This window comes from Streptomyces sp. NPDC018964, from assembly GCF_044390325.1.
Taxonomy (GTDB): Bacteria; Actinomycetota; Actinomycetes; order Streptomycetales; family Streptomycetaceae; genus Streptomyces.
Map to the genome: position 1 here is coordinate 54,511 of NZ_JBIRYZ010000025.1, position 55,974 is coordinate 110,484.

Sequence of the window (55,974 nt, forward strand, 5' to 3'; positions counted from 1 at the left end):
CCCACATGCCGCCGTTCTGGGCGAAGCTCGCGGACAGCTGGTAGCTCTTGACCGGGGAGACCCAGGAAGCCGTCGACTTCGCGGCGGCCTGCGCCTGGGCGGTGGTGGCGGCGCCGGGCGCGGCCGTGTTCTCGGCGGCGACCGCGGCCCCGACTCCCAGGACGACCGTGGCGCCCATACCGGCGGCCAGGACGGCGGCGCGGGTCTGGTTCAGGGACGTACGGGGGAGACGGGACGTGACGCGCTGGAGCATGGAGACCTCATGGGTGAGGGGACAGGGAAGCCATCGGCGGAACGGGTCCGTGCCGCGCTGGCTGTTCCTTGGTAACCGGAACCGGACAGAAGCCGCAAAGGTGTGACCTACGACGAAAGGCCGTACTTCAGGCGTGAGACGCACGTCTCTTGACCGATGGGCCCGGACGGGGTGAAACCCCCCATTTCAAGCCGATCGATCGACCTTGAGTCCTAAATGTCCCTTTTGGATTCAACCATTTTCCCACTATCCCGGGTAGTACCGGACGGAGCGCCTGTGCCGCTTGTCACCCGGAGCCTGATCCGGGGCCCGCGTGAATGTGGCGTGGGTCTCCGGGATCTCCGTCCGAGATATCCGTCCGGGATCACCCGCCCAGCACCTCCAGCGACACCCACAGCGCCACCGTCGACGCCACCAGCGCCGCCGGGACGGTGGCCAGGCCCAGCAGCGTGAAGCGCTTGAGGCTGACCTCGTGGGCGTGGTGGTGGGCGATGCGGCGCCACAGGAGGGTGGCCAGGGAACCCGCGTAGGTGAGGTTCGGGCCGATGTTGACGCCCAGCAGGACCGCGAGGACCGCGCCGGGGCCGGACGGCGCGGCCAGGGGGACGAGGGCGAGGACCGCCGGCAGGTTGTTGATCAGGTTGGCGAGCAGCGCGGCCACGCCCGCCACGGCCAGCAGGGCCGGCAGTGACGTGCCGTCGGGGAGGACCGCGCCGAGCGCGTCGCCCAGACCGTGGTCCAGGACCGCCCGCACGACCACGCCGAGGGCCAGGACGAACGCGAGGAACGGCAGGTCGGCCGAGCGGAGGACCGCGACCGGGGTGGTGCGGCGGCGGGCCAGGGCGCGTACCGCCAGCACGGTCGCGCCGGCCGCCGCCGCCCACACCGGGTCGATGCCGAGCGCGGACGCCACCGCGAACCCGGCGAGCGTGGCGGCCACCGTCACCAGGGCGAACAGCGGCGGCCTCGCCGGCTCCTCCGGCACCTCCGGCGCGGTGGGCGCCGCGTCCAGGTCGGCGGCGAAGAAGCGGCGGAAGACGGCGTACTCCACGGCGATCGCCGCCAGCCACGGCAGGGTCATCAACAACGCGAAGCGGGTGAAGCTCAGCCCCGTGGCGGTGAACGCGAGCAGGTTCGTCAGGTTCGACACCGGCAGCAGCAGGGACGCCGTGTTCGACAGGTGGGCGCCGGCGTAGACGTGGGGGGCGGGCCGGGCGCCCATGCGGGTGGCGGTGGCGAACACCACCGGCGTCAGCAGCACCACGGTGGCGTCCAGACTGAGCACGGCCGTGATCAGCGAGGCGAGGGCGAAGACCGCGCCCAGCAGCCTGCGCGGCCGGTGGCGGGACCAGTGGGCCATCCAGGTCCCGCAGGCGTGGAAGAGACCCTCGTCGGCGCAGAGCCTGGCGAGCACCAGTACGGCGGCGAGGAAACCGATCACCGGCCCGAGCCGGACGGCCTCCTCCCGCACCGCCGCCAGGGGGATCGCACCGGTCGCGATCACGACACCGGCCGCGGGCACCGCGAACGCGGCCTCCGGCCAGCGGAAGGGACGGACGACGGCACACACCAGCACCACGGCCAGCGCGGTGACGGACAACGATTCGAGCAGCACGGTCCCGATCATCCACAGGGGGCGACGGGACGCGGACACCGCGTCCCCGGGATGTCGCGGGGCGGTACCTTCGACCTCACGCCGATCCGGGCCGATGAGGAGAGTCAACGTGAGCAAGTTCGTGCGGCCCGCCGCCGAGGGCGCCGACCCGTTCGGTACGGCGCGCCTGCGGCGCGGGGTCCTGGACGCCTGGGTCACCAGCCCCGCCCGCTTCCGTGAGGACGCCAACGCCGAGGAGGACCTCGTCCTCGGCGGCTACCGGGACCGCCTCGTCGTCGAACTCGCCCAGAACGCCGCCGACGCCGCCGCCCGGGCCGGCGTGCCGGGAAGGCTGCGGCTCACCCTGCGCGACGGGGTCCTCGTCGCCGCCAACACCGGGGCCCCGCTGGACGCGGCCGGTGTCGAGTCGCTGTCCACGCTGCGCGCCTCCGCCAAACGGGACGCCCCGGACCGGTCCGTGGGCCGGTTCGGCGTCGGCTTCGCCGCCGTCCTCGCCGTCACCGACGAACCCGCCGTCGTCGGACGGCACGGCGGGGTCCGCTGGTCGCTGGCCGAGGCGCGGGAACTCGCGGGGGACACCGCCCGGCACAGCCCCGGCCTGGGGGACGAGATCCGGCGGCGTGACGGGCACGTGCCCCTGCTCCGGCTCCCGTTCGCCGCCGAGGGCACCGCGCCCGGCCCGTACGACACGGCCGTCATCCTCCCGCTGCGCGACACCGCCGCCACCGACCTCGCCGAGCGGCTGCTGCACGCCGTCGACGACGCCCTGCTGCTCGCCCTGCCCGGCCTGGAGGAGGTGGTCGTCGAGATCGGGGACGGGGAACCCCGTACCGTCAGCCGCCGCGACGAGGACGGACTCGTCGTCGTCGAGGACACCCGCGAGGGGACCACCCGCTGGCGCACCGCCCTCGCGCACGGCCCGCTCACCCCCGAGCTGCTCGCCGACCGGCCCGTCGAGGAGCGGCTGCGCCCCCACTGGTCGGTCACCTGGGCCGTCCCCGTGGACCCCGACGGGAGCCCCGCCCGGCCCCGCACCAGCGCCGTCGTGCACGCGCCCACACCCAGCGACGAGCCGCTCGGCGTGCCCGCGCTGCTCATCGCCTCCTTCCCGCTGGACTCCACCCGCCGGCACGCCGCCCCCGGCCCGCTCACCGACTTCCTCGTGCAGCGCGCCGCCGACGCCTACGCCGGGCTCCTCGCCGACTGGCGCCCGGTGACCGCCGGGATCATCGACCTGGTGCCGGGCCCGCTCGGCAAGGGCGAACTGGACGGCGCCCTGCGCCGGGCGGTCCTCGAACGGCTGCCCCGCACGTCCTTCCTCCCGCCGGCCGCCGGGCCGCGCGGACAGGACGGCGAATCCGACCTGCCGGAGTCGCTGCGGCCCCGGGACGCCGAGGTCGTCGAAGGCGCGGGCGCCGACACCGTACGGGTGCTGGCCGAAGTCCTCCCCACCCTGCTGCCCGCCGGCCTCGAACGCCGCGCGGAGCTGCGCACGCTGGGCGTGGCCCGCGTCCCGCTCACCGACGCGGTCGACCGGCTGGCCGGCCTGGAGAAGTCCCCCGACTGGTGGCGGCGGCTGTACGACAGCCTCGCCGGGGTCGACCCGGACCGGCTCTCCGGGCTGCCGGTGCCGCTGGCCGACGGCAGGACGACGATCGGCCCCCGCCAGGTGCTGCTGCCCGGCGCGGAGGCCGCCCGGATCGACCCCGAGGTGCTGGCCCGGCTCGGCCTCAAGGTCGCCCACCCGGACGCCGCCCACCCCCTCCTGGAGAAGCTCGGCGCGCTCCCCGCCACCCCGCGCGCCGTCCTCACCACCCCGCAGGTGCGGGCCGCCGTCGCCGCCTCGCTCGACGACGAGGGCCCGGTGAACTGGGAGGAGGACGCCCCGGACGCCGAGGAACTCGCCGACACCGTACTGGGCCTCGTGCGCGACGCCGACCTCGAACCCGGCGACGAGCCCTGGCTGGGCGCCCTCGCCCTCCCCGACGAGGACGGCGAACTCTCCCCGGCCTGTGAACTGGTCTTCCCCGGCGGTCCGTTCGCCCAGGTCATGCGCGAGGGCGAACTCGCCGCCGTGGACGGCGAACTGGCCGAGCGGTGGGGCGAACAGCCGCTCGCCGCCTGCGGGGTGCTGGTCGACTTCGCACTGATCCGCGCCACCGACGTCGTCCTCGACCCCGACGAACTGGAGCCGCGCGAAGGGGACTTCGCCGAGCCCGACGACGCCGGCCTGCTCGACGCCGTGGACGTGTGGAGCGAGGACGTCCTCGACCGCTTCCCGGACAGCCCCGTCCCGCCCGTCGCCACCGAGATCGTCGCCGTGCGCGACCTCGACCTCGTGGACGACGACCGCTGGCCGCAGGCCCTCGCCCTGCTGTCGCGGCCTCCGCTGCGCGACGCGCTCGTCCAGCCGGTGCGGATCCTGCTGCACGACGGCACCCACGAAACCGTGCGGCCGTACACCGCCTGGTGGCTGCGCGGGCACCCGGTGATCGGCGGTCGCCGTCCCGCCGGCCTGCGCGCGGCCGGCGGTGACCCGCTGCTGCGGGGCCTGTACGACGAGGCCGACGCGACCGGGTTCGAGGACGAGCAGGTGCTGCGGGCCCTGGGCGTACGGACCTCGGTGGCCGCCCTCCTCGACGAGCCCGGCGGCGCGGCGGAACTGCTGGACCGCCTCGCCGACCCCGACCGCCCGGTCACGGCCGCGCAGCTGCACGCCCTGTACGGCGCGCTGGCCGAGCTGGACCCCGAGCAGGTGACCCTGCCGGACGAGCTGCGGGCCGTGGTCGACGGCCGGGTCGAGGTGGTGGACGCCGCCGACGCGGTGGTCGTCGACTCGCCCGACCTGCTGCCGTTCACGTCCGGTGTGCCGCTGCTGCCGGTGCGGCCGGCGCGGGCCGCCGAACTGGCCGAGCTGTTCCAGGTGCGGCGGCTGAGCGAGTCCGTCACCGGCGGGGTGGACTCCGAGGGCACGGAGCACGACGTACCGGACGCGGTGCGGGTGCTGCTGGGGCCGGGCACCCCGGCGTCGTACGTCGAGCACGAGGAACTCGTCGTCGACGGCGTGGAGATCGACTGGCGGCTGACGGACGACGGCGTCCTGCACGCCGCGACCCTGGAGGGCGTGGCCGCGGGCCTCGCCTGGGCGGCGGGCCAGTGGCCCCGGCGCTTCGAGGTGGCGGCGCTGCTGGAGGACCCGTCGCGGACGGAGGAGCTGGCGCGGGACCGCTGGTTCGACTGAGCCCGGAAACTCCCGCACGAATCTTTCACTTCTCGTACAACCATATGACCGAGTGGTGCATCTGATCATGCGAGTCAACAGACTCCACGATCATTCGGGGCCCCGGCCGACGACGAGCCGTACGAAACGACCAGCGTCGGGGCCCCCCTTCTCCAACGTGGGGAACACATGCGTATTCGCGCCACCGTGGCCGCCGTCTCCGGCGCCCTGGCCCTGTCCGCCCTCGCCGTCCCGGCCGCGCACGCCGACGGTCACGACGCGGCCCTCGACGTGCCGAGCGCCGCCGAGCGCTTCGGAACCCCCTCCGCCAAGTCGGGCTTCCGCGCCGCCGCGGAGGAACTGCCCGTCGTCACCAAGGTGACCATCAACTCGGGCAAGGCCGTCGCCGTCGGCACCACCAACGCCAAGAACTTCACCGTGTCGGTGACCGCCCGCCACTCGACGGGCATCGAGGACGCCTTCGTCGCCCTGTGGCACGGCACCGCGCTCACGGAAGAGGGCCTCGACGGCGTGCTCATCCCGAACGAGGAGGTCGCCAGCTGCAAGGCCTCCAGCGCCACCACCTCCACCTGCAAGCTCACCTTCACGGCCTACCCGGGTATCGACCTGTACCAGAACTCCCTGGCCGGCACCTGGAAGGTGTCCGTCGCGGCGCTCTCCGGCGACGGCAGCGTGTACGGGAACGACTACCACACGACCCACAAGGTCCAGCGCTACTCCAAGCTCACCGTCAACGCCTCCCCCGAGCCGGTGAAGAAGGGCAAGACCGTCACCGTCACGGGCAAGCTGTCCCGCGCCAACTGGGAGACCGGCAAGTACGCCGGCTACACCGGCCAGTCGGTGAAGCTGCAGTTCCGCAAGAAGAGCTCCAGCACCTACACCACGGTCAAGACCATCAAGACCAACTCCAAGGGCGAGCTGAAGACCACCGTCAAGGCCTCCGCCGACGGCTACTACCGCTACTCCTTCGCGGGCACCACGACCACCCCGGCGGTCAACGCGGCCGGTGACTTCGTCGACGTGAAGTAAGCGCCTCCGCGCTAAGCGGGAACGCGGCGGTCCACCCACCTCCACAGGAGTTCCAGGGTGGCCGCCGCCACCACCGCGATCCCGGTCGCCGTCCAGGGCATGGTCATGCCGACCAGCCTCAGCGCGAAGAACTCCTGCAGCCACGGCACCACCAGCACCAGCAGGAACCCGGCCCCCATCGCCGCGACCAGCCCGATCCGCCACCAGGTGTACGGCCGGGCGATGATCGCCAGCACCCAGAGCGAGATCAGGAACAGCGTCAGCGTCGCCGCGCTCGTCTCCGCCTCCAGCGCGCCCGCACCGGTGTAGTGCTCCCGGGCGACCAGGTACGACGCGAACGTCGCCACCGCGGCCAGCACCCCGCCCGGGATCGCGTACCGCATGACCCGCCGCACGAAGTTCGGCCGCGCCCGTTCCCTGTTGGGGGCGAGGGCGAGGAAGAACGCCGGGACGCCGATGGTCAGCGTCGACAGCAGGGTCAGGTGGCGCGGCAGGAACGGGTACTCCACCTGCGAGACCACCACCAGCACCGCCAGCAGCACCGAGTACACCGTCTTCACCAGGAACAGCGTCGCGACCCGGGTGATGTTGCCGATCACCCGCCGCCCCTCCGCCACCACCGACGGCAGCGTGGCGAAGCTGTTGTTCAGCAGCACGATCTGGGCGACCGCCCGCGTGGCCTCCGACCCGGAGCCCATCGCCACGCCGATGTCGGCGTCCTTCAGCGCGAGCACGTCGTTCACGCCGTCGCCGGTCATCGCGACCGTGTGGCCGTTCGACTGGAGCGCGCCCACCATGTTCCGCTTCTGCTGCGGGGTGACCCGCCCGAACACCGTGCCGTCGTCCAGCGCCTTCGCCATCCCGTCCGGGTCGGCGGGCAGCCGGCGCGCGTCCACCGCCGTCCCCGACAGGCCCAGCTTGGACGCGACCGCCCCGACCGACACCGCGTTGTCCCCGGAGATGACCTTGGCCCGGACGTCCTGCTCGGCGAAGTAGCGCAGGGTGTCGGCCGCGTCGGGGCGCAGCCGCTGCTCCAGCACCACCAGCGCGGCCGGCCGTACGCCCTCGGCGGCGGCGGGGTCGTCGACGTCCACGCCGTCACGGGCGCGGGCGAGCAGCAGCACGCGCAGTCCCTGCTCGTTCATCCGCCCGGTCTCGGCCAGCGCCGGGTCGCCGGGGTCCAGCAGCACGTCGGGCGCCCCCAGCAGCCAGGTGACGGACGTGCCGGAGCCCTCGTCGAACGTCGCGCCGCTGTACTTGCGGGCGGAGGAGAAGGGCAGCGTGTCGGTGAGGCGCCACCCGGTGGTGTCCGGGTACGCGTCGATGATCGCCTTCAGGGAGGCGTTCGGGCGGGGGTCCGCCGAGCCGAGTTCCCCCAGCACCTCGCGGAGGTACGCCTCGTCACCGTCCCCCAGCACCCGCAGCTCGGTGACGTCCATGCCGCCCTCGGTGAGCGTGCCGGTCTTGTCCAGGCAGACCGTGTCGACGCGGGCCAGCCCCTCGATCGCCGGCAGCTCCTGCACCAGGCACTGCTTGCGCCCCAGCCGGATCACCCCGATCGCGAAGGCGACCGAGGTGAGCAGGACCAGCCCCTCGGGGACCATCGGCACGATCCCGCCGACCGTGCGGGCGACCGAGTCCTTCAGCTCGTTGTCCTTGACCACCAGCTGGCTGACGATCAGACCGATCGCGGTCGGCACCATCATCCACGTCACGTACTTGAGGATCGTGGAGATGCCCGAACGCAGCTCGGAGTGGACCAGCGTGAACCGGGACGCCTCCTCGGCGAGCTGCGCCGCGTACGCCTCGCGCCCCACCCGGGTCGCCTGGAAGGCGCCGCCGCCCGCGACGACGAAGCTGCCGGACATGACCTGGTCCCCGGGCCGCTTCACCACGGGGTCGGCCTCGCCGGTGAGCAGCGACTCGTCGATCTCCAGGCCGTCCGCCTCGGCGCACACCCCGTCGACGACGACCTTGTCCCCCGGCCCGATCTCGATCAGGTCGTCCAGCACGATCTCGGAGGTGCCGACCTCCGCGGCCGTCCCGTCCCGGCGCACCGTGGGCCGTACCTCGCCGATCACCGCGAGGGAGTCGAGGGTCTTCTTCGCCCGCCACTCCTGGACGATGCCGATGCCGGTGTTGGCGAGGATCACGAAGCCGAACAGGCTGTCCTGGATGGGCGCGACCACCAGCATGATCAGCCAGAGCACGCCGATGATCGCGTTGAACCGGGTGAGGACGTTCGCGCGGACGATCTCGGCCAGGGACCGGCTGCTGCGCACCGGTACGTCGTTGACCTGCCCGCGCGCCACCCGGTCGGCCACTTCCGCGGCCGTCAGACCGGTCACCGGTGAGGTGACCTCGGCGGGTCGCACGCCGTCGACCCGGTCGCCCGCCTCGAGATGCGTCATGCATTCGACGGTACGTGCGGATCCGGGGGGTCACCCACCCGATCGGCGGAAGATCCGACCTGGGGAGGACGGCCGTAGTGCCGTGGTCGTACGGCGGTGGCGGGGAGGCCGGCCTGGTTCGGTCGGCCGGGCTCAGTCGTACGGCGGTGGTGCGGGAGCCGGTCGGGCCGGGCAGGTACGGCGGCGGCGCGGAGGCCGCCGGGCTCAGGCGGCCGGCGGGGTGGGGGAGCGGTCCGGCTCCGGTGCCCCGGCCGCCCGCGCCCGCTGGATCGCGGCCTCGCGCCTGCGGACGTACCAGATGCCGATGAAGCCGAGCCCGCCGCCGGCCAGGCAGGTCCACAGCCACCAGGTGTGGCCGTGGTCGTCGAACCAGCCGTAGAACGGCAACTGGACCAGGAACAGGGCGAACCAGACGATCGTGCCGCCGATGATGGTGGCGACCACGGGGCCCTCCAGGGGCTCCGGCGCCTCGTGCTTGGGGGTCCACTTCGCCATGCGGACAAGCTTACGAGGCCCGGCGCGTGACGGGGACCGCACGGGCCCCCACGGTTCTACGCGCGGAGATAGCGTGGACGACGTTATATGTTCATACTGAATCCGTTTGTCTCTGACCGCTTTCATTCGTAGAAAACACCAAAGGGCTTCGGGGGGCGCCCACCGGTGATGAGGTCCCCGCATGTCCCCGTCGGCCACCACCAAGGCCCCCACCCCCGAGCAGCCGGGGCCGGGTGCCGCGTCCGGCGCCCTCGACCGCTACTTCCGGATCTCCGAGCGCGGCAGCACCCTGCCCCGTGAGATCCGGGGAGGTTTCGCCACCTTCTTCGCCATGGCGTACATCATCGTGCTGAACCCGATCATCCTGGGCAGCGCGAAGGACATGTACGGCAACCAGCTCGACAACGGCCAGCTGGTCACCGCGACCGCCCTGACCGCGGCGTTCACCACGCTGCTCATGGGCGTCATCGGCAACGTCCCGATCGCGCTGGCCGCCGGTCTCGGCGTGAACTCGGTCGTCGCGCTCCAGCTCGCGCCGCGCATGTCGTGGCCGGACGCCATGGGCATGGTGGTGCTGGCCGGTTTCGTCGTGATGCTGCTGGTCGCCACCGGTCTGCGCGAGCGCGTGATGAACGCCGTCCCGCACGGTCTGCGCAAGGCCATCGCCATCGGCATCGGCTTGTTCATCATGCTGATCGGTCTGGTCGACTCCGGGTTCGTCACCCGTATGCCGGACGCCGCCCAGACCACCGTCCCGCTCCAGCTCGGCACCGGCGGTCACCTCACCGGCTGGCCGGTGCTCGTCTTCGTCCTCGGCGCGCTGCTGACGCTGGCGCTGATCGTGCGCCGGGTGCCGGGCGCGATCCTCATCTCGATCGTCGCGATGACGGTCCTCGCGGTGATCATCAACGCCGTCGCCGACGTCCCGTCCTGGGGCCTGACGACGCCGACCTGGCCCGGCAACCCGGTCGCCACGCCCGACTTCGGCCTGGTCGGCGAGGTCAGCCTGTTCGGCGGCTTCGGCAAGGTGGGCGTGCTGACCGGCGTCCTGTTCGTCTTCACCGTGCTGCTGTCGTGCTTCTTCGACGCGATGGGCACGATCATGGGCGTCTCGGACGAGGCCAGGCTGACCGACGCGCAGGGCCAGATGCCCGGCATCAACAAGGTCCTGTTCATCGACGGTGTCGCGGTCGCCGCCGGCGGTGCCAGCTCCTCCTCGGCCACCACCGCGTTCGTGGAGTCCACGGCCGGGGTCGGCGAGGGGGCGAGGACCGGCTTCGCCAACGTCGTCACCGGCGGACTGTTCGCGGTGGCGCTGTTCCTCACGCCCGTCGCCACGATGGTCCCGTCCCAGGCGGCCACCCCGGCGCTGCTCGCGGTGGGCTTCCTGATCCTGGCCGGTTCGGTCAAGGAGATCGACTGGGCGGACCACACGATCGCCGTCCCGGCCTTCGTGACGATGGTGATGATGCCGTTCACCTACTCGATCACCAACGGCATCGGCATGGGCTTCATCACCTTCGCGGTGCTGCGGCTGGCGGCCGGCCGCGGCCGGGAGGTCCCGCCGGCGATGTACGTGGTGGCGGCGGTGTTCGCCTTCTACTACCTGATGCCGGCCCTGGGCCTCACCTGATCCCGCACACGGGTCCCACGGGCCTCACCCGGCCCCGTACCACGGGCCTCACGTGACCCCGTAGAACTTCTCCGTCTCCTCGACGGCGGTCTGGAACCGCTGGTCGAAGTCATCGCGCATGAGCGTCCGGACGACATAGTCCTGGACGCTCATGCCGCGTCTGGCGGCATGAGCGCGGAGTCGTTCGAGCAGGTCGTGGTCGATGCGCAGGCTGAACACGTCGGTCCCCATGCGCATGAGGGTTGCTGCACACCATGGTGTGGCGCGCCACGATTCGCGGATGAATCACTCGTACGGGTGAGAGAGCGTGACAGTGGCGGGGGTCACGGGCGCGTACGCGCTTCCCGGGTGGTCCTTAGCGAGAGTAATGAGTTACGCTAAAGAACATGCCGGACCTCAGCCATGGCGACGACGCAGCCGCCGTGAACGCCCTCCGATCCGCCGTGATGCGGCTGTCCCGTCGGCTCAAGCACCAGCGCGTCGACGAGTCCCTCAGCCCCACCGAGATGTCGGTGCTGGGCACCCTGGCCCGCTGCGGCCGGGCCACCCCGGGCGAGCTCGCCCGCAAGGAGCACGTCCAGCCACCGTCGATGACCCGCATCGTGGCCCTGCTGGAGAGCAAGGGACTGGTCCGCCTCGAGCCGCACCCCGACGACCGCCGCCAGAAGGTCGTCACACAGACCGGGCGGGCCGAGGCGATGCTCGAGGAGAGCCGCCGCAAGCGGAACGCGTTCCTGGCCTCGCTGGCCGAGGAACTCGACGACGACGAGTGGGCGAAACTGCGCGCCGCCGCCCCCGTGCTGGAGAAGCTGGCGCACGTCTGAACACACGGCACACCGACAGCCAGGAGGCGAACCCTTTTGAGTACGGGACCCGGAGCAGCTTCCGCCCCCGCACCTGACCCCCACGACACCCCGGCCGCCCCCGACCCCACCTCCACCCCCACCCGCAAGACCTCGATGTTCTCCTCGCTGAAGGTCAGGAACTACCGCCTGTTCTTCATCGGTCAGGTCGTCTCCAACATCGGCACCTGGATGCAGCGCATCGCCCAGGACTGGCTGGTCCTCGGCCTCACCGGCTCCTCGGCCGCCGTCGGCATCACCACGGCCCTGCAGTTCCTGCCGATGCTGCTGTTCGGCCTGTACGGCGGCGTCCTCGTCGACCGCCTGCGCAAGCGCCCCACGCTGCTCGTCACGCAGACCGCGATGGCCCTCACCTCCCTCGCCCTCGCCGCCCTCACCCTGACGGACCGGGTCGAGGTCTGGCACATCTACGTCGCCGCCTTCGCCCTCGGTCTCGCGACCGTCGTCGACAACCCGGCCCGCCAGTCCTTCGTCTCCGAGCTCGTCGGCCCCGGCCAGCTGCAGAACGCGGTCAGCCTGAACTCCGCGAACTTCCAGTCCGCCCGCCTGGTCGGCCCCGCCGTCGCGGGCCTGCTGATCACCGGCGTCGGCACCGGCTGGGCGTTCCTCCTCAACGGCCTGTCCTTCGTCGCGCCGCTCGCCGGCCTGATGCTGATGCGCGCCCGGGAACTGCACGCCGTCGAGCGCGCCCCGCGCGGCAAGGGGCAGCTGCGGGAGGGCCTGCGCTACGTCACCGGGCGGCCCGAGCTGATCTGGCCGATCGTCCTGGTCGGCTTCATCGGCACCTTCGCCTTCAACTTCCCCGTCTACCTCTCGGCCTTCGCCGACGACGTCTTCCACGGGGGCGCGGGCACCTACAGCATGTTCAACACGCTGATGGCGGTCGGCTCCGTCTCCGGCGCCCTGCTCGCCGCCCGGCGCGGCACGGCACGGCTGCGGCTGCTGATCCTGGCCGCGCTGGCCTTCGGCACGCTGGAGATCCTCGCCGCCGCGTCGCCGGAGCTGTGGATGTTCGCCCTGATCATGGTCCCGCTGGGCCTGTTCTCGATGACCGTCAACGTCACCACCAACACCAGCCTCCAGATGGCCACCGACCCGGCGATGCGCGGCCGCGTCATGGCCCTGTACATGATGGTCTTCCTCGGCGGCTCCCCGGTCGGCGCCCCGATCGTCGGCTGGATCACCGACACCTACGGCGCCCGCGTCGGCTTCGCGGCCGGCGGCGCGGTCGCGGTCGCCGCGGCGGCCGTCATCGGCCTGATCCTGGCCAGGGTCGGCGGCCTGCGCCTGTCGGTGGGCTGGCACCGGGGGCACCCGCAGGTGCGGTTCCTGCCACGGGAGCGTCGGGAGACGCTGACGCCGGCGGTCTGACGGCAGACTGGCCCCATGAGACTCTTCGCCGCCGTACTGCCGCCCGAGGACGTGCTCCAGGAGCTCGCCGCCGAGGTCGCGGAGTTGCGGAGGCTGCCCGGGGCGGACGGGATGCGGTGGACCGGGCGGGCCGGGTGGTCCTGCGGCGGAGCCGCTGACCGGCCCCGAGGCGGAGCCGCTGATTGGCACTTCACGCTCGCGTTCTACGGCGAGGTCGACGACGAGCTCGTGCCGGAGCTGACCGCGCGGCTGGAGCGGGCCGCGGCCCGGACGGACTCCTTCGAGCTGGCCCTGTGCGGCGGCGGACAGTTCGGGCACGGCAGGGTGCTGTGGGTCGGTGCGGAGGGGGACCTGCGCGCCATGCGGCTGCTGGCCGAGCGGGCCGGGGCGGCGGCGCGGAAGGCGGGCGTGGCCATGGACGAGCACCGGCGCTATAAGGCCCACCTGACGGTGGCCCGCGGCCGGGGCACCGTCGACGTACGGCCGTACGTGGCGGCCCTGCACGCGTTCCGCAGCCGCACCTGGACCGTGGACGAGCTGGTGCTGGTGCGCAGCGACCTGCCGACGTCCGGAGTGCCGGGCGAGCAGCCCCGCTACGAGGCGGTCACCCGGTGGGCACTGGGCGCGGCCCGTTAGGCTCGACGGCGTGGACCCGAAGACTCGTAACCGGATCATGGCCAGTGTGCTCGTGCTGATGTTCGTCGTGGTGGCAGTGGCGGCGGCGCTGGGCAATTAGCGCCGCCGCCCGCCCCGTACGCGCCCTACCAGGCGAAGGCCTCCGGTGACGGACCCGGGCCCGGGAAGATCTCGTCCAGCGAGGTCAGCAGCTCCTCGCTCAGCTCCAGCTCGACCGCGCGCAGCGCGGAGGCGAGTTGCTCGGCCGTGCGCGGGCCGACGATCGGGCCGGTCACGCCGGGCCGGGTGAGCAGCCAGGCCAGTGCGGCCTCGCCGGGCTCGACGCCGTGCTTGTCGAGCAGGTCCTCGTACGCCTGGATCTGCGCGCGGGACGACGGGTCGGCCAGCGTGTCGGCGGCCCGCCCGGAGGCGCGTCGGCCGCCCTGGACCTCCTTCTTGAGCACACCGCCCAGCAGACCGCCGTGCAGCGGCGACCACGGGATGACCCCGAGCCCGTACTCCTGCGCGGCCGGGATGACCTCCATCTCGGCGCGGCGCTCGGCGAGGTTGTAGAGGCACTGCTCGCTGACCAGGCCGATGGTGCCGCCGCGCCGGGCGGCGATCTCGTTGGCCTGGGCGATCTTGTAGCCGGGGAAGTTCGAGGACCCGACGTAGAGGATCTTGCCCTGCTGGACGAGGACGTCGATCGCCTGCCAGATCTCCTCGAACGGGGTGTCCCGGTCGACGTGGTGGAACTGGTAGACGTCGATGTAGTCCGTCTGGAGCCGCTTCAGGCTGGCGTCGACGGCCCGGCGGATGTTCACCGCGGACAGCTTGTCGTGGTTGGGCCACGCCTCGCCGTCGGCGCCCATGTTGCCGTACACCTTGGTCGCGAGGACCACCTTGTCGCGGCGCTCGCCGCCCTTCGCGAACCAGTTCCCGATGATGCTCTCGGTCCGGCCCTTGTTCTCGCCCCAGCCGTAGACGTTGGCCGTGTCGAAGAAGTTCAGTCCCGCGTCCAGCGCGGCGTCCATGATGGCGTGGCTGTCGGCCTCGTCGGTCTGCGGACCGAAGTTCATCGTCCCGAGGACGAGTCGGCTGACCTTGAGTCCCGTGCGTCCGAGCTGTGTGTACTTCATGGTCATCAAGCCAACGGCCTGGAGTGCGCTCTATGCAAGAGGGCTCAGTCGCGGGGGAAGCCGTCCGTCTTGAGTGTGAGCCCAAGAGGCGTAGTGGTCATGTCTACTTCCCCGCCGAAGGTGACGGATGTGTCGCTGAGATAGTCACCGTCCTTGGGCTGGGTGAACAGACGGCACTTGCCCAGGTAGGGATCGATGATCAGGTAGACGGGCACTTCGGCAAGCGCGTATGAGGTCCTCTTGGGGCCGTAGTCCTTCTGGCCGGTGTCCTTGGAGATGACCTCCGCGATGAACTCGACATCCTCGGGGTGCCAGCGCCCCTCCGCGTCGGTTTCGGCGTCGTCGCGAAGTTTCGCCAGGTCCGGGGCAAGACCATTCCGATGGCCGGGAAAGTCGATGCGGACGTCCGACACCAGTTTCACGTCCGCGCCGAAGCGCTCCATGAGCACTTTGATGATCAGGAAAATGATCTGCCAGTGTGCGTTCCGTTGTGGCGACATGTAGATGCCCCCCCTGACGATCTCGACCTTGTATCCCTCGGGGACGGGCATCTTCTCGAGTCGCTCGAACATCTCGTCGAGCCAACGCGTGTTGTCGCTCTTCGCCATCGCGATCCTGTCGTCGAGGACGGTCATCGTCGCGCTCCTCCCCGGCTGTCCCACCGACGAGTACAGCCGCGCGGTACAACGATACGCACGGTAAACAGGACACGGGGCAGAGCGCATATGCCAGCACTCCCCGGCCGCTACGCCGCCCCGTACGGCCCGCCCAGACCCCACCCCCGCCACATCGCCTCCGCGAACGCCCCCGCGATCCTGTGCTCGCCGGTCTCATTGGGGTGCGTGCCGTCGTAGGTGTCCGTGTGGAAGTCGTACGACGCCGGAGGCGGGACCAGCAGCAGGGAGGAGTCCGGCTCGTCCAGGTCGGCGACGGTCTTCGCGAGGAGTTCGTTGAAGTGGGCGACCTGTCCGGCGAAGGCCGGGTCGGACTCCACCCGGACGTTGCGGATCACCGGCATGACGGCCGCGCGGACGCGCGGGTTCGCGGCCCTCGCCCCGGCGACGAAGGCGCGGACGTTCTCCGCCGTCTGCTCGGCGTTGGTGTAGAAGCCCAGGTCGATCAGGCCCAGTGACACCAGCAGCACGTCCGCGCGACAGGAGCGCACGGCCCCGCCGATCAGCGGGGCCATGTGCTGCCAGCCCTCGCCCCAGCCGGCCAGGTGGGCACGCGGGAAGCCGGGGTCGGCGTACGCGGACGAGGTGGGGGCGTCCGTCGACGGGTCGTGCAGCGTCTCGCGCGGGCCGACCAGCGTGAAGGGGCCGTCGTACGCCGTGCACAGGTGCCGCCACAGCCGGTAGCGCCAGGTGTGTTCGCCCGCGCTCCCGATCGTCATCGAGTCACCTACGGGCATGAACCTGAGCACCCGATCATCATGGACGATCGGTCCGGTCACCGCGATCCGTCGCGATGTGAGTCCGGACACCCGCCCTGAAGTGCGTTGACCGATGGCACTCTTGGCACATGCGCCGATCCTTCGCCCTGCTCGCCGCGACCCTCCTCACGGGTGCGCTCACCGTGCCCGCCGCCTCCGCAGTCGACGGCGACGAGGGCTTCACCCTCAAGGACCCGCGCATCACCGAGTCCAGCGGACTCGCCGCCTCCCGCCTCCACCCCGGCGTCTACTGGACACACAACGACCAGGACGACGGGCCCTACCTGTACGCCGTCGACGGCGGCACCGGCGAGACGGTCGCACGTATCGCGCTCTCCGGCGTCGGCACGCTCCGCGACGTCGAGGCCGTCTCCATGGGCCCCGGCGACAAGATCTACGTCGGTGACATCGGGGACAACCTCGGCGGCACCTGGCCCCACGTGTGGATCTACGAACTGCCCGAGCCGACGGAGCTGAAGGACCGGACGGTCCGGGCGACGCAGTACGTCGTGAAGTACGCGGACGGCGCCCGCGACGCGGAGTCGATGGTCGTCCACCCGAAGACCGGACGGGTCTACATCATCGACAAGAACGAGGACGGCGGCCACCTGTACGAGGGCCCGGAGAAGCTCTCCGCCTCCGGGACGAACGTCTTCGAGCCCACCGTCCCCGTCGACCTGTGGGCCACCGACGCCGCGTTCTCCCCGGACGGCGAGCGGCTCGCCGTGCGCGGCTACCTCGGAGGCATCTGGTACGACTGGAACGGCGGCGAGATCCGGCGCGGGGGGCGGATCAGCGTGCCCCTGGGGCAGGGCGAGTCCGCCACCTACACCACCGACGGCAGGAAGCTGCTGCTCGGGATGGAGGGGGCCGAGAGCCCCGTCGAGGCCGTGGACGCGCCCGGAGGCGGTGGAGAGCCGGGGGCGGGTGCCGAGGGGGAGGGGAGCGGGACCGGCGCCGGCGCCGCCGACGGCACCGGGGGCGAGATCAAGATCGGTGCCGCCGCCGCGGCGGCCGTCCTCTGCGTGCTCCTCTTCAGGGTGCTGCGACGCCGCAACCGCTGATCAGCCGTTGATCCGCCGTTGATCAGCCGTCCTGCCGCTCCGCGTTCCGCCCGGCGACGAACACCTCGAGACCGTCCAGGATGCGCTGCAACCCGAACTCGAAGTGGTCGAAGCCGGAGCCGAAGGTGTCCTCGGAGAGGCCGGCCAGGACGGGGTAGCGCCCGCTGAGCATGGCCGCCTGCATCAGGTCTTCCACAAGGCGCCGGACCTGTTCGCGCGACTTCTGCTGAGTACGGGAGGAAGCTGATGGAGGCGTACACCCCGGTCTTCCCTGGCAGCGGCACCGTGATGGAGGAGGCGTGGCACAAGGTGCACGCCGACGGTGAGGCGAGGGGTGAGGCCAACGCTGTGCTTCGGGTTCTTGGGGCGCGGGGTGTCGAGGTCTCGGACGCTGTTCGAGAGCGGGTGATGGCCTGTGCGGACCTGGGCGTCCTGGAGGGTCGGCTCGACCGCTCGTTGACCGTGGCGAGCGCCGAGGAGCTGTTCGCCGGGGAGTAGCGCGTACGGATGCGCGAGGGGCGCCCGGTGGGTCGTTCACCGGGCGCCCCTCACTCGCGTACGGCCCTCTACAGCTGCTCGATCACGTAGTCCACGCACTTCGTGAGCGCCTCGACGTCCGCCGGGTCGATCGCCGGGAACATCGCGACCCGGAGCTGGTTGCGGCCGAGCTTGCGGTAGGGCTCGGTGTCGACGACGCCATTGGCACGCAGGACCTTGGCGACGGCGGCGGCGTCGACCTCGTCCGTGAAGTCGATCGTGCCGATGACCTGGGAGCGCTTGGCCGGGTCGGTGACGAACGGGGCCGCGAACTTCGCGCTGTCCGCCCAGGTGTACAGGCGGGTCGAGGAGTCCTTCGTACGGGCCGTGGACCAGTCGAGTCCGCCCTGGCCGTTGATCCACTCGAGCTGCTCGTTCAGCAGGAACAGGGTGGCCAGCGCCGGGGTGTTGTACGTCTGGTTCTTGCGGGAGTTGTCGATCGCCGTGGGCAGGGAGAAGAACTCCGGGACGTGGCGGCCGGAGGCGTGGATCCGCTCGGCGCGCTCGATCGCGGCCGGGGAGAACACGCCGATCCACAGGCCGCCGTCGGAGGCGAAGGACTTCTGCGGGGCGAAGTAGTAGACGTCCGTCTCGGCGATGTCGACCGGGAGGCCGCCCGCGCCGGAGGTGGCGTCCACCAGGACGAGGGCGCCCTCGTCGGCGCCGGCGACCCGCCGGATCGGCATGGCGACGCCGGTGGAGGTCTCGTTGTGGGTGAAGGCGTAGACGTCCACGCCCGCCTCGGCGGCGGCCTCCGGGTGCGTGCCCGGGTCGGAGGAGACGACGGTGGGCTCGGCGAGCCACGGGGCGAGCTTCGCGGCCTTGGCGAACTTGGAGCTGAACTCGCCGAAGGTGAGGTGCTGCGACTTGTTCTCGATCAGGCCGTGGGTCGCGACGTCCCAGAACGCGGTGGAGCCGCCGTTGCCGAGGACCACCTCGTAGCCGTCGGGGAGCCGGAACAGCTCGGAGATGCCCTCGCGCACCTTGCCGACCAGGTTCTTCACCGGGGCCTGGCGGTGGGAGGTGCCCATGAGGGACGTGCCGGTCGCGGCCAGCGCGTCCAGCGCTTCCGTCCGCACCTTGGAGGGACCCGCACCGAAACGACCGTCGGCGGGCTTGATGTCAGCAGGAATCCGGATCTCAGCCACGACCGGAGCCTAGCGGCTGCGGGAAACCCGGGCGAAACATCGTCCGTCCGCTGAGACGAGCGGTGGGACGGACGTGAGACGGGTGCCGGGACGGAAGGGGACGGAGGGCGAGACGGAAGAAGGGGGACGGAGGGTGAGGCGGAAGGGGACGGGTGGCGGACGGGCCGGGGGGGAGGCCCGCCCACCACCCGCGTCGTTCACCCGCCGAGCTTCACCGGAAGCTCGTACAGGTCGTTCTGGGTGACCACCGGCTTGTTGCGCAGCTCGCCCGCCGGGACCGCCAGGTCCAGCCCGGGGAAGCGGGCGTACAGGGCCGGGAGGGCCACGCCCGCCTCCAGGCGGGACAGCGCCGCGCCGGGGCACACGTGCGGGCCGTGCCCGAAGGAGATGTGCCGGCTGGCGCTCTCCCGGGTGATGTCGAAGTCACCGGCCGTCGGGCCGTGCGCCCGCTCGTCGCGGCCGATCGCGGCGTACGACACGATCAGCGCGTCACCGGCCGGCAGGACCTTGTCGCCCACCGGTACGTCCTCGGTCGCGAACCGGATCAGCACGTGGGACGTCGGCGTGGCGTACCGCAGCGTCTCCTCGACCACCGCCGACCAGTCCGCCTTGCCGGACAGCACCAGTTCCCGCTGCTTGGGGTGGAGGGACAGGTTGACCACCGCGTTGACGATGAGGGAGATCGTCGTCTCGTGGCCGGCCGCCACCATCAGCTGGAGCGTGGCGACGATCTCCTCGTCGGTGAGGCTGTCGCCGTCCTCCGACGCCTGGATGAGCGCGGAGGTCAGGTCGTCGCCCGGGTTCTCGCGCTTGTGCGCGACCGTCTCGGCCATGATCCCGGCCAGCTCGGTCAGCGTCGCGATGACCTCTTCGGGCGGGGTCTGCGTGGAGAAGAACTTCTCGAAGAGCTCCTTCAGGCGCGGCAGCCGCTCCTCCGCCAGCCCCATCAGGTCGGCGATGACGTACATCGGCAGCGGGTAGGCGAACACCGCCTTCAGGTCGACCGTGTCGCCGGGCCGGTCGGCCACCTGGTCCAGCAGGCCCTCGGTCAGCTCCGTGATCCGCTCCCGCATCCGCTCCACCCGGCGCGGCGTGAGCGCCTGCGCGACCAGGGTGCGCAGCCGGCGGTGGTCGGCGCCGTCCACGGTGAGCATGGAGCGGGGCGGGTTGGCCAGCCCGATCAGCGGCCAGTCCGGGGCGATCTCGCCGCGCTTCCAGGCGGTCCAGACGTTGATGTCCTTCACCACGCGCGGGTCGGTGAGCAGTTTCTTCGCCTCGGCGTGGTGCGTGACCGCCCACACCGGTACGCCGCCCGGCAGCGTCACGGCGGCCAGCGGCCCGGCGGCCCGCAGCGCGGCGCTCTCCCCGTCCAGGTCGGAGACGAAGGGGTCGAGGGGGATGCGGGTCTGTTCGGTGTCGGTCGTCGTGATGTCCGTACCAGCCGTCATGCGGGCGAGCCTCCAAGGGCGGGAGTGGGTGTGAACGTGACCGGGAGTTCGGACAGCCCGCGCAGCCACGGCGACGGGCGGCGGGCCAGGTGCGCGGCCGGCACCGCGAGGTCGATGTCCGGCAGCCGGTCCAGGACGACCTCGATGCCGGTCCGGGCGATCACCTCGGCGATCTCCTGCGCCGGGAACGGGCAGCGGTGCTCCCCGTGACCGAAGGAGAAGTGCGCGCTGTTGCCGCCGGTCAGCGCCGAGCCGTCGGTACGCACCTGCGGGTCGGAGTTGGCGCCCTGCAGGCCGAGCAGCAGCATGTCGCCGGCGCGGACGCGGCGACCGCCGAGCTGGGTGTCGCGGGACGCCCAGCGGGCGGCCACGTTCTGGGTCGGCGTGTCCTCCCACAGCACCTCGTTCATCGCCTCGGCGACGCTGTTGCGGCCCCCGAAGAGGGAGGCGGCGAACCGGGCGTCGGTGAGCATCAGGTGCAACGAGTTGCCGATCCAGTCGGCGGTCGGCTGGTGCCCGGCCGCCAGCATCACCATCAGGTCCTGGACGATCTCCTCCTCGGTGAAGCCCGAGGAGTCGGCGAGCATCCGGGACGCGACGTCCTCGGCGGGCGCGCTCTTGCGGGCGGCCACCAGCCGCGTCATCGACGTGAACAGGTGGGTCTGGCCCGCCAGCGCCCGCTCCCGTCCGTCGATCATGTCGTTGAGGGCGGTGACCAGGCCCGGGCCCTCCTCGTCGGAGAAGCCGAAGAGCCGGGCCAGCACCCGCACCGGCAGCAGCATCGCGAACTCGCCGATCAGGTCGGCGGTGCCCTCGGGGCAGATGTCGTCGATGAGCTCGTCGGCGAACTTCTCGGCGTAGCGGCGCAGTTCGAACGGGTCGACCGCCTCCAGCGCGTTCCCCAGCATCCCGGCCCGCTCGCGGTGCCGCTCGCCGACGGTGTACAGGATCGACGGCTGCCTGCGGCCGATCATCGGCAGCAGCGGCCAGTCGTCGGGGATGTTCTCCCACTGGTTCCACAGCTCGGAGTCGCGGCTGAACAGCACCGGGTCGCCGGTGATCTGGTGCAGCTCGCGGTAGCCGAGCACCAGCCACGCCGGGGCGTCCCCGTCCAGCACCACCGGGACGACACTGCCGTGTTCGCGTCGCATCTCCCGGTACACGCGAGCCGGGTCGTCCTGAAGCAGGGACCCTTGGAAGCGGACGGCGTCGGGGACGGAGGCGGGACTCACACCAGCTCCTGACGGGGGGTTCGGACCGGGGCGGCGTACAGGGCCTGGATGTGCTCCACCAGCGTGATCAGCACGATCTTGCTGGACTCCCGCGACCGCGCGTCGCAGTTGACCAGCGGCACGTGCGGGTCGAGGTCGAGGGCCTCGCGGATCTGCCGCGGGGTGAAGGTGGGCCCGCCGAAGTCGTTGCAGGCCACGATGAACGGCGTGCCGTGCTTCTCCAGCCGGTCGATGGCGTACCAGGAGTCGTCGATGCGCCGGGTGTCGACCAGCACGACCGCGCCGAGCGTGCCGGAGAACAGCCGGTCCCACAGGAACCAGAAGCGTTCCTGCCCGGGCGCCCCGAACAGGTACAGCACGTTGCGGGTGTCGAGGGTGATGCGGCCGAAGTCGAAGGCGACGGTGGTCGCGGTCTTGCCGCTCACCCCGCTGGTGTCGTCGACGGCCTCCCCGGCCCGGGTCATCGTCTCCTCGGTGTTGAGGGGACGGATCTCGCTGACCGAGCGGACCATCGTCGTCTTGCCGGCGCCGAAGCCGCCCACGACCACGATCTTCAGGCCGTTGTCGGCCGACGCGTCGAGCGGCGTACGCGTCTCAGAGGTTGCGGAGTCCAACGAGCACCTGCTCCAGGATGTCGGGGTCGGGTACGGCGGCCTTGCGGGGGTGACGGGCGCTGACCCGGCCCGCCGCCTGCAGGTCGGAGAGCAGGATCCGGGTGATGCTCACGGGCAGCTTCAGCTCGGCCGCGATCTCCACGACCGCCGTGGGGCGTTCGGTCATCCGCAGGATCGCCGCGTGCTCGGACTGCATGCCGGGCACCGGATCGCACTCGGCGACGACCAGGGTCACCAGGTCGAAGGGGTTGTCGGGACCGGACCGGCTGCGCCCCCCGGTGAGGGTGTAGAGCCGGTCGGGGGAGTCGTCCCTGCCGGGCCTGCTCATGAGGTGCGCGGCTGCGCGGTCAGGTGCTCGCCGAGCTGCTCCACGAGCTCGCTCATGTTGTGCCCGACGAGTCCGGCGTCCGCGTCCTCATCGGTGATCACGGCGAGGTGCGCGCCCTCGCCGGCCTCCACGATGAACAGCACACCGCCGTAGAACTCGGTCATCGCCGAGCGCACGCCGCCGCTGCCGTCGCCGAACTCGACGGAGGCGCCGTGCGACAGCGACTGGATGCCGGCGGCGATGGCGGCGAGCTGGTCGGCCTGGTCGGTGGAGAGCTCCGGGGTGCGGCACAGTTTCAGGCCGTCACGGGAGAGCACGAGCGCGTGCCGTGCGCCCGGCGTCCGCTCCAGCAGGCCCTCTATCAGCCAGGTGAGCTTCTCGTCGGCGGTCGTCGTGCCGGTCATGAGGTGGGGTCGCCTTCCGGGGTCACGGGGGTGGGGTGTGCTTCGGGGGTCACGTCGGTGGTGGTGCCGGTGGTGGTGCCGGTGTCCGGGTCGGCCGTGTCGTCCGGGGTGGGCGGGCGGACGGCCTGACGGAAGCTGCTGAAGCGGGCGGTGCGCGCCTTGGTCTCCTCGGCGGTCGGGGCGGGCCGGGGGGTGGTGTCACGGTTGCCCGGACGCGCGCGCTCGGCCTCGGCGAGGGTGCGGCCCCGACGGCGGCGGGGCAGTACGAGCGGAGGCGTGCCGGAGCCCCGGTCCGGGGACTCGTGGGTCGGCACCGGGTCGGGGTCGAGGTCGGCGCCCGCGCGGGAGGCCGCGTAGGAGAGGGCGGGGCGGGGGCTCCCGGGGAGGGTCGGCCGGCCCGCCAGGGTGGTGCCGGTGCCGGTGCCGGTGCCGGTGCCGCCGTCGCCGTTGCCGTCGCCCGCGGTGACGTGGCTCGTCTCCGGTTCCGGCCGGCCGGGGGCGGTTTCCGCGCGGTGACCGTGGGGGTGGGAGAGGGGGCGGGCCGACTCGTCCGCCGGGGGCTTCGGGGTTCCGGAGCCGGGCGCCTCGATGAGCGCTGCAGGGGTCGTGGGGACGGACGGGATGTCGGCCGAAGCGGTGGTGCGGGCTGTGGACGTGGCGGTGCGGCCGGTCGTCGCGGTGGTGCGGCCGGTCGTCGCCGGGGTCGCGGGGGCCGCGTCCGGTGGTACGAGGATGTCCTGCGGGACGAGCATCAGGACGCCCGTGCCGCCGCGGGCGGAGGGCCGGTAGGAGACCCGGAGTCCGTACCGCCGGGACAGCCGGCCGACCACGGCGAGGCCGAGCCGGGTGCCGGTGAGGCCCCCGAGTTCGGCGGACTCGCCGGAGACCGCGCGCTCGGCGCGACGCAGCTGCGCCTCGCCCATGACGAGCCCGCTGTCCTCGACGGACACGATGACCCCGGCGGGCACCTCCTCGACGTAGACGTGGACCTCGGCGGTCGGCGGCGAGAAGGTCGCGGCGTTGTCGAGGAGTTCGGCGAGCGCGTGCATCACGCCCTCGGCGGCGTGTCCGGCGACCGCGGTGTCGCTGGTGGAGTGGACCCTGACCCGCTGGTAGCCGCTGATCCGGCCCATGGCGCCGCGCAGGATCGACTCCATGGCGATGGGCCGGGCCCAGCGGCGGCCGGAACGGGCGCCGGTGAGGACGGCGACGGAGTCGGCGAGCCTGCCCGCCTGCGCGGTGCGGTGGTCGAGGTGGAGCAGGTCGGCGAGGACCTCCTCGTCGTGGTGCTTCTCCTCCATCGCGCGCAGGTCGGCGAGCATGCCGGTGGCCAGGGCCTGCATGCGGCCGGCCGCGTTGGCGGTCGCGGACAGGGCGGCGGCCCGGGCGCCGTCGGCCTCGCGCAACCGGGTGGTCAGCCGCGCGTTCTCCGCGGTGAGCCGGTCCCGGTCCGCCCCGAGCCGGTCCCGCTCCTCGGCCAGCCGGCCGAGCTCCTCCGCGTGGTCGCGGGCCGACCGGGCGGTGTGGGCGTCGTGTTCCTCGGTGATGAGGCGCAGCTTCTCGGCGTGTTCCTCGGCGAGCCGCCCCAGTGCGGCGGCGTGGTCGTCCGCGAGCCGGGCCCGCTCGTCGGCGTGGTCCAACGTCAGACGGGCGGTGTCGGCGGCGTGCTGCTCGGTGAGACGGGCGGTGTCGGAGGCGTGCTGCTCGGTGAGGCGGTCGCGTTCGGCGGCCAGGGTCTCGGCGAGGTGGTTGCGCTCCCGGTCCAGTTCGGCGGACAACCGGGCGCGCTCGCGGGTGAGTTCGCCGGTCAGCCGCTCGTGCTGGCGGCGGGACTCCTCCGTCAGCCGGGCGCGCTCCTGGAGCAGCCGGCCGACGTCCTGGGTGACGGTCTCCAGCCGTGCCCGGGCGGCCCGCGCCGACAGGACGGCGTACGTGGCCACCGTGGCGGCCGCGCACAGGAGCACGGCGGCGATCGCCCCGACCACCATGACGGAGCCGATCGCGTCGTCCGGGACGAGGAGGAGGGCGGCGAGGACCGCGGCCGCGGCGATCGCCGCGGTGAGCAGGGGAACGGGCAGCAGGCTGCGGGGGGTGGGGCGGTCACCGGGGAGCAGGGGGGAGGTCATCAATCAGGGTCCTCGGTCGGGTCCTCGGTCGGTCCGCGGGCGTGCGCCGTCCTGTCTGCGCGGCCCCCGGGCGGGCTCGATGGCGATACCGGACCTGATTCGGAGGGGTCATTTCCCGAACGGGGTCCGACAACTGTGCGCAACTCGCGGTCACTATAGGGGAGTTCGTGATCGGCTTGGGAAGATTCCGCTTCCGTTTTCGGTAATGGGCCTTTCGCGTGCGTGCCCCGTGCCCTTCCCGGTGTGCACGGGACGCGTGTGCCGTCACCCGCCGTCCGGTCCCCGGCGGGGGGCATCCTGAGGGCATGACGGATCACCGGGAACTGTCGGCCGGGCTGCGGGCGGCCGTGCGCGGCGAGGTCGACTTCACCGCGACCGCGCGGGCGCTGACCACGATGGACGCCTCCAACTACCGCCGGGTGCCGCTCGGCGTGGTGGCCCCGCGGGACGCCGACGACGTGGCGGCGGCGCTGTCGGTGTGCCGGACGTACGGCGTCCCCGTGGTGCCGCGCGGCGGCGGCACCTCGATCGCGGGGCAGGCGACCGGCACGGGCGTGGTGCTCGACTTCACCCGCCACATGAACCGTCTGCTGTCCCTCGACCCTCGGGCGCGCACGGCGGTCGTCCAGCCCGGCCTCGTCCTCGACCGCCTCCAGGAGGCCGCCGCCCCGTACGGCCTGCGCTTCGGCCCGGACCCCTCCACCCACAGCCGCTGCACCCTCGGCGGCATGATCGGCAACAACTCCTGCGGCTCCCACTCGGTGGCCTGGGGCACGACCGCCGACAGCGTGCGCGAGCTGTCCGTCGTCACCCCGCGCGGGGAGCGGCTGCGACCGGGACGGGCGTGGGCGGGCGCCCCGGCGGGACTGCGGGACCTGGTGGACGGCGAACTGGCCCGCCTGCGCACGGCTTTCCCCGACCTCCCCCGCCGCATCTCCGGATACGCCGTGGACGCCCTGCTGCCCGAGCGGGGCGCGGACGTCGCCCGCTCCTTCTGCGGCTCGGAGGGCACCCTGGGCGTGCTCACGGAGGCGGTCGTGGGCCTCGTACGGGCACCCCGCGCGCGTGCGCTCGCCGTGCTGGCGTACGCGGACGAGAGCGGGGCCGCGGAGGCGGCGGCGGGGCTGTTGCCGTACGGTCCGCTGACCGTGGAGGGCATGGCGGCCGACCTGGTGCCGCCCGCGGCGGACCTTCCGCGCGGCGGGGCCTGGCTGTTCGTGGAGACCGGCGGGGACACGGAGGCGGAGGCACGCGCGCGTGCGGAGACGATCGTCCGCGCGGCGGACGCCGGGGACGCCCTGGTGGTCACCGACCCGGCACGGCAGCGCGCGCTGTGGCGCGTCCGGGAGGACGCGAGCGGTACGGCGACCCGCATGCCGGACGGCACGGAGGCGTGGCCCGGCTGGGAGGACTGCGCGGTGCCGCCCGCCCGGCTCGGCGCGTACCTGCGCGACTTCCGGGCCCTCATGGCGGACCACGGGCTGCGCGGCACCCCGTACGGGCACTTCGGGGACGGCTGCATCCACGTCCGCATCGACTTCGACCTGCTGACCGGGCCGGGCGTCGCCCGCTTCCGGAGCTTCTCGGAGGAGTTGGCCGGTCTGGTCGTGTCCCACGGCGGCTCCCTCTCCGGCGAGCACGGGGACGGGCAGGCACGGGCCGAGCTGCTGCCGCGCATGTACGGCGCGGAGACGGTCGCCCTCTTCGAACGCGTGAAGGCCGTCTGGGACCCGGACGACCTGCTCAACCCCGGCATGCTGGTCCGCCCGGCGCCCCTGGACACGAACCTCCGCTTCTCCGTCCTCCCGCGCGAACCGGTCGACGTCGCCTTCGGCTATCCCGCCGACGGCGGTGACTTCTCGGCGGCGGTACGGCGCTGCGTGGGCGTCGCCAAGTGCCGTACGACGTCCGTGTCGGGGCCGGCGGTGATGTGCCCGTCGTTCCGCGCGACGGGCGAGGAGGAGCACTCCACGCGCGGGCGCGCCCGCCTGCTGCACGAGATGCTCGCGGGCGAGCTGGTGACCGACGGCTGGCGCTCCACGGAGGTACGGGACGCCCTGGACCTGTGCCTGTCCTGCAAGGGCTGCCGTTCCGACTGCCCGGTCGGGGTCGACATGGCCACGTACAAGGCGGAGTTCCTGCACCACCACTACGCGGGCCGTCGCCGCCCGGCCGCGCACTATGCGATGGGGTGGCTGCCGGTGTGGCTGGGCTGGGTGGCGCGGACGAGGTCGGCGGGGGTGGTGAACGCCCTCGCCTCGGTGGGGCCGCTCGAGGGCGCGGCGAAACGGCTGGGCGGGATCGCGGCCGAGCGGGAGATCCCCCGGGTGGCGGGGGAGACGTTCACGCGGTGGTGGCGGGGGCGGGGAGGGCCCTCCGGTGACGGGAGGCTGGTGGTCCTGTGGCCGGACACGTTCACCGAGCACCTGTCACCGTCGGTGGGCCGGGCGGCGGTACGCGTACTGGAGGCGGCGGGCCTGCGGGTGGCGCTGCCCCCCACCCTGCGGCCGGGTAGCCGCCCGGTCGGTGACGCCCGCACCCGCTCGGCCCTCTCCCTGCTGACGGCCCGCAGGGGCCGGGTCTGCTGCGGCCTGACGTACATCTCCACGGGTCAGCTCGACCGCGCACGCGCGGTGCTGCGCCGCACCCTCGACCTCCTGGAACCGGTCCTCGCCACGGACGCCCCCCTGGTCGTCCTGGAACCGAGCTGCGCGGCGGCCCTGCGCACGGACGCCCCGGAACTCCTCCACGACGACCCCCGCGCGGCCCGGCTCGCCGCACGGGTGCTGACCTTCGCGGAGGTGCTGGAGCGGCACGCCCCGGACTGGACCCCGCCCGCGCTGAACCGCCCGGTCACCGGCCAGACCCACTGCCACCAGCACGCGGTGCTGGGCGAGGCCGCCGACCGACGGCTGCGCGAGGCGGCCGGACTCACCGGCGACCTGGCCGGCGGCTGCTGCGGACTGGCGGGCAACTTCGGCTTCGAGGCCGGCCACTACGAGGTCTCGGCCGCCTGCGCCGAGGACCAACTTCTCCCGTCGGTGCGTGAGGCCCCGGAGGATGCGGTCGTCCTGGCCGACGGCTTCTCCTGCCGGACGCAGTTGGAGCACCTGGCGGGCGTACGGGGGCGGCACCTGGCGGAGGTGCTGGCGGATGCTCTGGAGGAATAGGTGAGCAGTCGCCGCCCTGGTGTCCTCGGCGCGCTCAATTGAGCCGCTCCAGATCTCCGCCGCGGAGCGGCCCGAGACGTAAGGGCCCGCGCGCACGGGTCCGTCGGTCGGGCTCAGGGCGTCGTCTCGCCCCGTACCAGCGGTCCGCACACCGGCTGGACGCCCTCAGGGAGGTCGTCCGGGCGGCACCAGCGGGCCTCCAGGATCTCGAAGGGGTCGAGGCGCAGTTCGCCGCCGAGCAGGCGGGCCTCGTAGGCCACCTCCATACGCGTACGGAAGCCGCTGTTCAGCATGACCAGGCGGCCCACCTCCACGTCGAGGTCCGTCTCCTCCTTGACCTCGCGCACCACCGTCGCCCGGAAGTCCTCGCCCTTGCGGGCGAAGCCGCTCGGCAGGCCCCACTGGCGGCCCGGCGGCCACATCCGGTGCCGCAGCAGCAGCACCCGCCCCTCGTCGTCACGCACCACACCGGTCACGCCCACCACGTATTTGGTGTGCAGCAGCCACATGATGCGGCTCTGCACGGGGCGCAGGAGCCGCCAGATACGGGCAATGAGTCGGCGCACGGGACCTCGGACGGTGTGGGAGCGGACGCGGGTGATCACCGGTAGGAACGGTACCCGCCGGGTCCAGGTGATGAACGGAGTTGACCTGGGCGGGACGGGGACCGCATGGTCAGGTATATGAGTGCTTCACGGTGCTGACTTGGTTCAATCCACTGGACTGGGGAGTTCATCAGGATGCACACTCGGTACAGGCAAGTGTCCGCTCCGACGTCCCTGGAAGGCCCCGTGACCACCCCCAGCGCCACCACCCCGTCCACCACAGCAGGGACGGGGCAGCACGGCCACGCGCCCGCCCCGGCCGGCGCCCCGCGCGGACGGGGTTCCCTCGGGCCGGTCGGGCTGGTCCTCGCCGGCGGGGTCTCCGTGCAGTTCGGCGGCGCGCTGGCGGTGACGCTGATGCCGCGGGCCGGCGCGCTCGGGGTCGTGACGCTGCGGCTGCTGGTGGCGGCGATCGTGCTGATGGTGCTGTGCCGGCCGAGGCTGCGCGGACACGCGCGCGCCGACTGGGGCACGGTGATCGCCTTCGGCGTCGCCATGGCGGCGATGAACGGGCTGTTCTACCAGTCCGTCGCCCGCATCCCGCTCGGCCCTGCGGTCACGCTGGAGGTCCTCGGCCCGCTCGCGCTGTCCGTGCTGGCCTCCCGGCGGGCGGTCAACCTCGTGTGGGCCGCCCTGGCCCTCGCCGGCGTGTTCCTCCTGGGCGGCGGCGGCTTCAGCGGTCTCGACCCGCTGGGTGTGGTCTTCGCACTGGGTGCCGGCGCCATGTGGGCGGCGTACATCGTCTTCAGCGCGCGTACGGGGCGCCGCTTCCCGCAGGCGGACGGTCTCGCCCTCGCCATGGCCGTGGCGGCGGTCCTCTTCCTGCCGCTGGGCGTCGTCGAGTCCGGTACGAAGCTCCTCGACCCGACGGTCCTCGGCCTGGGCGCGGCGGTCGCCGTGCTGTCCTCCGTCCTCCCGTACACCCTCGAACTCCTCGCCCTGCGCCGCCTGCCCGCCTCCACCTTCGCGATCCTGATGAGCCTGGAACCGGCCCTCGCCGCGGCCGCCGGCTTCCTCGTCCTCGACCAGGCCCTCTCCGCCATGGAGGCCGCCGCCATCGCCCTGGTCATCGCGGCGAGCATGGGAGCGGTGCGGACACAGGTGGGGCGGGGGAAGGCCGACGGCGCCGGACTGTGATCCGGCGCGCTCTACAGCCGTACCGAAAGGTTTCCCACCGTGGCCGTTATGGTCAGCTCGCCGCCGATCGCGTGCAGGTACGCCGCCATCGTCGAGGTGTCCAGGCGAGCGGTCCCCCGCTCGATCTGACTGACCCGGCCCTGAGTGACGCCCATCGCCGTGGCGACCTGGACCTGGGTGAAGCCTTGAGCCTTGCGGAGCGTGGCCAGCTCGTGTCCGCGCTCCGCATCGATCATCTCCGCCTTGATGGCATCGATGCGTTCGCGCTTCTCGGGGGTGATGTCGGCCGTCAGGTCGTCCATGGAACCAAGGTTCATCAGTCCTGCCCTTTCCTCTTCTCCTGTTCCAGCGCCTCAAGGTATGCCGTGAACTTGTCATCGGCCTCTTTGATCGCCCTGGGGTACCAGGCGGCCCACTGGCGCCCGGCGGCCTTGTTGCCCGCGACCAGGAAGATGGTCCGCCGCTCGGGATCGAAGACGAACAGCATGCGGATGCTCACCGTCCCGCCGTTGCGGGGACGTAACTCCCGCATGTTCCGGTAGCGGCTTTTCTCGATCGCGTTGGCCGCCGAAGCGCAGGGCCCACTTCCTGGAGCCGTTCCAGAGCGGCTATCACGTGAAGGTGGCTTTCCGGGTCCTCCTTGGCGAGTGTCTTGATCCAGTCCAGTACGTCTTCGAAGAAGCGCAGCTCATAGGGTTCGGCCACACCTGAAGAAATTAGCGCAGGCTAATATTTTGAGCAAGCGGGTGAGTTGCCGCCCCGGCCGGCAAAAGCGAGCAAGCACGCTTGATTGTTTTATTCGTCCCTGCCATGCTCCCCTCATGGCCGACCCGACGCGTGTCATCGACGATCTGCGTGCCGAGAGCGACGACCTCGACCGGCTGGTGGCCGGGGCGGGTGTGGAGCAGTGGGGGCGGGAGACGCCCGCCGCGGGCTGGACCGTGGCCCACCAGATCGCCCACCTCGCCTGGACCGACCGCTCCGCGCTGCTCGCCGTCACCGACCCGGACGGGTTCCGGGCGCTGGTCGAGAAGGCCCTCGCCGCCCCGCACGCCTTCGTGGACGAGGGCGCCGAGGAGTACGCCCGGTCCGCGCCCGCCGAGTTGCTCGCGCGGTGGCGCGAGGGGCGCGCGGCGCTGGAGAAGGCGCTGCGGGAGGCGCCGGCCGGGGCGCGGTTCCCCTGGTACGGGCCGCCCATGTCCGCCGCCTCCATGGCCACCGCCCGCCTCATGGAGACCTGGGCCCACGGTCTGGACGTGGCGGACGCGATCGGTGTGACGCGGCCACCCACCGACCGGCTCCGGCATGTGGCCCGGCTCGGGGTGCGGACCCGGGACTTCGCCTACGCGACGCACGGACTCACCCCACCGGCCGATCCCTTCCGGGTCGAACTCACCGGACCGGGGGGCGAGGTGTGGGCGTACGGTCCCGAGGACGCGCCCCAGCGGATCACCGGCCCCGCGCTCGACTTCTGCCTCCTCGTCACCCAGCGCGCCCACCGCGCGGACCTCGCCCTCACCGCCGACGGCCCCGACGCCGACCGCTGGCTGGACATCGCCCAGGCCTTCGCCGGGCCGCCGGGAGCCGGACGCCCGCCGAAGGAGGGCACCCGGTGACCCTGCGCATCGGGAACTTCTCCGGCTTCTACGGCGACCGCTTCGACGCCCCGCGCGAGATGCTCACCGGCGGCGAGGTCGACGTCCTCACCGGCGACTACCTCGCCGAACTGACCATGCTCATCCTCGCCCGCGACCGGCTCAAGGATCCGGACGCCGGGTACGCCCGCACCTTCCTGCGGCAGATGGAGGAGTGCCTCGGCCTCGCCCACGAGCGGGGCGTGAAGATCGTCACCAACGCGGGCGGACTCAACCCCGCCGGACTCGCCGACGCCGTACGCGCCCTCGCCGGCCGGCTCGGCCTCCCCGTACGGGTCGCCCACGTCGAGGGCGACGACCTCACCGCGCGGTACCCCGGCAGCCTCGCCGCCCACGCCTACCTCGGCGGCTTCGGGATCGCCGAGTGCCTGCGCGCGGGCGCCGACGTGGTCGTCACCGGGCGGGTCACCGACGCGGCCCTCGTCACGGGGCCCGCCGCCGCGCACTTCGGCTGGAAGCCGACGGACCACGACCGGCTGGCGGGGGCGGTCGTCGCCGGGCACGTGCTGGAGTGCGGGGCGCAGGCGACCGGCGGGAACTACGCCTTCTTCGGCGAGCGCCGCCCCGGCGACCTCCGGCGGCCCGGATTCCCGCTCGCCGAGATCCACGCCGACGGCAGCGGTGTCATCACCAAGCACCCCGGAACCGGCGGCTTCGTCGACGTCGGCACCGTCACCGCGCAGCTGCTGTACGAGACCGGCGCGGCCCGGTACGCCGGGCCGGACGTCACCGCACGCCTCGACACCGTGCGGTTACGGCAGGACGGGCCCGACCGGGTGCGCGTCGAAGGCGTCCGGGGGGAAGCCCCGCCGCCCACGCTCAAGGTCGGGCGCAACCGGCTCGGCGGCTTCCGCAACGAGGTCGTGTTCGTGCTCACCGGGCTCGACATCGAGGCCAAGGCCGGCCTCGTGAAGGAGCAGATGGGCGACGCGCTCGCCGAGTCGCCGCCCGCCGAGGCGCGCTGGGAGCTGGTCCGCACCGACCGGGCCGACGCCGGCACCGAGGAGACCGCGAGCGCGCTGCTGCGGCTCGTCGTACGGGACCCCGACCAGGAGAAGATCGGACGAGTGCTGAGCGGGGCCGCCGTCGAGCTGGCACTGGCCAGCTACCCCGGATTCCATGTGATGGCACCACCGGGCAAGGGCTCCCCTTATGGGGTCTTCGAGGATGTGTACGTCCCCCAGGGAGACGTCGACCATGTGGCCGTCCTCCATGACGGACGCCGGATCGCCGTGGACGCGCCCCATGACACCGCCGTACTCGACGACGTACCGGAACCCGCGCTCCCCGAACCGCTGCCCGCGGGACCCACCACCAGAGCCCCCCTCGGCCTCCTCGCCGGCGCCCGCAGCGGCGACAAGGGCGGAAACGCCAACGTCGGCGTCTGGGTCCGCACCGACGACGCCTGGCGGTGGCTCGCGCACGAGCTGACCGTCGAGCGGTTCCGCGAGCTGATCCCCGAGGCCCGCACCCTGCCCGTCACCCGGCACACGCTCCCCGACCTGCGCGCCCTCAACTTCGTGGTCGAGGGCATCCTCGGCGAGGGCGTCGCCGCGCAGGCCCGCTTCGACCCGCAGGCCAAGGCGCTCGGCGAATGGCTGCGCTCCCGGCACCTCGACATCCCGGAGGCCCTCCTGTGACGATCCTCGCATCCGCCCTGGACACGACCGACCCGGAGTACCGCGCGCGCCGCGACGCCATGCTCGCCAAGCTCGCCGAACTCGACGCCGAACACGCCAAGGCCCTCGCGGGCGGCGGCGACAAGTACGTCGAACGGCACCGGAAGCGCGGCAAGCTGCTCGCCCGCGAGCGCGTCGAGCTGCTCCTCGACCCCGACACGCCCTTCCTGGAACTGTCCCCGCTGGCGGGCTGGGGGAGCGAGTACACCGTCGGCGCCTCGCTCGTCACCGGCATCGGGGTCGTCGAGGGCGTGGAGTGCCTGATCACCGCCAACGACCCGACCGTGCGCGGCGGCGCCAGCAACCCCTGGAGCCTGAGGAAGGCCCTGCGCGCCGACGACATCGCGCTCGCCAACCGGCTGCCCGTGATCAGCCTCGTCGAGTCCGGCGGCGCCGACCTGCCCTCCCAGAAGGAGATCTTCATCCCCGGCGGCGCGATCTTCCGGGACCTCACCCGGCTCTCGGCGGCCGGCATCCCCACGATCGCCGTCGTCTTCGGCAACTCCACCGCCGGAGGCGCGTACATCCCCGGCATGTCCGACCACGTGATCATGGTCAAGGAGCGGGCGAAGGTGTTCCTCGGCGGCCCGCCGCTGGTGAAGATGGCCACCGGGGAGGAGAGCGACGACGAGTCCCTGGGCGGCGCCGAGATGCACGCGCGCGTGTCGGGCCTCGCCGACCACTTCGCCGTCGACGAACCCGACGCGCTCCGCCAGGCCCGCCGGACCGTCGCCCGCCTCAACCACCGCAAGGCGTACGGCGACCCGGGACCGGCCGCCCCGCCCGAGTACGACGAGGACGAACTCCTCGGCATCGTCCCCGGCGACCTCAAGATCCCCTTCGACCCGCGCGAGGTCATCGCGCGGATCGTCGACTCCTCCGACTTCGACGAGTTCAAACCCCTCTACGGCGCCGGCCTCACCACCGGCTGGGCGGCCCTGCACGGCTACCCCGTCGGCATCCTCGCCAACGCCCGAGGGGTCCTCTTCAGCGAGGAGTCCCAGAAGGCCGCCCAGTTCGTCCAGCTCGCCAACCAGCGCGACATCCCCCTGCTCTTCCTGCACAACACCACCGGCTACATGGTCGGCAGGGAGTACGAGCAGGGCGGCATCATCAAGCACGGCGCCATGATGATCAACGCGGTCGCCAACTCCCGCGTCCCCCACCTGTCCGTCCTCATGGGCGCCTCCTACGGCGCCGGCCACTACGGCATGTGCGGCCGCGCCTACGACCCCCGCTTCCTCTTCTCCTGGCCCAGCGCCAAGTCCGCCGTCATGGGCCCGCAGCAGCTCGCCGGCGTGCTGTCCATCGTCGCCCGCCAGTCGGCCGCCGCGAAGGGACGGCCGTACGACGACGAGGCGGACGCGGCGCTGCGCGCCATGGTGGAGCGACAGATCGAGTCCGAGTCCCTGCCGATGTTCCTGTCGGGGCGGCTGTACGACGACGGCGTCATCGACCCGCGCGACACCCGCACCGTCCTCGGCCTGTGCCTGTCGGCCGTCCACACCGCGCCCTACGAGGGCGCGCGCGGCGGCTTCGGCGTCTTCCGGATGTGAGGGACCGATGATCACTTCCCTGCTGATCGCGAACCGGGGCGAGATCGCCTGCCGGATCGCCCGCACCTGCAGTGAGTTGGGAATCCGAACCGTCGCCGTGCACTCGGACGCCGACGAGGACGCCCTCCACGCGCGCGTGGCCGACGCCGCCGTACGCCTGCCGGGGACGGCCCCCGCCGACACCTACCTGCGCGGCGACCTGATCGTGAAGGCCGCCCTCGCGGCCGGCGCGGACGCCGTGCACCCCGGCTACGGCTTCCTCTCCGAGAACGCCGGCTTCGCGCGCGCCGTACGGGACGCGGGCCTGGTGTGGATCGGGCCGCCCCCGGAGGCGATCGAGGCGATGGCGTCCAAGACGCGCGCCAAGGAACTGATGGGCATCGAGCCCCTGCGCGAGGTCACCGAGGCCGACCTGCCGGTGCTGGTGAAGGCGGCGGCGGGCGGCGGCGGGCGCGGGATGCGCGTCGTACGGCGCCTCGCGGACCTGGACGGCGAGCTGACCGCCGCCCGCGCGGAGGCCGCGAGCGCCTTCGGCGACGGCGAGGTGTTCGTCGAGCCGTACGTGGAGGGCGGCCGGCACGTCGAGGTGCAGGTGCTCGCCGACACGCACGGCACGGTGTGGGTGCTGGGCACCCGGGACTGCTCCCTCCAGCGCCGCCATCAGAAGGTGATCGAGGAGGCCCCGGCGCCCGGACTCGCCCCGAGGCTCACGGACGAACTCCACGCCCTCGCCGTACGCGCCGCGCGTGCCGTCTCCTACGTCGGCGCCGGAACCGTCGAGTTCCTCGTCGCCGGCGGCCGGGCGCACTTCCTGGAGATGAACACCCGCCTCCAGGTGGAGCACCCGGTGACGGAGGCCGTCCTCGGGATCGATCTCGTCGCCGAGCAGATCCGCGTCGCCGAGGGCCACGCCCTCTCGGGCGACCCGCCACGTGCGCGTGGGCACGCCGTGGAGGCCCGCCTCTACGCCGAGGACCCGTCCCAGGGGTGGGCGCCGCAGACCGGCCGCCTGCACCGCCTCGCCGTCCCCGGCGCCGTACGCCTGGACACCGGCTACACCGACGGCGACGACATCGGCGTCCACTACGACCCCCTGCTCGCCAAGGTCGTCGCCCACGCCCCCACCCGCGCGGAGGCGGTCCGCAAACTGGCCTCGGCGCTGGACCGCGCGGTGATCCACGGCCCCGTCACCAACCGGGACCTCCTCGTCCGCTCCCTGCGGCACGAGGAGTTCGCGCAGGCCCGCATGGACACCGGCTTCTACGACCGCCACCTGCCCGAGCTGACCGCCCCGGCCCCCGACCCGTACGCCCCGCTCGCCGCCGCCCTCGCCGACGCCCACGGACGCTCCCGCTTCGGCGGCTGGCGCAACCTGCCCTCGCAGCCGCAGGTCAAGCGGTACGCGATGGCCGGCGAGGAGCACGAGGTCCGCTACCGGCACACGCGCGACGGCCTCACGGCCGACGGGGTGCACGTCGTGCACGCCGACGCGGGGCTGGTGGTCCTGGACGTGGACGGCGTACGGCGCCGCTACGAGGTCAGCCGCTACGGCGACCGCGTCCACGTCGGCGCCACCACCCTCACCGCCCTGCCCCGCTTCCCCACCCCCACCGCCCAGCACGCCCCCGGCTCCCTGTTCGCCCCCATGCCGGGCACGGTCGTCCGCGTCGCGGAGGGCCTGACCGAGGGCGCGGAGGTGGAGGCCGGCCGGCCCCTGCTGTGGCTGGAGGCGATGAAGATGCAGCACGAGATCACCGCCCCGGTCACGGGAGTCGTGAGCACCCTCCGCGCGGCCCTCGGCCAACAAGTGGAACCCGGCACCCTTCTGGCGGTCGTGGAGGAAACCCCCTAGGGGCGCGGGGCTGTGCCCGGTGTGCGGCTATCGCCGCGTGGGCGCGACCAGCCACACACAACCCGCAGTCGAAGGAGCCACATGAACACCCTCATCGAATCCGAAGAGCACAAGGCCCTCCGAGAAGCGGTCGCCGCGTTCGCGAGCAAGTACCCCCGCGCCACCCGCAGCACCGACAACCGCTCCTTCTGGCAGGAAGCCGCCAAGCTCGGCTACATCGGCGTCAACCTGCCGGAGGCATACGGCGGTGGCGGCGGCGGCATCACCGAACTCTCCCTCGTCCTCGAGGAGATGGGCGCCGCCGGCAACCCCCCGCTGATGATGATCGTCTCCCCGGCGATCTGCGGCACCGTCATCTCCCGCTTCGGCACCGAGGCCCAGAAGCGGGAATGGCTGCCCGCCCTGGCCGACGGCAGCCGCCTGATGGCCTTCGGCATCACCGAACCCGACGCCGGCTCCAACAGCCACCGCCTCACCACCACGGCCCGCCGCGACGGCACCGACTGGATCCTCACCGGCCGCAAGGTGTTCGTCTCCGGCGTCGACATCGCCGACGCCACCCTCGTCGTGGGCCGCACCGAGGACGCCCGCACCGGGAAGCTCAAGCCCTGCCTGTTCATCGTCCCGCGCGACGCCGAGGGCTTCCAGCGGCGCCCCATCGACATGGAACTCCACGCCGTGGAAAAGCAGTTCGAGCTGGTCCTCGACGACGTACGGCTGCCCGCGGAAGCCCTCGTGGGCGACGAGGACGCGGGCCTGCTCCAGCTCTTCGCCGGCCTCAACCCCGAACGCGTCATGACGGCCGCCTTCGCGATCGGCATGGGCCGCTACGCGCTCGCCCGCGCCGTCGCGTACGCGCGTGAACGCACCGTCTGGAACGCCCCCATCGGCTCCCACCAGGCGATCGCCCACCCCCTCGCCCAGGCGCACATCGACCTCGAACTGGCCCGCCTGATGACGCGGAAGGCCGCCCACCTCTACGACGCCGGCGACGACATCGGCGCGGGCGAGGCCGCCAACATGGCCAAGTACGCGGCGGCCGAGGCCTGTGTGAAGGCCGTCGACCAGGCCGTGCACACCCTCGGCGGCAACGGCCTCACACGCGAGTACGGGCTCGCCTCGCTGGTGACCGCCGCGCGCGTGTCCCGTATCGCCCCGGTGAGCCGGGAGATGATCCTCAACTACGTCTCCCACCAGACCCTGGGCCTCCCCAAGTCGTACTGAGCCCTCATGGCCCCTCGGCCGTCCTGGAGGAACCGTGTTCCGAAGCGAGTACGCAGACGTCCCGCCCGTAGAACTCCCCATCCACGACGCGGTGCTCGCGCGGGCCGCCGAGTTCGGGAGCACCCCGGCACTGATCGACGGCACCGACGGCACCACCCTCACCTACGAGCAGCTGGACCGCTTCCACCGGCGGGTCGCCGCGGGACTCGCCGAGGCGGGCGTGCGCAAGGGGGACGTGCTCGCCCTGCACAGCCCCAACACGGTCGCCTTCCCCACCGCGTTCTACGCGGCCACCCGCGCGGGCGCCTCCGTCACCACCGTGCACCCCCTGGCGACCGCCGAGGAGTTCGGCAAGCAGCTGAAGGACTGCGCGGCCCGCTGGATCGTCACCGTCTCACCGCTGCTGGACACCGCGCGGAGGGCCGCCGAACTGGCCGGCGGGATCGAGGAGATCCTCGTCTGCGACAGCGCGCCCGGACACCGCTCCCTGATCGACATGCTGGCCTCCACCGCGCCCGAGCCGGAGGTCGCCATCGACCCGGCCGAGGACGTCGCCGCCCTGCCGTACTCCTCCGGCACCACCGGCGTCCCCAAGGGCGTGATGCTCACCCACCGCCAGATCGCCACCAACCTCGCCCAGCTCCAGCCGCTGATCACGGCGGGCCCCGGCGACCGCGTCCTCGCCGTCCTGCCGTTCTTCCACATCTACGGTCTGACCGCCCTGATGAACGCCCCGCTCCGGCAGGGCGCCACCGTCGTCGTCCTGCCGCGCTTCGACCTGGAGACGTTCCTCGCGGCCATCCAGAACCACCGCATCACCGGCCTGTACGTGGCCCCGCCGATCGTCCTGGCCCTCGCCAAGCACCCCCTGGTCGCCCGGTACGACCTGTCGTCCCTGAAGTACGTCGTCAGCGCCGCCGCGCCCCTGGACGCGGGCCTCGCCGCCGCCTGCTCGCGGCGGCTCGGACTGCCGCCCGTCGGCCAGGCGTACGGCATGACGGAACTGTCGCCCGGCACCCACGTCGTCCCCCTGGACGCCATGGACGACGCGCCCCCCGGCACCGTCGGCAAGCTCATCGCCGGCACCGAGATGCGGATCGTCTCCCTCGACGACCCCGGCGAGGACCTCGGCCCCGGTGAGCCCGGCGAGATCCTCATCCGCGGGCCGCAGATCATGAAGGGCTACCTCGGCCGCCCCGACGCCACCGCCGCCATGATCGACGAGGACGGCTGGCTGCACACCGGCGACGTCGGCCGCGTCGACGAGGAAGGCTGGCTCTTCGTCGTGGACCGCGTGAAGGAACTCATCAAGTACAAGGGCTTCCAGGTCGCCCCCGCCGAACTCGAGGCGCTGCTCCTCACCCACCCCGGCATCGCCGACGCCGCCGTCATCGGCGTCTACGACGACGACGGCAACGAGGCACCGCACGCCCACGTCGTCCGCCAGCCGTCCGCCCCGGACCTCTCCGCGGGCGAGATCATGACGTACGTCGCCGAACGCGTCGCCCCCTACAAGCGCATCCGGCACGTCACCTTCATCGACGGCGTCCCGCGCGCCGCCTCCGGAAAGATCCTGCGCCGTGAACTCCGCGCGGCGCGCGAGGAGCCCTCGTGACCCTGATCGGCCGCACCCGCGCGCGGGGCGTCGAAACACTCTCCCTCGACGCCCCGGAGCGCCGCAACGCCCTGTCCGCCGCCCTCGTCGGCGAACTGGCCGACGCGCTCACCGGCGCCGGCGAGGACACCGGCGTCCGCGCGGTGGTCCTCACCCACACCGGCAACACCTTCAGCGCGGGCGCCGACCTGCGCGACCCGCCCGCCCCCGAGGCACTGGTGGGCCTGTTGCGGCAGATCGTCGAGCTGCCCCAACCGGTCCTCGCGCGGGTCACCGGGCACGTCCGCGCGGGCGGCCTCGGCCTGCTCGCCGCCTGCGACATCGCCGTCGCCTCCCACGCGGCGACGTTCGCCTTCACCGAGGTCCGCATCGGGGTCGCCCCGGCCGTGATCTCACTGCCGCTGCTGCCCCGCACCGACCCGCGCGCCCTGGCCCGCTACTACCTCACCGGCGAACACCTCGACACCGCCGAGGCCACCCGCATCGGCCTGCTCACCGCCGCCGGCGACGACGTGGACGAGGTCCTCGCCCCGATCCTCGACGGCCTGCGCAGATCCGCCCCCGACGCCCTGGCCGAGACGAAACGGCTGCTCACGGCTAGGGTGCTGGAGACCTTCGACCGGGACGCGGCCGACCTGACCGCGCTCTCGGCACGCCTCTTCGCCTCCGCCCCCGCGCGCGAGGGAATGACGGCCTTCCTCGAACGACGGGATCCGGAATGGGTGGTGTGAGCACGGCCGACCGTGCCGAACGAGTCCCCAAGCAGGACCGCAGCCGGGCCACCCGGCAGCGGCTCCTGGAAGCCGCCGTGGCCTGCCTCGCCGAACACGGCTGGGCGGGCTCCACGGTCCTGGTCGTCGCCGAACGCGCGGGCGTCTCCCGGGGAGCCGCCCAGCACCACTTCCCGACCCGTGAGGACCTCTTCACGGCCGCCGTCGAGTACGTCGCCGAGGAGCGCTCCACCGCCCTGCGCGCCCTCTTCCCGGAAGGCGCCGCGGCCGGTGACCGCCGCGCGGTGATCGAGGCGCTGGTCGACCTCTACACCGGACCCGTCTTCCGCGCGGCGCTCCACCTGTGGGTCGCCGCCTCCAACGAGGAACAGCTGCGCCCGCGCGTGACCGAGCTGGAACTGCGCGTCGGCCGCGAGTCCCACCGCGTCGCCGTCGACCTCCTCGGCGCCGACGAGTCCTGCCCCGGCGTCCGCGAAACCGTCCAGGGCCTCCTCGACATGGCCCGGGGCCTCGGTCTCGCCAACCTCCTCACCGACGACACGGCCCGCCGCGAGCGCGTGGTGGCCCAGTGGGCGGCACTGCTGGACGAGGCGCTGGGCTGACCCATGGGCGACCGGTTCCAGGTGATCGTCGACCTCGACGCGGACGAGGCGGACGCCGCCCGGCTCGCCCGGCGGGTGGTGGAACGGCTCGCGGCGGAGGGCGTCGTCCTCGCCGAACGCACGAAATGCGTCCTCGGAGAGCCCCTGGGACATCCGCCCGGCCCGCACTGGGAACGTGCGGTGACCGACGACTGGGACTTCGAGCCCTGGGACGGACTCGCCGTCCACACCCGCCGCACCGGCTTCACCAGCGGCGCGGACATGCCGGGCGCGGCCCTCTGCCCGCGCTGCGGAGCCTCCACCCCCCTGGAGGACGAGACATGGCAGCGCTTCGGCACCGCCATGCGGACGTGGTACGACACCGGTGCCGCGACCGTCGAGTGCCCCGCCTGCACGACCGCCGTCGCCGTTCCGGACTGGGCCTGGGACGAGGCCCCGCTCGCCTTCGGCTGCCTGGGCTTCGAGTTCTGGAACTGGCCCGACCTCACCGACGCCTTCCGCGCCCGGCTGACCGGGCTGCTCGACGGCCACCGCACCGCGTACCTCTGGGGCAAGCTGTAGGAACCCGCGCGGTCACGCCCGCCCCTTCACGGGCTGAGCCTCTCCACCCGCCAGCCCCCGCCCGCCTCCGCCACGTACCGCAGGCGGTCGTGCAGCCGGTTCTCCCGGCCCTGCCAGAACTCCACCGCCTCCGGGACCACCCGGAAGCCGCCCCAGTGGGGTGGCACCGGGACCTGCTCGTGCTCCGGGTAGCGGGCCGCCAGGTCGGCGTAGGACGCGTCGAGCTCCGCGCGGCCGGCGATCACCGAGGACTGGCCGCTGGCCCACGCGCCCAGCTGGGAGCCGTGCGGGCGGGTGCGGAAGTAGGCGGCCGTCTCGTCGCGGCCGGTACGGCGCGCGGTACCGGTGACGATGACCTGCCGGGCCATCGGGTGCCAGGGGAAGAGGAGCGAGACATGGGGGTTCTCCGCCAGGTCGCGGCCCTTGCGGGAGCCGTAGTTCGTGTAGAAGACGAACCCGTCGTCGTCGAAGTGCTTCAGCAGCACCGTGCGCGAGCTGGGCCGGCCCTCCGCGTCCGCCGTCGAGACGATCATCGCGTTCGGTTCGAACAGCCCGCCGTCCGTCGCGGCCTGTTGGAACCAGCGCGCGAACTGTTCGACGGGGGTGGCGGCCAGGTCGGTCTCGGAGAGCCCCTCGGTCCGGTACTGCTTGCGCATCGAGGCGAGAGCGAAGGGGACGGCGTCTCGGTCGGTCACGCCGTCATCCTGCCGCATGCGCCGACCCCCCGAGAACGGGGTGTCCTCCATCACGTGGTGGCACTGAGTGCCGCGAACCCTCCCCAAAGATGGCACTCGGAGATATCGTGCTGCCACTGATCCGGTTGGGTGACCGCCAGCCGGGCATCACAGGGGTGACGTCCCGGACCGCGAGTCCGTTCGACACGGACCGTGGATCCACCGGACGCCCGTCCACGCTTCCGCCGACTTCCGAAACGGGTCCGTTCCACCCCATACCACCATCTGTCACCCACCTCACAAGGAGCCGCCAGATGTCCGACTTCGTACCCGGGCTCGAAGGAGTCGTCGCGTTCGAAACGGAGATCGCCGAACCCGACAAGGAGGGCGGCGCCCTGCGGTACCGGGGCGTCGACATCGAGGACCTGGTCGGGCACGTCTCCTTCGGCAACGTGTGGGGACTGCTCGTCGACGGGGCGTTCGACCCCGGACTGCCGCCCGCCGAGCCGTTCCCGATCCCCGTGCACTCCGGCGACATCCGCGTCGACGTGCAGTCCGCGCTGGCCATGCTGGCACCCGTGTGGGGCCTGAAACCGCTCCTCGACATCGATGCCGAGCAGGCCCGCGACGACCTCGCCCGCGCCGCCGTCATGGCCCTGTCCTACGTCGCCCAGTCCGCGCGCGGCCAAGGCCTGCCCATGGTGCCGCAGCGCGAGATAGACAGGGCCGAGTCCATCGTCGAACGCTTCATGATCCGCTGGCGCGGCGAACCCGACCCCAGGCACGTCGCGGCCGTCGACGCGTACTGGACGTCGGCCGCCGAGCACGGCATGAACGCCTCCACGTTCACCGCGCGGGTCATCGCCTCGACCGGCGCGGACGTCGCGGCGGCCCTCTCGGGCGCCGTCGGCGCCATGTCGGGGCCCCTGCACGGAGGCGCGCCCTCGCGCGTACTGGGCATGATCGAGGAGATCGAGCGCACCGGGGACGCCGAGGCGTACGTCCGGCAGGCCCTCGACAAGGGGGAGCGCCTGATGGGCTTCGGCCACCGCGTCTACCGCGCGGAGGACCCCCGCGCACGCGTCCTGCGCCGCACCGCCCGCGAACTCGGTGCCCCGCGCTTCGAGGTCGCCGAGGCCCTGGAGAAGGCCGCCCTGGCCGAACTGCACGCCCGCCGCCCCGACCGGGTCCTCGCCACCAACGTGGAGTTCTGGGCGGCCATCGTGCTGGACTTCGCCGAGGTCCCGGCGCACATGTTCACCTCGATGTTCACCTGCGCCCGTACGGCGGGCTGGTCGGCGCACATCCTGGAGCAGAAGCGCACGGGCCGCCTGGTCCGGCCCTCGGCCCGCTACGTCGGCCCGGGCACGCGCGACCCGCGCGAGATCGAGGGGTACGCGGACATCGCCCATTGAGGAAAGGCCCCGAAACGCAGGCGACCCGCGAGTCTGGTTCCTCCCTGGGGAGGAGCCGGCCGGACGTTACCGGCGACTCGCGGGTCGGGTGACTGCGTTGGATTGGGCCGGTTGCGTGTATCTCGCACACGCCGGTCCGGCGCCGAACCGAGTACGGCGACGGGCTACTGGCCCGCAGCCACCTCTTCCGTCCGGTCGTCATACATCTGCCGAACCACCTCCTTTCCGAAGTACTGCCACCCTAGGAAGCGATCGGCGCCGTATCAACCACTTTTTTCGTTGACCCCCGCGCGGGGACACGATTGGCTTGCCGGATGAGCGATCTTCGTATCGACGTCGTGGACGGCGACGCCATGCTGGAGCAGTGGCGGCGCGTCCACAACGCGGTCGTGCCGCCCGCCGCGATGCCGCCCGACGAGGCGCGGGAACGGCTCGCGCGCGGGTACCGGCTGGAGAACGCGTACGACGGTGACGTACTCGTCGGCTGCTCGACGGTACGGCCCCCGCGGGGCGAGGAGGCCGTGGCGACCGTCATCGCGCGGGTGCTGCCCGAGCACCGGGGCAGGGGCATCGGCGCGGCGCTCTACGAGAAGGGGCTGGCGCACGCGCGCGGGCTCGGGGCCGAGGAGGTCGAGACCGTGGTGCTGGCGGCCAACACGGAGGGGCTGCGGTTCGCCGCGGCGAAGGGCTTCGTCGAGCGGGAGCGGTACGTGCTGGACGGCGAGAGGGACGAGTGGGTCGACCTGCGCTTGGTGACTTCCCCCGGGTAGGGAGGGCGGCCGTTTCGCGGGAAGGCGACCGCGTACGACGATTCCCGCAATCTTGCGGGAACCCGATGTGCGCTGAGTCACGTTCAAGTTGAATGATTGCAAGTGAGGGAACCGTCGTGCCGTACGTGCGGACGCGGCCTGCAGGGGGTCCAGGTGAGTGCTTCCCGACGTAGTGGGACCACCGACGAGCTGGGGCCGGACGAGCCCGAGCCCGCGCGGGAGGGGCCGGACGGCTCCGACCTCCTCGCCGCGCTGCTCGACGGCATGGACGCCGCCCTGTGCGCCTTCGACGCGCACGGGACGGTCACGCACTGGAATCGCGAGGCGGAGCGGATCCTCGGCTGGAGCGCGGACGAGGCGGTGGGCCGGGCCGGTTTCGCCGGGTGGGCCGTGCGCAGCGCGGACGCCGAGGAGGTCGAGGCGCGGCTGATGTCGGCCATGGACGCGCCGGGCCGGCAGGTCGACGAGTTCGCGCTGCTGACGAAGGACGGCGGCCGGGTGCTGGTGCGGACCCAGTCCGCGGCGGTGCGCGGGCCGGACGGGAAGCCGGCGGGGGTGTACTGCGCGTTCAGCGAGGTGCACGCGCAGATCGACCTGGAGCGGTCGATCGCGCTGAGCGAGGCGCTGCTGGAGGACGCGAGCTGGGGGGTCGTCCTGGTCGACGCCGATCTGCGGCCCGCGGTGGTGAACCCGCACGCCGCGCGGGCGCTGGGCGCGGGACGGACGTCGGTACTGGGGCGGCCGCTGGGGGAGCTGCTGGCGCAGGGCGTGGAGGAGCTGGAGAGCGCGCTCACCCATGTGCTCGCGGAGGGAGCGCCGCCCGCGCCGGCCGACCTGTGGGTGAGTGTGCGCACGCCGGAGGGCGAGCGGCGGCGGTGCTGGCGGAGCGGGTTCGTGCGGCTGTCGTCACCACTGGCGGAGGAGCCGGTTCCGCTGGGGGTCGGCTGGCTGTTCCAGGACGTGACCGGGTCCCGGCAGGGTGAGCAGGAGGCGTCGTTGCTGCGGTTCCGCGCGCAGCAGCTGCACCGCGCGGCGCGCGTGGCGGCGGAGTGCGAGGATCCGGCGGAGGCGGCGACGGTACACCTGGACTTCGCGCTGGCCGGGTTCGCCGACCACGCGCTGATCGACCGGGTGGCCGACGGAGGCCGGGACGCCGACCGGGTGCGGCTGGTGCGGATCGCCGCCACCCCGTCCGGTACGCCGGGACCGAGCAGGCTCGCCGGACGGGCGGGGCTGCCGGTGCGGTACGGCGAGGGGCATCCGGCGGTGCAGTGCGTGGAGCGGGCCGGGACGGTGCGGGCCGGTGCCGGGTCCATGGGTGCCGAGGAGGCGCGGGCGTGGGCGCTGTCCCGGCAGTGGCCGGGGGACGCGGTGCACGCCCTGTGCACGGTGCTGCGGAGCCGGGGGCGCACGCTGGGTGCCGTGACGTTTCTGCGGGGGGCGGGCCGCAACGCGTTCGAACGCTCCGACACGATGTACGCGGAGGACGTGGCGGTCCGCATCGCCACGGCCCTGGATCTGGCGGGGCTCCTCGGCGACGACCGGTGACATGTGTTCTCTCGCCCCCGCCGCCCCTTCCCGTCCCGTCCCGTCCCGGGGGGCGCCGCCCCCGGACCCCCGCTCCTCAAACGCCGGAGGGGCTGAATTCCGGCGCCCCGGCGACGGCGGGGTGGGGGCGATCTCAGTGGCGGTAGAAGATCCGGTCGCCGTACTCGTCCATGATGCGGGCGTTCCACTCGTGACCGCCGTCCACGTTGCCGGAGCGCAGGAGCGGTGGCTCGATGCCGCGGTCGGCGAGGGTGGCGGCGGCGGTGGCGACGACGGCCTGGAGGAGCGCCGAGGTGACCACCGTCGACGCGGGGGCGAAGGGCGCGGGCACGTTGTCGTGGGTGAGCTCCGCGTCACCGACCGCGATCCGGGAGTCCAGCACGAGATCGCAGTGGTCCTTCAGGAACGTCCCGGAGGAGTGCCGGGACGTCGTCCGCGCCGCGTACTCCACCGACGTCACGCCGATCACCCGCACGCCCCGCTCCCGGGCCTTCATGGCCATCTCCACGGGCAGCGCGTTGCGCCCGGACAGCGAGACGATGATCAGCGCGTCGCCCGCGCGGAGGGGTGAGGAGTCGAGCACGACACCCGCGAGACCGTCGACCCGCTCCAGGGCGGAGCCCAGCGTGGCCGGCATCACGTCGACGCCGACGACCCCCGGGACGGCGAGCAGGTTCATCAGGGCGAGTCCGCCGGCCCGGTAGACGAGGTCCTGCGCGGCCAGCGAGGAGTGCCCGGCGCCGAAGGCGAAGAGCCGGCCGCCCTCCGCGACCGTGTCGGCGAGCAGCGTGCCCGCCGCCGCGACGGACTCGGCCTCCTCGTCACGGATCCGCCGCAGCAGGTCGATGGCGGCGTCGAGGAACCGGTCGGCCGGCGTGCGGTCGCTCATGCGGCATCCCTTCGGGCACTTCGTGGTGCGGGAGAGTGTTGCGGATCACCGTGCGGTCTGGACCAGCGTCGTGTCAACACGGCGCCCGATCGCGCGGTTTCCCCTCCGCGGAGCCCTCCGTTCCCCCTCCGTGGGGCCCTCCGCGGAGTCCTTCGTTCTCATGCGCGGCCCGGTTGTCGGTCGTATGCGTCAGAATTGAGTCCTGGGCCAGCGCACGCGCCGGTGAGCCGTCCAGCCTCCGGCAGAGCCATCCGCAGATCTCATCGAGGGGCATGTATGTCCGGACTGATCGACACCACGGAGATGTATCTCCGCACCATCCTCGAGCTGGAGGAGGAAGGTGTGGTCCCCATGCGCGCCCGGATCGCCGAGCGGCTCGACCAGAGCGGCCCGACGGTCAGTCAGACCGTGGCGCGCATGGAGCGCGACGGCCTGGTGTCCGTCGCTCCCGACCGGCACCTCGAGTTCACCGAGGAGGGCCGCAGGCTGGCCACGCGCGTGATGCGCAAGCACCGGCTCGCCGAGTGCCTCCTGGTCGACGTGATCGGCCTGGAGTGGGAGCAGGTCCACGCCGAGGCCTGCCGCTGGGAGCACGTGATGAGCGAGGCCGTCGAGCGCCGCGTGCTGGAGCTGCTGAGGCACCCCACCGAGTCGCCGTACGGCAACCCGATCCCCGGCCTGGAGGAGTTGGGCGAGAAGGACGGGGCCGACCCGTTCCTGGACGAGGGCATGGTGTCCCTGGCCGACCTCGACCCGGGCGCCGGGGGCAAGACGGTCGTGGTGCGCCGGATCGGCGAGCCGATCCAGACGGACGCCCAGCTGATGTACACGCTGCGCCGGGCGGGCGTACAGCCCGGTTCGGTGGTCAGCGTGACCGAGTCGGCGGGCGGGGTGCTGGTGGGCAGCGGCGGCGAGGCGGCCGAGCTGGAGTCGGAGGTGGCCTCGCACGTGTTCGTCGCCAAGCCCTGACCGGCCGACCGGACAGGGGCGGGACAGGGCTTGGCGGGGACGGGACGCCGGGCGGGCGCACTCTCCGGTACGCGCGCCCTCCGGTGCGCGCCTGTCGGTGTGAACGCGACGAATCCGAGATCCACTGCGCCGAATCGCAGCGCTCGCCGGATTCGCGTGCGAGGCTGTCGCGTGAGGCATATGACCTGAGTGGCTCTGGCCGGCCCGGCAGTGATGCCGTCCCGGCAGGGGAGGGGCGGGACGATGTGCCGTGACCACGTGAGGAGCCCCGGCGCCGCACGGCGCCGGGGCCTGTCCTCCCCTGTGCTGACCCGGAGCCCCGAGCTCTCAGGGTCATTCCCCTCGGACCGGTTTCCCCGAGCGGTCCGCCTCCCGCTTGAAAATCTCCCCCGGGCCACGGCGATCAATCCCCTCGGGGTGTCACTCGAACGAGGGGTGTTGCCGGGCAAGAAGCCGTTTTCGAATAGCCATTCGATAATCTGCGGGTGGTGGCAACGGACAGGGCCGGCACACAGGGCCAGCACGACGGGCAACGGGCAGGCAGCGAGCTTGGGGGGTGCCAGGACCATGGTGCGACGCATCGACGTGACCGGGGCGGACGGCGTGCGGCTCGCCGCCTGGGAGTTCGGCGACCCGCCCAAGGACGGGCCCGACCAGGCGGAGAGCGCCGCGCGGCACGCCCCCGGCGTGCTGTTGCTGCACGGTCTGATGGGCCGCGCCTCGCACTGGGCGTCCACCGCCCGCCGGCTCTCCGGGCGGTACCGCGCGGTCGCCCTCGACCAGCGCGGCCACGGCCGCAGCGACAAGCCCCCGCGGGCCTCCTTCACCCGTGACGCCTACGTCGACGACGCCGAGGCCGCCCTGGAGCAGCTCAGCCTCGGCCCCACCGTCCTCATCGGCCACGCGATGGGCGCGCTGACCGCCTGGCAGCTCGCCGCCAAACGCCCCGACCTGGTGCGCGGGCTGGTCATCTGTGACATGCGGGCCTCCGCCCTCGGGGCCGCCTCGCAGCGCGAGTGGGCCGAGTGGTTCAAGGCCTGGCCGGTCCCGTTCGCCACGCTCGCCGACGTACGCAAGTGGTTCGGCGAGGACGACCCCTGGGTGGAGCGGCCCAACCCGGCCCGCGGCGCCTTCTACGCCGAGGTGATGGCCGAGTCCCCGGACGGCTGGCGTCCGGTGTTCGACCCGGACCAGATGCTCCGCTCCCGCGAGACCTGGGTGTTCGACGCGCACTGGGAGGAGCTCGCCCAGGTGCGCTGCCCCGCCCTGGTGGTCCGCGGCCTCGACGGCGAACTCGGCCGCGCGGAGGCCCAGGAAATGGTCCGCGTCCTCCCGCGCGGCCGGTACGCGGAGGTCACCGACGCCGGCCACCTGGTTCACTACGACCAACCGGAGGCCTGGCTCGCGGCGATCGAACCCTTCCTGGAGTCACTGGAGTCACTGGAGTCACCGGACTCGCCGGACTCACCGGGCGAGGGCTGACCGCGGGTCAGCCCTTGCTCACCGCCGTCAGGATCTCCGGCAGCCGGCCGGCCGCCCGCGGGGCGGCCAGCCGCAGGCCGAGGAACGCCAGGGCCGCGCCGTACGCCGTGCCCACCGGCAGCAGCAGCCACAGCCAGTCGTCGCCGCCCTCGGCGATGTTCAGCCAGACGGTGAGGGCGATGACCGGGACGCACAGCACCGCCGCCGCGACCATGCCGCCGAAGAGGGAGAGCCAGGCCAGCCCGACCTGCCCCGGGGCGACGTTCCTGTGGCCTTCCTGCGGGATCGAGTACGGGAAGCGGGCCGAGGTCCACGCGCCCGTCGCGAGCATCGCGCCGAGCAGCGCGAAGGACAGGCCCAGCGCCTCCGGCAGCCGCGCCCAGTCGCCCAGCAGCGCCGTCGTCAGCACGGTGACGAGCGTGGCGTACGGCAGGGTGACCAGCAGCAGCGCCAGCGCGCGGGCGCGCAGCTCCACGTACGCGTCCCGGGCCGACGAGATCGTCATCGCGACCATCCAGAACGCCGAGGTGTCCTGCCCGAACTGGTTGTACATCTGGATGCCGAGCATCCCGGAGGCGAAACAGGCGAAGTAGACCGAGCCAGTGCCCTGCCAGGCGTTGAACACCGGCACGAGCAGCCCGACCGCCAGCGAGGTCACCCACGCGGCCTTCGTCTTCGGATCGCGCCAGACGTAGCGCAGGCTGCGCTCCACGGCCGTACCCGTGCGGCCCGGCGGCAGCAGCCGGGACAGGCCCGTCGACGCGCGGTCGCGGACCGCCGTGTCCCCGGCCGCCTGGAGGGTGGAACCGTCCGGCGAGGTCATCAGCCGTGTCAGGGACCGCGACCACAGCGCGAGCAGCCCCGCCAGCGCCGCCGCGCTCAGCGCCAGTCGCGCCAGCGCGACCCCGTACGCCCCCTCGCCCGCCGTGTGTACCGCGGCGACCGCCGACGCCGGCGGGAACCACCCCAGTACGTCCGCCACCGGGTCCAGCTGTTCCAGACCGGAGGAACCCAGCCGCTGCGCCCCGAAGTTGACCAGCTGCGCCCCGACGGCGATCACCAGCCCGCTGAGCACCGCGAGGTCCCGGCCCTTGCGGCTGGTGAGCAGCCGCACGTTGGCGGCGGCCACCGCCCGCGCGAGCGCCACGCACACCAGCAGCGCCAGCGGCACGGCGAGGACGCCCACGGCGAACGCCGCCCCGCCGTGCACGACGGCGATCACGCAGCCGGCGAGCAGGCACAGCGTGAACAGCGGCCCGATGCCGACCAGCGAGGACACGAGCAGGGCCCGCACCAGCGGCCGCGGCCGCAGCGGCAGCATCACCAGCCGGGTCGGGTCGAGGGTCTCGTCGCCCCCGGGGAAGAACAGCGGCATCACCGCCCAGCCGAGGCCCAGCACCGCCACGAGCGGCACCACCAGCGACTCGACGTGACCGGAGCCGCGCAGCGCGATCAGCCCGAGCAGTTGCAGCGCGGCGAACAGCAGGACGACGACGGCGGAGGCGATGTACGCGGCCCTGCGCCCGCCGGACTGCCGCAGCCCGTTGCGCAGCAGGGACAGTTTCAGCCGGACGAAGACCGAGGTGAGGGCGGCGGGAGTGCTCACGGCGCTCACCGGGAACCCCCGCCCAGCCAGTCCAGATCCGCACCGGCGTCCCGGCCGTCCGCGCCGACGAGCTCCAGGAACGCCCGCTGCAGCGAGGGCGCGTCCCCGCGCACCTCGGCGAGCGGACCGTGGGCGCGGATCCGGCCGGCGGCCATCACGGCCACCCAGTCGCACAGCGACTCGACGAGCTCCATGACGTGGGAGGAGAAGACGACCGTGGCGCCGGACGCCGTGTACCGCTCCAGAACGCCCCGGATGGTCTGCGCGGAGACCGGGTCGACCCCCTCGAACGGCTCGTCCAGGAAGAGGACTTCCGGGTTGTGCAGCAGGGCGGCGGCGAGTCCGATCTTCTTGCGCATGCCGGTCGAGTAGTCGACGACGAGCTTGTGCTGGGCACCGGCCAGATCGAGGACGTCGAGCAGCTGCGTGGCCCGCTTGTCGACCTCGGCGCCGGGCAGTCCCCGCAACCGCCCGGTGTAGGCGAGCAGTTCACGCCCCGACAGCCGCTCGAACAGCCGCAGCCCTTCCGGCAGCACCCCGATCCGGGCCTTGACCTCCACCGGATCCCGCCACACGTCGTGCCCGGCGATCTCGACGGTTCCCTGATCGGGCCGCAGCAGCCCGGTCACCATGGACAAGGTGGTGGTCTTCCCGGCCCCGTTGGGTCCGACCAGCCCGATGAACCGCCCCGCGGGCAGCTCCAGGTCGATCCCCCCGACCGCGACCTGTTCCCCGAACCGCTTCCAGAGCCCCCGCACACGCACGGCGCTGACACTCACCACGACTCCCTTCGTTGGCTGGAAGCCTACGGGGAGTGCAGCGCCCTGAAGGGGCGCGGGGAACTGCGCGATCAGCCACGACGGCGCCGCAGTCGCCAATGAACAGTGACCACGCACATCACATGGGCGCCCTACCGATCCCTGCCGCACGCATAAGCCAACGGCGAGACCAACTCCTCCACGTCCGGCAGCCACCGGTTCACGGCCGTGGGCCGGCAGGCCCACTGCACGGCCCCCCGGCACCCGAACCGCGTGGGCGGGGCGGCCACGTACGCCCCCTCCCCGAGGACCACCAGGTCGAGCGAGGCCGACGACCACCCCAGCTTGCGCAGCAGGTCCGGCACCTTCGCCGACGCCCCCGGCAGGACGAAGAACTCCGTCCGCCGGTCCGGCGTCACCGTGACCGGTCCCAGCGTCAGCCCCATCCGCTCCATCCGCGCGAGCGCCAGGAACCCCGCCGTCTCCGGAACGGAGATCGCGTCGAACGTCCGTCCGGTGGGCAGCAGGATCGACGCGGCCGGCTGCTTCTGCCACATCCGGCGGGCGACGGTCGCGCTGCCGGTCGCCTGGGCCGCCCAGTCCGGGCGGGCCGGGTGCGCGCCGGGTGAAGGACACGCGGCGTCACCGCACGAGCAGCGCTGCACCCCGTCGACGGCCTCCAGCCAGGTGCCGGGGAACACGTCCCAGTGCCGCTCCTCGGCGTAGCGAACTGCGGTGTCCAGCAGCGATTCCCCGCGCTGCTTCGGGATCTGTACGGCGTCGGCGCCCGCGATCGTCTCTTCCACGATGAACACAACTACGGCCGTCACCAGGGGTTACGCCCCCGCGCATGCGCGGGGGAGGAGCATCGGCTCCTTGTTCGGGGCGCATGGGTGCATCGGCGGGGGCGCGCGAGAGGATCCGCGTCCCCGGTGGGTAACCAGGAGGGGGGCCGGCAACCGCCGTTACCCCGGCAATCCTCACATGTCCCGCATTGTCGGCACTTCGGCGGGGCATTGATCTTCCCGGCCGCACTTCCCGCCGGGACGCGAGACGTACGGCCGCGGAAGACACGTCAACTCGGTGCGTGGGCAGGGCACCGCAGCCTCAGGGGGTACGCCAATGGCCGCAAGGCCTCTCGTCGCACGGCAGCCGAACGAAAGGCTGCAGGCGCTCATCCAGGAAGCCGGATGCTCCAACGCCGGACTGGCCCGCAGGGTCAACATGTGCGGCGCCGAGCACGGCCTCGACCTGCGCTACGACAAGACGTCGGTGGCGCGCTGGCTGCGCGGGCAGCAGCCGCGGGGCCGGGCGCCGGCGATCATCGCGGAGGCACTGGGCCGCAAACTGGGCCGTACGGTCACGATCGACGAGATCGGCATGGCCAACGGCAAGAACCTCGCGTCGGGCGTCGGCCTCCAGTTCTCGCCGACGGTGCTGGGGGCCATCGAGCAGGTCTGCGAGCTGTGGCGCAGCGACGTGGGCCGGCGGGACTTCCTGTCCGGCTCCTCCATCGCCGCGTCCGCGCTGGTGGAGCCGAGCCGCGACTGGCTGATCTCGGCGCCCGACGGGCAGGTGGCGCGCTCCACCGGGCCGCGCGTGGGACAGTCCGACGTGGCGGCCGTACGGTCCATGACGCAGGCGCTGGTGGACCTGGACCACCAGTACGGCAGCGGGCACGTGCGCCCGGTCGTGGTCCACTACCTCAACAGCGTCGTCTCGGGACTGCTGGCGGGCTCGTACCGCGAGGCCGTGGGACGCGACCTGTTCGCGGCGGTCGCGCGGCTGACCGAACTCGCCGGGTACATGGCCGTCGACACCGGGCAGCCGGGCCTCGCCCAGCGCTACTACATCCAGGCGCTGCGGCTGGCGCAGGCGGCCGGGGACCGCGGGTACGGCGGGTACGTGCTCGCCGCCTCCATGAGCCACCTGGCCGCACAGCTCGGAAACCCGCGTGAGATCGCGCAGTTGGCACGCGCGGCGCAGGAGGGCGCGCGGGGGCGCGTGACACCCCGCGCGGAGGCGATGTTCCACGCGGCCGAGGCGCGCGGGCACGCGCTGATGGGCGACGCGTACGCCGCGCAGACGGCGGCGGGGCGCGCGGTGAGCGCCATGGAGGCCGTCGATCCGGCCTCGGACGACGACCCGGTGTGGATCGCGCACTTCGACGAGGCCTACCTGGCCGACGAGTTGGCGCACTGCCACCGGGACCTCGGCCAGGCGGACGCCGCCGCGCGGTGCGCCCGCCAGGCGCTGGAGGGGCATCCGGTGTCACGGGCGCGGCGGCGGGCGATCGGCCATGTGCTGCTGGCCACCGCGCAGGTGCAGCAGCGCGAGATCGAACAGGCCTGCAGTACGGGCCTGAAGGCGGTGGAGCTGCTGGGAGGCCTCCGCTCCAACCGGGGCGCCGAGTACCTGGAGGACCTCCAACAGCGCCTCGAGCCGTACCGGGAGGAGTCGGTGGTCAGGGAGTTCGGGGCGCGCATGGAGCTCCGGACGGCGGCGTGACACCCGGGACGTGACGGGCGGGGACGAGGAGGTGAGGCGATCGGCGCGGTGACCCGGTGCTGTTACCGCGCTCACAGGGCAGGAGGTCAGGGCCCGTGCTGCGTGGCACCGGGATCCGGGGACCCGGTAGCGTGAGCCGACGATTCACAAGGTCCCCCATTGGTAGGAGTCCCGGTGACGCAGAGTGGACAGGGCGAGGAGCCCTCGGCGCGCCCCGCGCGCGAAGGCATCGTGCTGCCCTCCGACGGTGGTGAACCCCTGCTGCCGGGCATGACGACCGGACCGGTCGCCCCCGGCGGCGGTGCGGACGGCCGGAACTCCGGCGGGTTCCCCGCCTCGGCCCCGCCCGGCGGCCAGACCTGGGGCACGCCCTGGGGGCCGGGGCAGCAGGGCCCGGCCCCGCTGCCCGGCCAGGACCGGCAGCTCCCGTCCGACGGCGGGTGGGGCGCCCCGGAGCCGTCCCCGTGGGGCGCGCAGCACCCGCCCGCCCCGGCCCACGGCGGCGGCCCCGGCCCGCTGCCGCCCGAGGACGCGCAAACCCACGGCGGCCACCCCCCGTACGGCGCGAACGGCCCGCAGCCGGGCGCCGGATACGGCGGGAGCGCCCCGTCCGGCCCGCACGGAAACGTTCCGCACGGCGGTGCCGCTCCGTACGCCGCCGGAGCCCCGCTGCCACCCGCGCACGCGGACTCCTACGGCGCCCCCGCCCAGAACGGCTACGGCACCCCCCAGTACCCGCCGGCCGCCGCGCCGGACGGGGTGGAAGGGGTCACCCAGTACATGCCACCGGTGTCCGCCGCCGACGAGGGGGCGACGCAGTTCATACCCCCGGTGTCCGCCGACGAGGGGGCGACGCAGTTCATACCGCCGGTGTCCGCCGGCGAAGGGGCGACGCAGTTCATACCCCCGGTGGGCCCGGGCGCGCTGCCGCCCGAGCTGCCCGCCCACGGCTCCGGGGCGGGCGGATACCCGGGCGTGCCCCCGCAGGGCGCGCCCGGCGCGGGACACCTGCCGCCCGCCGGCGGCCCCGACGCCGAGGCCACCCAGTACATCGCCCCCGTCACCGACCAGCCCTACGGCACCCCGTCGCCCGGTGACGGCGACCGGCAGCCGCCCGCCGAGTTCGACAACCTCTTCCGCGACGACGCCGCCGGACCGGCCGGATCCACCCAGCAGTTCCCGCGCGTCGACCACGGTCCTGCCACCCGCACCGCGCCCGGCGGCCCGGCCGGCCCCGGCGCCCCGACCGGCGGCCGGGGCGGGCGCGGCGGCGGCCGTACCGGCTCACGCGTGCCGCTCATCGCGGCGATCGGCGTCGGTATCGCCGTCCTCGGTGTCGGCGCGGGCGCGCTGCTCGGCAGCCCGGGCGGCGACGACGACGGCGACGACCAGCCCGTCTCCGCGACGGCGCCCGCGAGCGTGGAGGCCTCCGCCTCCCCCGCCGCCGACCCGGCCCGTGAGCAGGCCGTCGAGCTGGACAAGCTGCTGGCCGACAGCGGCGACAGCCGCACCACCGTGATCAACGCGGTCGCCGATGTGAGGGCCTGCCGCGACCTCGACCGGGCGGCCGAGGACCTGCGGGAGGCGGCCGGACAGCGCAACCAGCTGGTGACCGACCTCGCCGGCCTGTCCGTGGACGAGCTGCCCGAACACCAGGCGCTGACCACCGCGCTCACCAAGGCGTGGAAGGCGTCGGCGTCGGCCGACAACCACTACGCCGCCTGGGCCGACCAGACCGCCGGCAAGAAGGGCTGCAAGAAGGGCCAGGCCCGTTCCACCGGCCAGACCCAGGCGGGCAACCAGGCCAGCGGCACCGCGACCACCGAGAAGAAGAAGGCCGCCGCGCTGTGGAACGCGATCGCCAGGCAGTACGGCCTGACCGAGCGCCAGCCGACCCAGCTGTGACCGGACACCGCTGACCCGTGGTTCCGCCCGGCCCCGGGCGGAACCACGGGTCAGCCCAGGTCCGC

The 55,974-nt window shown here is 72.9% G+C and carries 50 protein-coding genes and 1 pseudogene (2 of these 51 cut by a window edge); 26 read left to right on the top strand and 25 right to left on the bottom strand.

The genetic code is table 11. From position 1 onward, the window contains the following. Positions 1-253: the start of a M23 family metallopeptidase gene (locus ACH5AO_RS30605; RefSeq protein WP_398930277.1), read on the bottom strand. Its footprint begins 350 nt before the window's first position; the window shows 253 of its 603 coding nt (coding positions 1-253); the start codon lies at positions 251-253; its stop codon lies beyond the left edge, outside the window. A gap of 364 nt (positions 254-617) precedes the next feature. Next, positions 618-1,880 (bottom strand): arsenic transporter, encoded by a 1,263-nt coding sequence (locus ACH5AO_RS30610; protein ID WP_398930279.1) that lies wholly within the window; start codon positions 1,878-1,880, stop codon positions 618-620. Between the two features lie 97 nt (positions 1,881-1,977). On the opposite strand from ACH5AO_RS30610, the gene ACH5AO_RS30615 reads away from it, so the two are divergent. Then, a complete protein-coding gene (locus tag ACH5AO_RS30615) occupies positions 1,978-5,109 on the top strand; it encodes a sacsin N-terminal ATP-binding-like domain-containing protein (RefSeq protein ID WP_398930280.1) in 3,132 nt (1,043 codons plus the stop codon). Positions 5,110-5,277: 168 nt separating this feature from the next. After that, a complete protein-coding gene (locus ACH5AO_RS30620; protein WP_398930282.1) occupies positions 5,278-6,138 on the top strand; it encodes a DUF5707 domain-containing protein in 861 nt (286 codons plus the stop codon). 11 nt (positions 6,139-6,149) lie between these two features. Here the strand turns inward: ACH5AO_RS30620 and ACH5AO_RS30625 are convergent, their stop codons facing one another. After that, positions 6,150-8,549: an HAD-IC family P-type ATPase gene (locus ACH5AO_RS30625; RefSeq protein WP_398930284.1), complete on the bottom strand. Its 2,400-nt coding sequence runs from the start codon at positions 8,547-8,549 to the stop codon at positions 6,150-6,152. A 204-nt stretch (positions 8,550-8,753) separates the two neighbouring features. Continuing rightward, positions 8,754-9,044, bottom strand: a complete 291-nt coding sequence (locus tag ACH5AO_RS30630) for a DUF2530 domain-containing protein (RefSeq protein WP_398930286.1) — start codon at positions 9,042-9,044, stop codon at positions 8,754-8,756. Positions 9,045-9,225: 181 nt separating this feature from the next. On the opposite strand from ACH5AO_RS30630, the gene ACH5AO_RS30635 reads away from it, so the two are divergent. Further along, positions 9,226-10,677 (top strand): NCS2 family permease, encoded by a 1,452-nt coding sequence (locus ACH5AO_RS30635; protein WP_398930288.1) that lies wholly within the window; start codon positions 9,226-9,228, stop codon positions 10,675-10,677. Positions 10,678-10,725: 48 nt separating this feature from the next. On the opposite strand, the gene ACH5AO_RS30640 is transcribed toward ACH5AO_RS30635, so the two are convergent. Continuing rightward, entirely contained in the window at positions 10,726-10,908 is a 183-nt protein-coding gene (locus ACH5AO_RS30640) for a ribbon-helix-helix protein, CopG family (protein ID WP_398930290.1), read from the bottom strand. Positions 10,909-11,063: 155 nt separating this feature from the next. On the opposite strand from ACH5AO_RS30640, the gene ACH5AO_RS30645 reads away from it, so the two are divergent. From ACH5AO_RS30645 to thpR, 3 genes are read left to right on the top strand one after another with little or no spacing between them, the layout of a single operon-like run. Beyond that, positions 11,064-11,501 (top strand): MarR family winged helix-turn-helix transcriptional regulator, encoded by a 438-nt coding sequence (locus ACH5AO_RS30645; protein ID WP_398930292.1) that lies wholly within the window; start codon positions 11,064-11,066, stop codon positions 11,499-11,501. A gap of 36 nt (positions 11,502-11,537) precedes the next feature. Beyond that, complete coding sequence (locus ACH5AO_RS30650) at positions 11,538-12,911, top strand: MFS transporter (protein WP_398930294.1); 1,374 nt, start codon at positions 11,538-11,540, stop codon at positions 12,909-12,911. Positions 12,912-12,926: 15 nt separating this feature from the next. Further along, positions 12,927-13,547: an RNA 2',3'-cyclic phosphodiesterase gene (gene thpR, locus ACH5AO_RS30655; RefSeq protein WP_398930296.1), complete on the top strand. Its 621-nt coding sequence runs from the start codon at positions 12,927-12,929 to the stop codon at positions 13,545-13,547. A 125-nt stretch (positions 13,548-13,672) separates the two neighbouring features. On the opposite strand, the gene ACH5AO_RS30660 is transcribed toward thpR, so the two are convergent. The 3 genes from ACH5AO_RS30660 to ACH5AO_RS30670 all read right to left on the bottom strand — a co-directional run bounded on the left by ACH5AO_RS30660 (position 13,673) and on the right by ACH5AO_RS30670 (position 16,058). Next, entirely contained in the window at positions 13,673-14,665 is a 993-nt protein-coding gene (locus ACH5AO_RS30660; RefSeq protein WP_398930298.1) for an aldo/keto reductase, read from the bottom strand. 44 nt (positions 14,666-14,709) lie between these two features. After that, a complete protein-coding gene (locus tag ACH5AO_RS30665) occupies positions 14,710-15,300 on the bottom strand; it encodes a Uma2 family endonuclease (protein ID WP_398930300.1) in 591 nt (196 codons plus the stop codon). Between the two features lie 110 nt (positions 15,301-15,410). Continuing rightward, positions 15,411-16,058, bottom strand: coding sequence for a GDSL-type esterase/lipase family protein (locus ACH5AO_RS30670; protein WP_398930302.1), 648 nt, complete (start codon positions 16,056-16,058; stop codon positions 15,411-15,413). 128 nt (positions 16,059-16,186) lie between these two features. On the opposite strand from ACH5AO_RS30670, the gene ACH5AO_RS30675 reads away from it, so the two are divergent. After that, positions 16,187-17,161 carry a WD40 repeat domain-containing protein gene (locus tag ACH5AO_RS30675; protein ID WP_398930304.1) on the top strand — a complete coding sequence of 325 codons (975 nt, stop codon included), beginning with the start codon at positions 16,187-16,189 and terminating at the stop codon, positions 17,159-17,161. A gap of 22 nt (positions 17,162-17,183) precedes the next feature. Here the strand turns inward: ACH5AO_RS30675 and ACH5AO_RS30680 are convergent. Continuing rightward, positions 17,184-17,345, bottom strand: a pseudogene (locus ACH5AO_RS30680) (TetR/AcrR family transcriptional regulator C-terminal domain-containing protein); the annotation flags it as partial. A 62-nt stretch (positions 17,346-17,407) separates the two neighbouring features. Here ACH5AO_RS30680 and ACH5AO_RS30685 point away from each other — a divergent pair. Further along, on the top strand, positions 17,408-17,659 hold the full coding sequence (locus ACH5AO_RS30685) for a hypothetical protein (protein WP_398930306.1): 252 nt from the start codon (positions 17,408-17,410) through the stop codon (positions 17,657-17,659). Positions 17,660-17,727: 68 nt separating this feature from the next. Here ACH5AO_RS30685 and serC read toward each other — a convergent pair whose 3' ends face one another. The 7 genes from serC to ACH5AO_RS30720 form a co-directional block, all read right to left on the bottom strand. After that, complete coding sequence (serC, locus tag ACH5AO_RS30690; protein WP_398930308.1) at positions 17,728-18,846, bottom strand: phosphoserine transaminase; 1,119 nt, start codon at positions 18,844-18,846, stop codon at positions 17,728-17,730. A 197-nt stretch (positions 18,847-19,043) separates the two neighbouring features. Then, complete coding sequence (locus ACH5AO_RS30695) at positions 19,044-20,294, bottom strand: cytochrome P450 (RefSeq protein ID WP_398930310.1); 1,251 nt, start codon at positions 20,292-20,294, stop codon at positions 19,044-19,046. Continuing rightward, positions 20,291-21,526, bottom strand: a complete 1,236-nt coding sequence (locus tag ACH5AO_RS30700; RefSeq protein ID WP_398930312.1) for a cytochrome P450 — start codon at positions 21,524-21,526, stop codon at positions 20,291-20,293. Before ACH5AO_RS30700 ends, ACH5AO_RS30695 begins: the two co-directional genes overlap by 4 nt. Beyond that, the gene (locus ACH5AO_RS30705) at positions 21,523-22,140 is read right to left on the bottom strand and encodes a GTP-binding protein (RefSeq protein WP_398930314.1); all 618 of its coding nucleotides are present in this window, start codon (positions 22,138-22,140) and stop codon (positions 21,523-21,525) included. Before ACH5AO_RS30705 ends, ACH5AO_RS30700 begins: the two co-directional genes overlap by 4 nt. After that, the gene (locus tag ACH5AO_RS30710) at positions 22,121-22,468 is read right to left on the bottom strand and encodes a DUF742 domain-containing protein (protein ID WP_398930316.1); all 348 of its coding nucleotides are present in this window, start codon (positions 22,466-22,468) and stop codon (positions 22,121-22,123) included. Before ACH5AO_RS30710 ends, ACH5AO_RS30705 begins: the two co-directional genes overlap by 20 nt. Next, positions 22,465-22,872, bottom strand: coding sequence for a roadblock/LC7 domain-containing protein (locus ACH5AO_RS30715; RefSeq protein WP_030869010.1), 408 nt, complete (start codon positions 22,870-22,872; stop codon positions 22,465-22,467). Before ACH5AO_RS30715 ends, ACH5AO_RS30710 begins: the two co-directional genes overlap by 4 nt. Continuing rightward, positions 22,869-24,998, bottom strand: a complete 2,130-nt coding sequence (locus ACH5AO_RS30720) for an ATP-binding protein (RefSeq protein WP_398930318.1) — start codon at positions 24,996-24,998, stop codon at positions 22,869-22,871. The genes ACH5AO_RS30715 and ACH5AO_RS30720 overlap by 4 nt, the downstream gene beginning before the upstream one ends. A gap of 305 nt (positions 24,999-25,303) precedes the next feature. Between ACH5AO_RS30720 and ACH5AO_RS30725 the strand changes: the two genes are divergently transcribed. Next, positions 25,304-28,168, top strand: a complete 2,865-nt coding sequence (locus ACH5AO_RS30725) for an FAD-binding and (Fe-S)-binding domain-containing protein (protein WP_398930320.1) — start codon at positions 25,304-25,306, stop codon at positions 28,166-28,168. Positions 28,169-28,281: 113 nt separating this feature from the next. Here the strand turns inward: ACH5AO_RS30725 and ACH5AO_RS30730 are convergent, their stop codons facing one another. Further along, positions 28,282-28,734 carry an NUDIX hydrolase gene (locus tag ACH5AO_RS30730; RefSeq protein ID WP_398930322.1) on the bottom strand — a complete coding sequence of 151 codons (453 nt, stop codon included), beginning with the start codon at positions 28,732-28,734 and terminating at the stop codon, positions 28,282-28,284. Between the two features lie 225 nt (positions 28,735-28,959). On the opposite strand from ACH5AO_RS30730, the gene ACH5AO_RS30735 reads away from it, so the two are divergent. Beyond that, positions 28,960-29,910, top strand: coding sequence for an EamA family transporter (locus ACH5AO_RS30735; RefSeq protein WP_398930324.1), 951 nt, complete (start codon positions 28,960-28,962; stop codon positions 29,908-29,910). Positions 29,911-29,921: 11 nt separating this feature from the next. Here the strand turns inward: ACH5AO_RS30735 and ACH5AO_RS30740 are convergent, their stop codons facing one another. Next, positions 29,922-30,212 carry a helix-turn-helix domain-containing protein gene (locus ACH5AO_RS30740; protein ID WP_398930326.1) on the bottom strand — a complete coding sequence of 97 codons (291 nt, stop codon included), beginning with the start codon at positions 30,210-30,212 and terminating at the stop codon, positions 29,922-29,924. Positions 30,213-30,226: 14 nt separating this feature from the next. Then, positions 30,227-30,442, bottom strand: a complete 216-nt coding sequence (locus ACH5AO_RS30745; RefSeq protein WP_398930328.1) for a type II toxin-antitoxin system RelE/ParE family toxin — start codon at positions 30,440-30,442, stop codon at positions 30,227-30,229. Between the two features lie 289 nt (positions 30,443-30,731). On the opposite strand from ACH5AO_RS30745, the gene ACH5AO_RS30750 reads away from it, so the two are divergent. The 9 genes from ACH5AO_RS30750 (at position 30,732) to ACH5AO_RS30790 (ending at position 41,385) form a co-directional block, all read left to right on the top strand. Beyond that, a complete protein-coding gene (locus ACH5AO_RS30750) occupies positions 30,732-31,526 on the top strand; it encodes a TIGR03084 family metal-binding protein (RefSeq protein ID WP_398930330.1) in 795 nt (264 codons plus the stop codon). Then, positions 31,523-33,205: an acyclic terpene utilization AtuA family protein gene (locus ACH5AO_RS30755; protein WP_398930331.1), complete on the top strand. Its 1,683-nt coding sequence runs from the start codon at positions 31,523-31,525 to the stop codon at positions 33,203-33,205. Before ACH5AO_RS30750 ends, ACH5AO_RS30755 begins: the two co-directional genes overlap by 4 nt. Beyond that, positions 33,202-34,800 (top strand): acyl-CoA carboxylase subunit beta, encoded by a 1,599-nt coding sequence (locus ACH5AO_RS30760; RefSeq protein ID WP_398930333.1) that lies wholly within the window; start codon positions 33,202-33,204, stop codon positions 34,798-34,800. Before ACH5AO_RS30755 ends, ACH5AO_RS30760 begins: the two co-directional genes overlap by 4 nt. Before the next feature lie 7 nt (positions 34,801-34,807). Continuing rightward, positions 34,808-36,652 carry an acetyl/propionyl/methylcrotonyl-CoA carboxylase subunit alpha gene (locus tag ACH5AO_RS30765; RefSeq protein WP_398930335.1) on the top strand — a complete coding sequence of 615 codons (1,845 nt, stop codon included), beginning with the start codon at positions 34,808-34,810 and terminating at the stop codon, positions 36,650-36,652. A gap of 81 nt (positions 36,653-36,733) precedes the next feature. Continuing rightward, on the top strand, positions 36,734-37,876 hold the full coding sequence (locus tag ACH5AO_RS30770; RefSeq protein WP_398930337.1) for an acyl-CoA dehydrogenase family protein: 1,143 nt from the start codon (positions 36,734-36,736) through the stop codon (positions 37,874-37,876). Positions 37,877-37,910: 34 nt separating this feature from the next. Continuing rightward, positions 37,911-39,491 (top strand): 4-coumarate--CoA ligase family protein, encoded by a 1,581-nt coding sequence (locus ACH5AO_RS30775; RefSeq protein WP_398930339.1) that lies wholly within the window; start codon positions 37,911-37,913, stop codon positions 39,489-39,491. Further along, on the top strand, positions 39,488-40,222 hold the full coding sequence (locus ACH5AO_RS30780) for an enoyl-CoA hydratase family protein (RefSeq protein WP_398930341.1): 735 nt from the start codon (positions 39,488-39,490) through the stop codon (positions 40,220-40,222). The genes ACH5AO_RS30775 and ACH5AO_RS30780 overlap by 4 nt, the downstream gene beginning before the upstream one ends. Then, a complete protein-coding gene (locus tag ACH5AO_RS30785; protein ID WP_398930343.1) occupies positions 40,210-40,824 on the top strand; it encodes a TetR/AcrR family transcriptional regulator in 615 nt (204 codons plus the stop codon). The genes ACH5AO_RS30780 and ACH5AO_RS30785 overlap by 13 nt, the downstream gene beginning before the upstream one ends. A gap of 3 nt (positions 40,825-40,827) precedes the next feature. Further along, positions 40,828-41,385, top strand: coding sequence for a hypothetical protein (locus ACH5AO_RS30790; RefSeq protein ID WP_398930345.1), 558 nt, complete (start codon positions 40,828-40,830; stop codon positions 41,383-41,385). A 26-nt stretch (positions 41,386-41,411) separates the two neighbouring features. Here ACH5AO_RS30790 and pdxH read toward each other — a convergent pair whose 3' ends face one another. Further along, on the bottom strand, positions 41,412-42,098 hold the full coding sequence (gene pdxH, locus ACH5AO_RS30795) for a pyridoxamine 5'-phosphate oxidase (RefSeq protein ID WP_398930347.1): 687 nt from the start codon (positions 42,096-42,098) through the stop codon (positions 41,412-41,414). Positions 42,099-42,373: 275 nt separating this feature from the next. Here pdxH and ACH5AO_RS30800 point away from each other — a divergent pair, with 275 nt between their 5' ends. The 3 genes from ACH5AO_RS30800 to ACH5AO_RS30810 all read left to right on the top strand — a co-directional run bounded on the left by ACH5AO_RS30800 (position 42,374) and on the right by ACH5AO_RS30810 (position 45,792). Beyond that, positions 42,374-43,474, top strand: coding sequence for a citrate synthase 2 (locus ACH5AO_RS30800; protein WP_398930349.1), 1,101 nt, complete (start codon positions 42,374-42,376; stop codon positions 43,472-43,474). A 314-nt stretch (positions 43,475-43,788) separates the two neighbouring features. Next, the gene (locus tag ACH5AO_RS30805; RefSeq protein ID WP_398930351.1) at positions 43,789-44,244 is read left to right on the top strand and encodes a GNAT family N-acetyltransferase; all 456 of its coding nucleotides are present in this window, start codon (positions 43,789-43,791) and stop codon (positions 44,242-44,244) included. 153 nt (positions 44,245-44,397) lie between these two features. Next, positions 44,398-45,792 carry a PAS domain-containing protein gene (locus ACH5AO_RS30810; protein WP_398930353.1) on the top strand — a complete coding sequence of 465 codons (1,395 nt, stop codon included), beginning with the start codon at positions 44,398-44,400 and terminating at the stop codon, positions 45,790-45,792. 133 nt (positions 45,793-45,925) lie between these two features. Here ACH5AO_RS30810 and ACH5AO_RS30815 read toward each other — a convergent pair whose 3' ends face one another. Beyond that, positions 45,926-46,681 (bottom strand): SIS domain-containing protein, encoded by a 756-nt coding sequence (locus ACH5AO_RS30815; protein WP_398930355.1) that lies wholly within the window; start codon positions 46,679-46,681, stop codon positions 45,926-45,928. A 276-nt stretch (positions 46,682-46,957) separates the two neighbouring features. Between ACH5AO_RS30815 and ACH5AO_RS30820 the strand changes: the two genes are divergently transcribed. Both ACH5AO_RS30820 and ACH5AO_RS30825 read left to right on the top strand, forming a co-directional pair. Beyond that, positions 46,958-47,650 carry a metal-dependent transcriptional regulator gene (locus tag ACH5AO_RS30820; protein ID WP_398930357.1) on the top strand — a complete coding sequence of 231 codons (693 nt, stop codon included), beginning with the start codon at positions 46,958-46,960 and terminating at the stop codon, positions 47,648-47,650. Between the two features lie 567 nt (positions 47,651-48,217). After that, the gene (locus tag ACH5AO_RS30825) at positions 48,218-49,132 is read left to right on the top strand and encodes an alpha/beta fold hydrolase (protein ID WP_398930359.1); all 915 of its coding nucleotides are present in this window, start codon (positions 48,218-48,220) and stop codon (positions 49,130-49,132) included. A gap of 7 nt (positions 49,133-49,139) precedes the next feature. Here the strand turns inward: ACH5AO_RS30825 and ACH5AO_RS30830 are convergent, their stop codons facing one another. The 3 genes from ACH5AO_RS30830 to ACH5AO_RS30840 form a co-directional block, all read right to left on the bottom strand. After that, entirely contained in the window at positions 49,140-50,738 is a 1,599-nt protein-coding gene (locus ACH5AO_RS30830) for a transporter (protein ID WP_398930361.1), read from the bottom strand. Between the two features lie 5 nt (positions 50,739-50,743). Continuing rightward, positions 50,744-51,520 (bottom strand): ABC transporter ATP-binding protein, encoded by a 777-nt coding sequence (locus tag ACH5AO_RS30835; protein ID WP_398930363.1) that lies wholly within the window; start codon positions 51,518-51,520, stop codon positions 50,744-50,746. A gap of 128 nt (positions 51,521-51,648) precedes the next feature. Then, complete coding sequence (locus ACH5AO_RS30840) at positions 51,649-52,311, bottom strand: bifunctional DNA primase/polymerase (RefSeq protein WP_398930388.1); 663 nt, start codon at positions 52,309-52,311, stop codon at positions 51,649-51,651. 307 nt (positions 52,312-52,618) lie between these two features. On the opposite strand from ACH5AO_RS30840, the gene ACH5AO_RS30845 reads away from it, so the two are divergent. Continuing rightward, positions 52,619-54,004, top strand: coding sequence for a transcriptional regulator (locus ACH5AO_RS30845; RefSeq protein ID WP_398930365.1), 1,386 nt, complete (start codon positions 52,619-52,621; stop codon positions 54,002-54,004). Between the two features lie 174 nt (positions 54,005-54,178). Beyond that, positions 54,179-55,909 carry a hypothetical protein gene (locus ACH5AO_RS30850; protein WP_398930367.1) on the top strand — a complete coding sequence of 577 codons (1,731 nt, stop codon included), beginning with the start codon at positions 54,179-54,181 and terminating at the stop codon, positions 55,907-55,909. A gap of 50 nt (positions 55,910-55,959) precedes the next feature. Here the strand turns inward: ACH5AO_RS30850 and ACH5AO_RS30855 are convergent, their stop codons facing one another. Then, positions 55,960-55,974 carry the 3' end of an ABC transporter substrate-binding protein gene (locus ACH5AO_RS30855; protein ID WP_398930369.1) on the bottom strand. Its footprint extends 1,299 nt past the window's final position, so only the last 15 of its 1,314 coding nucleotides appear in the window; the start codon falls outside the window, past its right edge; its stop codon occupies positions 55,960-55,962.

What these genes read in the sequence shown, in the direction of transcription:
- ACH5AO_RS30610 (WP_398930279.1), bottom strand. Translation starts at nt 1,880, where the DNA reads ATGATCGGGACCGTGCTGCTCGAATCGTTGTCCGTCACCGCGCTGGCC.
- ACH5AO_RS30620 (WP_398930282.1), top strand. Translation starts at nt 5,278, where the DNA reads ATGCGTATTCGCGCCACCGTGGCCGCCGTCTCCGGCGCCCTGGCCCTG.
- ACH5AO_RS30625 (WP_398930284.1), bottom strand. Translation starts at nt 8,549, where the DNA reads ATGACGCATCTCGAGGCGGGCGACCGGGTCGACGGCGTGCGACCCGCC.
- ACH5AO_RS30630 (WP_398930286.1), bottom strand. Translation starts at nt 9,044, where the DNA reads ATGGCGAAGTGGACCCCCAAGCACGAGGCGCCGGAGCCCCTGGAGGGC.
- ACH5AO_RS30635 (WP_398930288.1), top strand. Translation starts at nt 9,226, where the DNA reads ATGTCCCCGTCGGCCACCACCAAGGCCCCCACCCCCGAGCAGCCGGGG.
- ACH5AO_RS30640 (WP_398930290.1), bottom strand. Translation starts at nt 10,908, where the DNA reads ATGGGGACCGACGTGTTCAGCCTGCGCATCGACCACGACCTGCTCGAA.
- ACH5AO_RS30645 (WP_398930292.1), top strand. Translation starts at nt 11,064, where the DNA reads ATGCCGGACCTCAGCCATGGCGACGACGCAGCCGCCGTGAACGCCCTC.
- thpR (WP_398930296.1), top strand. Translation starts at nt 12,927, where the DNA reads ATGAGACTCTTCGCCGCCGTACTGCCGCCCGAGGACGTGCTCCAGGAG.
- ACH5AO_RS30660 (WP_398930298.1), bottom strand. Translation starts at nt 14,665, where the DNA reads ATGAAGTACACACAGCTCGGACGCACGGGACTCAAGGTCAGCCGACTC.
- ACH5AO_RS30665 (WP_398930300.1), bottom strand. Translation starts at nt 15,300, where the DNA reads ATGACCGTCCTCGACGACAGGATCGCGATGGCGAAGAGCGACAACACG.
- ACH5AO_RS30670 (WP_398930302.1), bottom strand. Translation starts at nt 16,058, where the DNA reads ATGACGATCGGGAGCGCGGGCGAACACACCTGGCGCTACCGGCTGTGG.
- ACH5AO_RS30675 (WP_398930304.1), top strand. Translation starts at nt 16,187, where the DNA reads ATGCGCCGATCCTTCGCCCTGCTCGCCGCGACCCTCCTCACGGGTGCG.
- ACH5AO_RS30685 (WP_398930306.1), top strand. Translation starts at nt 17,408, where the DNA reads ATGGAGGCGTACACCCCGGTCTTCCCTGGCAGCGGCACCGTGATGGAG.
- ACH5AO_RS30695 (WP_398930310.1), bottom strand. Translation starts at nt 20,294, where the DNA reads ATGACGGCTGGTACGGACATCACGACGACCGACACCGAACAGACCCGC.
- ACH5AO_RS30710 (WP_398930316.1), bottom strand. Translation starts at nt 22,468, where the DNA reads ATGAGCAGGCCCGGCAGGGACGACTCCCCCGACCGGCTCTACACCCTC.
- ACH5AO_RS30715 (WP_030869010.1), bottom strand. Translation starts at nt 22,872, where the DNA reads ATGACCGGCACGACGACCGCCGACGAGAAGCTCACCTGGCTGATAGAG.
- ACH5AO_RS30720 (WP_398930318.1), bottom strand. Translation starts at nt 24,998, where the DNA reads ATGACCTCCCCCCTGCTCCCCGGTGACCGCCCCACCCCCCGCAGCCTG.
- ACH5AO_RS30725 (WP_398930320.1), top strand. Translation starts at nt 25,304, where the DNA reads ATGACGGATCACCGGGAACTGTCGGCCGGGCTGCGGGCGGCCGTGCGC.
- ACH5AO_RS30740 (WP_398930326.1), bottom strand. Translation starts at nt 30,212, where the DNA reads ATGGACGACCTGACGGCCGACATCACCCCCGAGAAGCGCGAACGCATC.
- ACH5AO_RS30745 (WP_398930328.1), bottom strand. Translation starts at nt 30,442, where the DNA reads ATGCGGGAGTTACGTCCCCGCAACGGCGGGACGGTGAGCATCCGCATG.
- ACH5AO_RS30750 (WP_398930330.1), top strand. Translation starts at nt 30,732, where the DNA reads ATGGCCGACCCGACGCGTGTCATCGACGATCTGCGTGCCGAGAGCGAC.
- ACH5AO_RS30765 (WP_398930335.1), top strand. Translation starts at nt 34,808, where the DNA reads ATGATCACTTCCCTGCTGATCGCGAACCGGGGCGAGATCGCCTGCCGG.
- ACH5AO_RS30770 (WP_398930337.1), top strand. Translation starts at nt 36,734, where the DNA reads ATGAACACCCTCATCGAATCCGAAGAGCACAAGGCCCTCCGAGAAGCG.
- ACH5AO_RS30785 (WP_398930343.1), top strand. Translation starts at nt 40,210, where the DNA reads ATGGGTGGTGTGAGCACGGCCGACCGTGCCGAACGAGTCCCCAAGCAG.
- ACH5AO_RS30790 (WP_398930345.1), top strand. Translation starts at nt 40,828, where the DNA reads ATGGGCGACCGGTTCCAGGTGATCGTCGACCTCGACGCGGACGAGGCG.
- pdxH (WP_398930347.1), bottom strand. Translation starts at nt 42,098, where the DNA reads ATGCGGCAGGATGACGGCGTGACCGACCGAGACGCCGTCCCCTTCGCT.
- ACH5AO_RS30800 (WP_398930349.1), top strand. Translation starts at nt 42,374, where the DNA reads ATGTCCGACTTCGTACCCGGGCTCGAAGGAGTCGTCGCGTTCGAAACG.
- ACH5AO_RS30805 (WP_398930351.1), top strand. Translation starts at nt 43,789, where the DNA reads ATGAGCGATCTTCGTATCGACGTCGTGGACGGCGACGCCATGCTGGAG.
- ACH5AO_RS30815 (WP_398930355.1), bottom strand. Translation starts at nt 46,681, where the DNA reads ATGAGCGACCGCACGCCGGCCGACCGGTTCCTCGACGCCGCCATCGAC.
- ACH5AO_RS30820 (WP_398930357.1), top strand. Translation starts at nt 46,958, where the DNA reads ATGTCCGGACTGATCGACACCACGGAGATGTATCTCCGCACCATCCTC.
- ACH5AO_RS30825 (WP_398930359.1), top strand. Translation starts at nt 48,218, where the DNA reads ATGGTGCGACGCATCGACGTGACCGGGGCGGACGGCGTGCGGCTCGCC.
- ACH5AO_RS30845 (WP_398930365.1), top strand. Translation starts at nt 52,619, where the DNA reads ATGGCCGCAAGGCCTCTCGTCGCACGGCAGCCGAACGAAAGGCTGCAG.